The organism is Mesorhizobium sp. M1329, assembly GCF_040318035.1.
GTDB lineage: Bacteria > Pseudomonadota > Alphaproteobacteria > Rhizobiales > Rhizobiaceae > Mesorhizobium.
The window spans coordinates 1-53,897 of sequence record NZ_JAMYLN010000024.1 but is presented as its reverse complement, the minus strand read 5'-3'; the positions used below and the strand labels follow the sequence as shown (position 1 = coordinate 53,897).

Below are 53,897 nucleotides of genomic sequence, written 5' to 3'. Positions count from 1 at the left end.
GGGCGGTGCAGTGGACCATGCTGATGATGGCCGCGCGTGAGACCGGGCTACCACGCTGCGCACCGAGCCTGGTCGCGATTTTCGCGGCCGACAGTCCGCTCGTCAGCCAGTTCTCGATTTGTTCCAGTTCCGAGGCGGAATAGCAGGCGGCCATGATGTTTTATTCCCTGCAAAGGTGGTTGTGTGCGGCGCCGGCTTCGCCGGCCCCAGGCGCGAAAGCCAGTCAGCCCTTCGCGTGGTCTGCTGCGATCGAGCTTCATCTCGGCCGCCTGCCTTGTTGCGCCGGACACTGCCTTGCCCGTCCGCTTGTCGAACGCGATGACCGTGCCGTCTTCGGTGCGGATGCAGGAAACCGCGGCATCCGCATTGCCGGCCGGCAGGTAATTCGTGGCCGGAGCCGTGAGGGGAACGGCTCCGGCCGTTCCGGCCGCTTGCGCTGCCGGATCCGAGGCGCGAGCCTCGGGCATCGTCCCGGCCGGGGAGGAGGACAGCCGCGACGAAGGGGAAAGGGTTGGCACATGCACGGCCTTGGCGATCGTTTGCGGTACCGCCCCCAGGCGAGCGCTGCCGGCGCGCTGAACGGCGGATTTAAGGACCGAAAACTGGTGAAGCGACTTGTGCATGCCCATATAAGAGCATAACTCAAATCATAATGCAAGCGATTCTTGCATAGACGAAACCGAATCTTATGCTTCAGATGGAGCCATGGCGAAAACTGCACTGTCGATCAAGGTCGGAGCGGCGATCCGCCGGGCGCGCAAGCAGCGCGGCCTGGTGATGCGCCACATTGCCGAGCACAACGACACCGACGTCGCTGCCGTCGGCAACTGGGAGACCGGGCGCAACCTGCCCAAGACCGAGAACCTTTTGAAGACCGCCGCTTTCCTGCGCGTCGACCCGGTGGCGCTCGGCAAGGGCGAGGTCGTTTTCCTCGACGACGCCGGGCCGGTCGCCGATGCCGAGATCGTCACCGATCCCGGCCCCCTGCCCGCCGGGCCGATGGACATCCAGCTTCTCGGTACCGCCGTCGGCGGCGACGATGGCGACTTCACCTTCAACGGCCAGCCGGCCGGCTATGTCCAGCGGCCGCCGGGGATCCGGCATCTGCGCAATGTGTTTGCGCTGCACGTGCTGAGCGATTCGATGGTGCCGCGCTACGAGCCCGGCGAGATGATCTATTGCGGCGGCCGCGAAGCGCTGCCCGGCGACCATGTGGTGATCGAGACGCTGCCCGAGGAGAACGAGCAAAACGGCAAGGCCTTTATCAAGAAGCTGGTCAAGCGCACCGCCGCCGAGCTGATCGTCGAACAGTACAACCCGCCGAAGACGCTGACCTTCAACCGCTACGCCATCAAGAACGTCTTCCGCGTCATCCCGCTCAAGGAATTGCTGGGGTATTGATGAGGGGTTTTCCCTTCTCCCCTTCTTGTGGGAGAAGGTGGATCGGCGCACAGCGCCGAGCCGGATGAGGGGTGCTCGAAGAAACTCGGCGTCAAAAATACGGAACGATTTTTAAAGCCTTACGTCTTCATAGTAGCGATCCGTCCAACACCCCTCATCCGACCGAGCTTCGCTCGGCCACCTTCTCCCACAAGGGGAGAAGGGAAGAGCACCACGCGCCCCTCAAGCCCGCCTCGACTGCTCCAGCTCTCGACCGTTGAGCAGGCGCGCCTCGGCGCGGGTCCGTTGCCGGTCGTCGATGAAGGCGGCCTGGATCGAAACGGCGGCGCCCGGCAGGCCGTCGGCCCGGCAGGCCTTGCAGATCAGGCGCCCCGAAAGTGCGGCCAGCGGTGTCTCCGGCATCACCCCATGCCGCTTGAGCTCGGCCGGCTTCCACCACCTGTTGCGGCCGCAGTCGATGCACTCGACGGCAATCGAGACAACATCGGCGATCGTCGCTTCCTTGCCTGCCAATGCCATGGCCATCCCCATCGTTGTTCCTGCTTTGTTCACATCATTATCGGTTTTTGGAGCGGAGTCGAGTCGGTTCCGCTTACATCAACGTGAAAGTTTCACTTGTTCCATTATTTGAGTTATGCTTATATCTGGCTGCGGACTGGAATCGGCGCGAGCCACAGAACCGCGGCCGGCCGGCAGCAAGGGAACGACGATGGACCCAGCCCAGTTCGCCCATGCCTGCGGCTATAGCGGCGACAGCCCGGCCATGCTTGCGGCTTTCGCGGCCATCCGCCAGGACGGCATCCGCAAGGCGCGCCAGGGTCATCGCCAGCGCAAGGCGGCGATTGACCAGATGAAGCCGAGCCGCGCTCTGTTCCTGGCGGCGATCCGCCCGGCGCAGTCAGCCGAGGAGGCACTCGAGGACGCCGCCTGCTTCCTTTCGATGTTCCACAACATGCCGCGCTGGCGGCAGGAAAGGCGCGCCGCCGACCTCGCCCGCGCCAGGCAACAACGCCTCTTCGCCCGCTTCTTCCGCCGCTACGGCCAGCGCCTCTGGGCGTTTGAGGCGGCGTAGCGTGGCGGGAGCGGCCCGCAGGCCGATCAAAGCTGCTGGCTGCGGGCGAAAATGCGGCCGTAGTCGGGATCGTCGATCTCGGCGAAGTGATGGGAGCGCAGGAAGCGCTGCAGCCGGGGATTAGGTTTGGCGCACGTCGCGGCATGGACATTCCAACGGATGAGCCTGAATTGCCGATCGGTGGCATAGGCCCGGACAAGCCTCCACAAGACGAGCAGGACCGCCTTCGCCACCGCCGTCGATATGGGCAAGATTGACCAGAAGCGTGCCGTCATTGCGATTGAATTCGGCCAGGACGGTGGCGCTGCCATGGTAAAGGAAATCGGGCGGCCGAAGGCCAGCAATTGATCCTGGTCCGCGCGCGACAGTGCCCGCAAAACCTCCAGCGAGACGCCTTCAATTTCGAACCGCATTGGCTGGTTGACCATCGCCGGGTTGCTCGCTTTCGACCGATTATCCTAGTATGCTTGCCAGAAAGACAGCTGGTAGTCCTCCAGGTCTTTGGGCTCCGAAGCGAAAAACTCCACGACAAACCTTCGGTCCGGAAACCGCCATTGCAGTTTTGCTTCATAAATCTCCTTGAGGACTGAGCCAAGGAACACACGAGCTTGTCGCGAGAAATGTCGGCGGTGCCCAAGGCGTGAATATCGGCAATATGCAAGTGGTTCATGACCGCTTCCACAGACTGTCGCGTGGCGCCGGGGTTTCGTTCGAAGCTTCGCGGGCCCTCCTCGCTGAACCCTTCCATCAAAACGTAGCGTTCGAACGTTACGAACTCCGGCCAGAAAACAGTGCTGTACCCCACAGCAAGTGCAAATCGGCCCTCGCAGCCAACCCAGCTTTGTAAATCGATGCCGGTCCCATTGTTCCAGGCTGCCAATTCGGCTTTCATGCTGGCTGGAACATCCATATCCTTTCCTCCCGATCTTCACCTGTCATAAGTCTTTCAACGGCTGCTTTCCACTAGACCGACGCTTGTCGTCGCCAAATCTACGCCGTATGTCCAGGCGATGAGCGAGATCGAATTCCGTCGTGCGCAGGCGCCCGACCTGCCGGCGATCGTTGCAATGCTTGCCGACGATGTGCTCGGCGCAGACCGGGAAGACCCGTCCACACCGCTTGCGCCATCCTATCTCGATGCCTTCAGAGCAATCGATGCCGACCCCAACCAGTTGCTCGCCGTGGCCGTCGATGCCGGGCAAGTGGTCGGAACGCTGCAGCTCAGCTTCCTTCCAGGCATTTCGAGGAAAGGCGCCTGGCGCGGCCAGATCGAAGGCGTTCGCGTCGCCCGGCAATGGCGCTCTCGCGGCGTCGGCAAGCTGATGATCGAATGGGCGATTGAAACATGCCGTTCTCGTGGCTGCAGCCTCATTCAGCTCACCACGGACAATGGTCGACGGGAAGCGCACGCCTTCTACGAGCGCCTCGGTTTCACCGCGAGCCATCTCGGCTACAAGATGGGGTTGTAGGTCGGTTTTCCGCCTTTTGCGGGCTGTCCGTTTTCGATACGTTGCCGCCGTTTCCCGAAACTTGTACGAGAATCCGGCGGACTGGGAGGCTGGCAGTCCTTAGCGCACCACTGGCGGGTGTAAATGCTTGACGTGCTGCACGAGATTTGGGGAGAACTTTACTGGAATCCGCTCGATTGGCTTCCGTGGATTGGTGTGCAGATCCTGTTTGCCGCGATCGTCGGTGCGGTCCTGCAATGGTGGTTCAAGATAGGCATTGTAGCCTTTTTGTTCATTATCGTCCTCTCGCTGTCCGTTAATTTCGGCCGGCTTCCGGCGCCGGCCCTTACGGGAGCTGATCTGGCTCGGATGAATGCAGGGCTGCCGCAGACAACGGACAGCGTAACGATGGAGAACGTATCGTTCTCTCACCGCTTTCTCACTTACCACCTGTCCTCGACGCAACCGCTGGACGAAATCTTCTTCAAAGGCCTTCGGGAATCGGGCGCTTATACGGAGCAGTGCAAGACGCTGGGCAAATGGCTCGCCAGCCGCCGGATCAAGCGTATCGAGTACGTTTTCACATGGCTTGGTGGGGCGGAGACAATATCCATCGTCGATGCAGATTGCCGAACTGCAGTGTAACATTTCAGGCGTTAGGCCCGGCACCGAAACACACAGGCTGCCTGATGCGCAGGCTCAGCGAGCAAGAGTTCAAAGCCGGGCATTGACAAGCCGCCCCTTCGCCCTGCTCCATCCGCCCCATGATTTACGACCGGGCCTGGCTTGAAAAGGTCTTTCGCGCAAAACCCAATCAGAAGTTTCTGTTCTTTTGGGGCCACCAGCCGTCCAAGGACGGCCGCATAACCACGTCGTGCTTCAGTCAGTGGTGGCATGCGCCCTTTATCGTCGATGGCCTGAGCTATCCGACTGCCGAACACTGGATGATGGCCGAGAAGGCTCGCCTGTTCGGTGACGCTCAGACGGCAACGCAAATCCTCAGGGCGGCCAGCCCCAAGCAGGCAAAGCAACTTGGCCGCCAGGTGAGCGGCTTCGATGGCACCAAATGGGATGCCGACAAATATCGCATCGTCACCGAAGGGAGCTTTCAGAAGTTCCGCCAGAACGCGGCGCTGCGCGAATATCTGCTGTCGACGCATGACCGGGTGCTGGTCGAGGCGAGCCCTGTCGACCGGGTGTGGGGCATCGGTCTTGCGGCGGATGACGAGAGGGCGGTGAACCCGCTGCTGTGGCGCGGCGAGAACCTGTTGGGATTCGCGCTGATGCAGGCCCGCGATCGGCTGCGCGGCTGAACATTGCCGTCCGCCCGTCATCGGCGGCAGCCTCCGCGCTGCTTGACAATCCACCCACAATGTTCTCTTTATGTTCCTATCGCAACTCTAGACAATGCGGCGTTCGAGCCGCCGCGGGCGACGGGGCCGGATGGAAGCCAACATCCTCCACGCGGATCTGGATGCCTTCTATGCCTCGGTCGAACAATTGCTCGACCCGGCCTTGCGCGGCAAGCCGATTGCCGTCGGCGGCGGGGTAGTGCTCGCCGCATCCTATGAAGCCAAGGCGTTCGGCGTGCGCGGCGGCATGCCGGGACGGCGGGCGCGGGAACTCTGCCCGCAACTCATTTTCGTCGGCGGCCATTTCAAGGACTATCAGCGGCTGGGCGATGCGGCGATCAAGGTGCTCGGCGATTTCACGCCGGTGGTCGAGCGGATTTCGATCGACGAGGCCTTTGCCGACGTCGCCGGCTGCACCCATTTGTTCTCGCCGGCCGAGATCGCCGGCAAGATCCGCCGCCGCGTGCGGGCCGAGCTCGGCCTGCCGATCTCGGTCGGCGTAGCCCGCACCAAGCACCTGGCCAAGATCGCCTCACAGGTCGCAAAGCCCGACGGGCTGGTGGTGGTCGATCCGCGCCACGAGCTGGAGTTCCTGCATCACCTGCCGGTCGAGTTGATGTGGGGTGTCGGCCCGGTCACCAGGGAGCGGCTGGCCGGCATCGGCGTCAACACCATCGGCGAGCTGGCGAGAACCAATGGTGGGGCGCTGGAGCGCCTGCTCGGGCCGGCGGCGGGAGAGAAACTCAACGCGCTGGCGTGGAACCGCGATCCGCGCAAGCTCGAGACGCAGCGCCGCGCGCGATCGGCCGGCGCGCAATCGGCGCTTGGCCGAAAACCGGCCGAAGAGGACGTCTTCGTGCCCGCTTTGCTGCATCTGGCCGACAGGGTCGCCACCAGGTTGCGGGCGAAATCCCGGCCCGGCCGCACGGTGACGGTTCGCGTCCGCTTTGCCGATTTGCGTTCGGTGACGCGCTCGATCACGCTCGACCAACCGATTTCGGCAACCGCCATGCTGGCCGAGATCGCCGAGGCGCTGGTGCGCAAGGTGCTCATCGACCATCCGCACGAAAAGACAATCTCGCTGCTGGCGATCGCCGTATCGCATCTGGAGCAGCATGCCGGCCTGCAACTGGAACTGCCGCTCGGGCTCGACGATGACCGCCGCCGCCCCGGTACCCGGAAGGGCGCGGCGCGCTGGACCGCGGATCGCGCCATCGACAAGATCCGCGACCGCTTCGGCTGGGAGGCGGTCGGCTATGCCTCGGTCGCGCTCGGACTACAGCGGTCGGTTCCCGACGCCTTTCGCGAACTAGCCGAAAAGGAGTTGTAAATGGGCCGGGTTTTTCACCCTTCGACCGTTTCAATCTCCGCATCGACCAGGCACCACGGTGCATAGCGGAAGTCGCGGATCTGGATGACCTCATCGCCCGCCCATTCGACCAGCATGAAGCCGCGCACGGCGCCGTCGGCCGCTTGCGGGTTGCGGATGAGGATTGCCGGCCTGCCGTCGACGAAGCCGAGCGACAATGTCCAGTCGCTGATACGGTCGTAATTGCCGAAATAGGTCGACGCCTCGGCCTTGCCGCGCAGACGGACGCGGTTGACGACATCGAGCCGGACGTCCTCGGCTATCAGTGCCCTGACCGCGTCGAAGTCGCGCGCGTTGAACAGGTCGACATAGCGCCGCAGCCGGCGCTCGTCGTCGGCGTCGAGCCTCGGCGCGAGCGCCTGCTCGGGCTGCAGCGCCAGCAGCTTGAGCTGCGCCCGCCCGCGATGCAGCGCGGCCTTGGTGGCGGCGAGCGTCGCGCCGGTCACTTCGCAGGTCTCATGCAGGCTGAGGCCGAGCACGTCGACCAGGATCACGGCGCTGCGCTGCGACACCGAAAGCCGCATGAAGGAGCGCAGGCCGGTCTGGGCGGCGAGCCGGCTGTCGGCGCTGCCGGAGGGATCTTCGATCACGCTCATGTCGGCCTCGGTCATGCGCGACCTTTCCCGATTGCGCCGCCGCAGGTGATCCTGCGCGGCATTGTGGGCAATGCGAAACAGCCATTGCTCCGGCCGTTCGACCATGGCGCCGCCGTCGATCGCCTGTAGCGCCTTGATCAGCACCTCCTGGACGATGTCCTCGCCGTCGATCACCGAGCCGGCCATGCGCGCGCAGTAGCGATGCAGCCTTGGCCGCAACCCGACGAGCATCGCCTCCAAAGTCGCCCTGTTCATTTTCGGCGTAGCATCCCATTTCTGCGCGGGCGGCATGGCAGGCGCTATCCCGCCTTCTGATCCGCCAGCATACGGTAGTTGCCGATAACTTTGACAGGCGATCTCATTGCCGGGGTCGAACGGCGCTGCGCGTGGTTTTCCGTAAATGCCTTGAAGGTGGCAAGCCCGGTCAGCGCCGAGGAATCGCGGTCCTGGCCAACGATGTGGACGAACGAGCCGTCGTCCAGCTCGAGCACCAGATAGCGCACCGTCGGCGGTGCCGCCTCGCCCAGCGCTTCGAACACTTTTTCGACCAGCGCGCGGTTATCTGCCAGGTCGGCTTGGTTCACACCGTATCGAATGAGCGCGTAGTCCATCGTCGTCTCCTGATTGGTTGGTATGAACGAAGGACGACCGGCTGCGCTGAAAAGATTCTCCTTGCCGAAGAATCTTTTCGGTCGCCCGCATCGTCTTTCCCGCGTGGGCGGCTGCGCGGCAGCCATCAAGCAGGAGAGACGATCATGCATATCCAGTTTGCCGAGCTTCCGGTATTCGACCAGGACCGCGCCAAGGCGTTCTACACCAGGCATCTCGCCTGTCAGGTGCTGGCCGACCAGAAGATGGGCGATGGCGGCTGGCGCTGGATCGAGCTGGCATTTCCGCATGCCGTGACGAACCTGCATTTCATCAGGCGCGCCGATGACGCCCCCGGCGCGGAGCCCGTATTGGTGCTGGTCGACGAAAATGTCGGAGCAATGATCGCGGCGTTGAAGGCGGGCGGCGTCGAGATCGTCACCGAACCGCATGAGGCGACGTGGCAGCCGGGGCGCACGGTGGCGGAGTTTCGCGACAGCGAAGGCAACCGCATGGTCCTCGCCAGCCGATAAGCCACCGGAGCCCTCTGTCTGGCGGGGCGTCGTACCTAAGTCCTATCTCCGGCCGGACCATCGGCCGTGCTTCCTTCTTGTTATTATTTCGTGACCTCTGCGCGCCGGAACCTTCCCTTGCATCGGGCGTTCGGGCGCTGTATTCGCGATGCCTCATATTTAGGCAGGCGGAGGAAATGCGAATAAGGGCGGGTGGCAAAACAAACATGGGCCGGGGAGGAGCATCTTACCATGTCGAACCGTAAAATCGGAATGTCCCACAGTTTGGGGCTGCGCGTTGCTGACCTCAAATCCAGAATGCAAAGTGCCCAGATTACCGAGCACGAGATCAAGACGTTTCAAAAGGTTGCCGCCATTATGGGCGGCGCCAAAGGTTCACTGCGCCTCGACGCGGACGATCTGATTGCCGCGTCCTTCCTTGTCGATCCCTTGGACGATCTCCCGCTCTCCAGTTGACGGCGCTGAACGCAGGTCGAAATCCTACCGAGTTTGAACCTGCGATTGCCGCCAGCGGAGCATCCGCCACCCCAGGCCGCATGCGAGGATGACGTTGGCCAGCGCCAGACCGGAAAGCGCGGCCAACGTGCCATGCGGACCGAAGCGCTCCAGCAGCAAGGCGCCGGCCGAGGGTGCCGCTGCCTGGGCGATCAGGCTCGGCATGGCGAGGCGGCCCATCAGCTTCGCGTAGCCGTTCGAGCCGAACAGCGCGAGCGGCAGCGTTCCCCGCGCGATGGATTCGAGACCGATGCCCGCGCCGTAGAAGCCGAGCGCCAACGGGATGACTGGCATGCCGGCCCAGAGCGCCGAAACGCCGATCGCGACGAAGGTAACCGAGGCAAACTTGGTCAGGATCGGATGGTGGTAGCGCGCGATGGTCATCTCGATCGCGCGCGCCGCCACCTGGGACGGGCCGACCAGCGCGCCGAGCCCGACGGCCGCGGCCAGCGCCATGCCGCTGCCTTGCAGGATGGTGAGCAGGTGCACCGACAGCGTCGAGGAGATCACCGCCGCGAGCGTAAGTGTGGCGGCCAAAACGATCATGATCGACAGATCGGGATTGCCATCGCGGGCCGGCGGCGCCTGGTTCAATCCTGGCCCGACTGGCAATCCTGGCCTGACTGGCGGTTTCGGCGCCTCGCGGGGCAGGATCAACAGATAGAGCGGAAGCGCAATCACCAACTGAACAGCCGCGTACACCAGGCAGGTGCCGCGCCAGCCGACCTCCTGTAGCAGCAAGGCCGAGATCGGCCAGCAGATCGTGCTGGCAAAACCGCCGAACAACGTCAGCGCCGTGATGGCGGAGCGCGCGCCATGGCCGTAGTGGCGGCCAAGCGTTGCGAAAGCGGCATCGTAGAGCCCCGCCCCCATGCCTAGGCCGATGATCAGCCAGGCAGCGATGTAGGCCGCAAGGTTGGGGGCAACGGCCAGCCCAACCTGGCCGACCCCGATGCATCCAGCGCTGAACGCCAGGACGTTGCGGCCACCATGCCGCTCGATCGATGACCCGACGCGCGGAGAGATCAATCCCGCCACGAGCAAGCCAAGAGACAGGCCGCCGACAACCCATGCCAGCGGCCAGCCGGTATCGGAGGAGACCGCCGGCGCGATGACCGCGGGAAGATAGTAGGATGACCCCCACGCCATGATCTGCGTCAGGCCAAGCGCCGTGATGATTGCGCCGCGGCTGCGCAAGATGGCCGGCGAAGGCGGCGAAAGGCTCATGCCGCGACGCTGCAGCCACAGCCGCCTTTGCCGACCGCCTTCGCCTCGGCGTCGGCGACACAGCAGGCATCCACCGCTGCCGGCGCCGGACCGCCGCAGCAACCCTTGTCGGCAATGCCGATCCTCGGCACGGTGCAGACCCCGGTCTCGGGCAGCACAAGCTGGACATTGTCGGCCGCAATCATGTCGCCGGCGATCGCCGCCGCGACCGAGCGGACCTGCTCATATCCGGTCAGCAGCAGGAAGGTCGGTGCGCGGCCATAGCTCTTGATGCCGACTGTATAGAACCCTTGCTCTGGATGGCTGAGCTCGCGATGGCCGTGCGGTGGCACGTCGCCGCAGGAGTGCTCGTTGGGATCGATCAACGGTCCCAATGCCTTGACGCTTTCCAGCCACGGATCGAGCTCGAGCCGAAGCTCGCGGGTCAGCGAGAGATCCGGGCGTTGTCCGGTCGCCGCAATGATGCGGTCGACCGGGCCAAGGGCCTGCAAGCCGTCCCTGGTCTGGCCTTCGACGACCAGCCGACCGTCGGCATCGCGGATCGAGACGGCTGCAAAGCCCGTCACCAGCCTGACGCCGCCGCTCTCGGCGAGTTCGCGCACTTCGGCGCCGAGTTCGCCGCGTGCCGGCAATTGGTCGGCATCGCCGCCGCCATAGATGCGCACCAGGTCGGTGCCACGCGTTGTCCAGATGAAAGCCGTGCCGGCGTCCACATTTGCCAGGCTGGCGAGATCCAGCAACGCATTGGCGGCCGAATGGCCGGAGCCGGCAACCAGCGTCGTCTTGCCGGCATAAAGGCTGCGATCGCGGCCAAGGATATCGGGAATGCCGTAGGCGATGCGGTCGGCAAACTCGGCTTCGCCTTCTGCAGGAATTCCGCCGGCGCCGAGCGGGTTCGGCATTTGCCAGGTTCCCGAAGCATCGATGACGGCACGGGCACTGTCGCGTCTTGCACCATCGGCAGTCTCGACCGCCAGCATAAACGGCCGGTCCTCGCGTCCCTTGCTCAGCACCTTGTCGGCGCCCCAGCGCGAGATGCCGACGACGCGGGCGCCGGTTTCGATCGACGGCGACAATCGCGGAAGCTTTGCAAGCGGCTCGAGATAGTCCGCGACGAGGTCGTCCGCGGTCGGGAATGCCTCGGGCTCAGGCATCCGCCAGCCATGCGCCTCGAGCAGGTTTCTGGCCGCCTGATCGACGCAATAGCGCCAGGGCGTGAACACACGGACATGGCCCCAATCCCTGAGATTGGATGCAACCGCATTGCCGGCTTCGTAGACTTTGACGGGAATGCCTTGCGCGATGAGGTGGACCGCTGCCGCCAGACCGACCGGCCCGGCGCCGATCACCGCAACGGGGAGTTTTTCGATCATCTCCATGTATTCCATCCTTCCGGTAATTTCGAATTATAATGCCAAAAAAAATCACGCCGCTGTTTTGGCGGCCGCTTCCGCCGACGCCGGCGCACAGGTGGCGTCGGCGCAGCATTCGTCTGCGAGGTATCCGATGAGCCCGTTCATGGCCGGATAGTTGGCCCGGCAGATCAGCGTCGTCGCCTGGCGCTCCTGTGTCACCAGGCCGGTGTCAACCAGCCGCTTGAGGTGATGCGACAGCGTCGAGGCAGCGATGCCCAATCTGTCCTGGATGCGCCCGACCGGCAGCCCCTCATCGCCCGCCCGCACCAGCGTGCGATAGAGCTGCAACCGCGTCGGGCTGCCGAGGGCTTCGAGTTGCGAGGCTGCTTTTTCGAGTTTCATGGAAATAAGCTATTTCCAGAATCGCTGCACGTCAAGAGAGTTTCGACAAAGATCGAAATAGGACGATATCTAGACGACGCGCTTGCCGCTGGCGTCGATGACGACCTCGCCGTCCTCTTTGGTGAACGGGCCGATATCCGGATTGGGCAGGATATCGAGCACGGCTTCGGAGGGTCGGGCGAGCATGGTGCCGAGCGGCGTCACCACGATCGGCCGGTTGATCAGGATCGGATGCGCCAGCATGAAATCGAGGATCTCGTCATCACTCCACTTCGGGTCACCCAGGCCAAGTTCGGCATAGGGCGTGCCCTTTTCGCGCAGCAATTGGCGCGGCGTCATGCCCATCGCTGCGATCAGTTCGACGAGTTTTTCGCGCGACGGCGGGTTTTTCAGATATTCGATCACTTCAGGCTCCTCGCCGGACTGCCTGATCATGGCCAGCGTGTTGCGCGAGGTGCCGCAATCGGGGTTGTGGTAGATGGTGATGGTCATTGCGCAGCTTTCATCTGTCCGACTGGTTTCGGTTGGGCGAGCAGCCACCCTGCCAATGCCATGGCGAGCAACGCGCCCAAAAGTTCGGCGCCGATGAAGCCCGGCAGATCGGCGGGGCGGATGCCGGCAAAAGCGTTGGAGAACGCTCGGGCGATGGCGACGGCCGGATTGGCGAAGGATGTCGATGCGGTGAACCAGTAGGCGGCGGTGATATAGAGCCCGACCAGCCAGGAGATCGAATCCGGACGGAAACGCAAGCCGGCGAGGATGGTGAAGACCAGCCCGAAGGCGGCAACCAGCTCCGCAATCCATTGCCCGCTTCCGGTCCGAACCGTCGCCGACACTTGCAGGATCGGCAGTTCGAACATCGCATGCGCGAGCAACGTTCCAGCAATGCCGCCGGCAATCTGGGCGGCGACATAAGCCAGCGCTGCGTTCGTTTCGATCTCGCGTCGAAGCGCGAATACCAGCGTCACCGCCGGGTTGAAGTGCGCTCCGGAGATCGGCCCGAATATGGTGATGAGCACGACCAGGATCGCCCCGGTCGGCAAGGTGTTGCCGAGCAGGGAGACGGCGACATCGCTGCTCAGGCTGTCAGCCATGATGCCGGAACCGACCACGGTGGCGACCAGCAGAGCCGTGCCGAGGGCCTCGGCAACAAGGCGGCGGGAGAGGTTGGCCATGCTGGATCTTCTCGCTAGCAATCGCAGGTCACGGCCTGGATGACAGGCTGGCAAAGTTCCGGCGCGCCATTGCAGCAATCCTCCATGAGGTAGGCCAGCAGATCGCGAAAGCCGGTCATATCGGCAAAGTAGCGCACGCTGCGGCCCTCGCGTTCGGTCCGCACCAAGCCGGCATGCGACAGGATCTTGAGATGAGCCGACATCGTGTTCGGGAACGCGGCGAGCCGCGAGGCGATCTCACCTGCCGGCACACCGTCGGCTCCAGCCCGCACCAGCAGGCGAAAAACGTCCAGCCGGGTTTCCTGGCCGAGCGCGGCAAGCGCCGAAAGGGCGAGTGTCTTATCCATGTTTCCAATATTCCAGAAATGACGAAGAGAGTCAACGCGCATGGGCCAGCGACTCCCCGTTCACCGCAGGGCAATCGCACGTCGGCAAGTGCCCCCTCACCCGGATTGCCAACCGAATTGCGAAGGGCAATTCGGGGCAATCTGACCTCTCCCCGAGGGGAGAGGAGGTCGCCTGCGTTGATGCCAGGCTCTTCTCCCCAGCGGGGAGAAGGTGGCCGCGAAGCGGCCGGATGAGGGGGCCGCCATATGCGATAGCGCTGCCGTTCACGGGGAGAAGTGCCCGGCAGGGCGATCAGGGGGGCGCCGACTTCGGCGAAGCTATCGCCTGTCCAAAGCGAGCGCCCGCTGCCCCTCGCCGGCTCGCCTGGTCCAAATCAGCCAGGCACTGTGGCGGCGACCGCATCAGCGCGGCCAAGACCGGCAACCGCTTTCCTGACCCGCCGCAGATGCGCCTGGCGCCCGGCTTCCGAAACACTGTCCATCCGGTAGAGCGCCAGGAATTTGGTCTGGCACAGCGGATGGCAGACGGAGCGGAAGCCGCGCAGCAGGGTCCGCCGGCCGGGCTGTCCCATGATCCACGACATCAGCGGCGTGGCGCCGCATGTGGTCATTGCCATCACCCGGCGTATATGCCGCAATTTGGGCTGCGGGCCGCGTCGAGCGGTCGGCATCTCGAAAGCGAAGCCCGGCACCAGCACGCGCTCCAGCCAGCCTTTCAGCATAGCCGGCAGGCCATACCACCAGGTCGGATAGATGAAGACGACCGCCTCCGCCCAGAGCAGCTCCTGCGCATGTTCGTGCACCGATTGCAGATTTGCCGCCTTGTCGTGGTAACCGCGCCATTCCTGCGTGCGCATGACTGGATCGAAGCCGGTCGCATAGAGGTCGAGCAGGTGGACCTGATGGCCGCTTTCGGCAAGCGTCTCCAGCACCGTATCGCGCACGGCACCATTGAAGCTGTCAGTGCAGGGATGGCAATAGACGACGAGGACCTTCATCTTGCGCTCAGACCGGTCGGTCGCGAGAGGATCGCGATGGTGCGTGCAGGCGCGTCGCATGCAAACAAGCCACCCGCAGACATAGTCGATCAGCTGTTTTCATGCGAAGCCCCGCAGCCCCCATATCAAGACGCAACAGCTCCAGTCACGTCAAGGCCCGGCTCGTCCGCTCAAAGGAAATTGCGCACACATGGGCTTGCCGGAGGGCACTGTCCTGCATGCGTTGCGGCATTCTGCGGGGAGCGGGCGCCGTCGCGTATTGCGCCCAGGGACCCCAAGAGTGGATTCGGTTTTCGATCAGCATTGTTGCCCGAAAGCCTGCGCCCTAGCTTCACGGCGTGCTCAAAGCGTCAGGAGAGAAAAAGATGCGGACAGGAAAACTGAGCGGCAAGATCGCCTTGGTGACGGGCGCCTCCTCAGGCATCGGCGAGGCCACTGCCTTGGCGCTGGCGGCCGAGGGCGCCACGCTGGCGATTGCCGCGCGGCGCGCTGAGCGCCTGGACGATCTGGCGAGGCGGATCCGTGAGACCGGCAGCGCAGCACTGCCGATTGCCGTCGACGTCACCGACGAAACGCAAGCCACGGCGATGGTCGAACGGGTCCAGCAGGAGTACGGCCGGCTCGACATGCTGCTTGCGGTTGCCGGCGTCGGCGTCGCCGCGCCGTTCCGCAATACGACGCCGGAAGAATACCGCCGGATGGTCGACGTCAACATTCTCGGCCTGCTTTATCCGATCCATGCTGCACTGCCGTCGATGCAGCGGCAAGGCGCCGGCCACATCGTCGTCGTCTCGTCCGGTACCGGCCGTTACATCCACCCTTCGGTCGTCTATTCCGGCACCAAGCATGCGGTGAGCGCAATGGCGGAGTCACTGCGCCGCGAGATCGGCAAGGACGGCGTCCGCGTGACCTGCATCGAGCCTGGCGCCGTCAAGACCGAGTTCACCCGCAACATGCGCGACGATGTGCGCCAGGCGGTCGAGCAAAGGCTGGGCGATATGGAACAGCTGGAAAGCGAGGACATCGCCGCCGCCATCCTGTATGCGGTGACCCAGCCGCCACGGGTCAACGTCAACATCCTGACGCTTTATCCGACCGAGCAGGCGTGAGGTCAGCCTGCAGACGTCGATGCGCTGCGCCTCTGTCCTGCCGGACATCTCCCCCTCAGAGGGGGAGATCGGCAGCTTCGTCGGCAGCACTCTTTTTGCAACGTTCGCGATTGGCGAAATCAGGGGTGATATCCAATCTCCCCACCTGAGGGGGAGATGTCCGGCAGGACAGAGGGCGGTGCTGTCCCGCCAACCTTGCCCTGCCTCGACTATCCCCCGGTCATCAGCGTGAACACAAGCTGCCGCAGCTTGCCGCCCGGGCCGAATTCGACCCGGTCGAAATCGCGGCTCGCCTGCCGCTGTGCCTGCGAGATTCCGGCGAGCCGTTTCGTCACTTCGGTCCTGATCTTGCTGCAGCCACGGTCATCGGCGACGGTCAGGCCAATGGTGGCCGTCTCGATCTTGTGCACCATGTCGACGATGCTGGCGCCGTGCACCTTCTCGTGGGCGGCGAGGCCAGCTGCGAAAACCTCCCAGTTCTTCTGGATTGCGCCCGGCAGCCGCGCGGCCGGCTTCGGCAAGGTGTAGGTGATGATCAGCTTCGGCCGCGCCGACACCAGCACGCAGGCATCGCCTTGCGGCTGGTAGTCCCTCACCCAGGTCAGCTTGAAATTGGTATGCGCGACGACGCGGCGCTCGCCGAGCAGCGGCCCGCGCCCGCCGATCGAGGCGTAGAGCTCCGGGCCGGTCTGCCCTGAGATGGCATAGGTCTCGACCTTCTCGACCGCCTGCCAGCCGGCATGCGCCGGCGATGTCGGCAGGAGGGCGAGCAGCAGGCAAAGGCGAACGGCTGTTTTTATGCAAGTCCTCGCGGCTGCTGCGCACGATGCAAAAGACATGCAGTTCCCTTCCGTGGACATAGCCGGCGGCCGGCTATACTGGGATGCTCGTATACAAGAATCCACAGGCAACGCCATGTCGCCGCGACCGAACATTGCCCGGCAGCGCCCTGCCCCAGGGACCCAGCCTCCCGGCGTCAGCCTGTGCCGCGCGCTGTCGAAACTTGGCCTGTGCTCGCGCAAGCAGGCCGAGCTTCTGGTTGCCGAGGGCCGCGTGCGGGTTGCCGGCAAGATCGTGCGCAACGGCTCGATGCGCGTCGATCCCGGCCGCGACCGTATCGAGGTCGACGGCCGCCGCGTCGCCGCCGAGCGCAAGATCTATCTGATGCTCAACAAGCCGCGCGGGCTGGTCACCACTCGCGACGACCCGCAGGACCGCGGCACCGTCTATGATTGTCTGGCAGGCCTCGACCTGCCTTTCGTCTCGCCGGTCGGCCGCCTCGACAAGGCCAGCGAAGGCCTGCTGTTGATGACCAACGACACCCGTTTCGCGCAGCGCCTGCTCGACCCCGCCTCGCATGTCGCCAAGACCTATCACGTGCAGATCGGCGCCCTGCCCGATGTGGACATGCTGGCAGGGTTTCGCGCCGGCGCAACCGTCGACGGCGAATTGCTGACGGCCCGCTCGATCGAGATCCTGCGCAGCGGCACCAGCACAGCCTGGCTGGAGATCGTGCTCGACGAGGGCCGCAACCGCCATATCCGCCGGCTGCTCGCCGCCCACGATGTCGAGGTGCTGCGGCTGGTGCGGGTCGCGATCGGCCAATTGCAGCTCGGCGATCTTGCCAAAGGCAAGGCACGCCATCTCACGGCGGAAGAGCTGGCGCTGCTTCGGGCCTGAGCGGCTGGCGGCGACTCGACAGTCAGCCAGCTGCCAGTCGAAGCCCAAGTAACGCAACAAGCAGCGCGGCGGATATCAATCTCTGTCGGTATTACATCCGTCAGCACACCACAGATCGCAGCCGGCGGCTTTGATTTTCTGCATAAAGATCTTGAGCGATTCTTGGGCGGGCATGGGAGCTAGCCAACCGACGGGACAAACAAATCGATCAAAGCCTGGCGATGGTCTCGCGTGATTCAAACCGAAATGTGAGGGGTTCATCAATCTTCATTGTCGGAAGGAGCCTTGGCTTTGCCGCACTGGGCCAGCACCTTGGCGATGGCGGCGGATGAGCCGGCAAGCGGAAAGCTGTTCTCTCCATATTTGCCTGAGACGACCGTGACCTCGCCCTTGGAACGCAGCAGGGCCAGCATCGGGTCGGCGCTGCCCAATTCCACTGTGAAGTTGTTGTACATCTCTTCGAGTTGAAGCGTCTTGGTCACCGTCTTGCCCCCGGCCTTGAACGTGAACGAAGCGCTGCCGGCCTCCAGTTGCGGACCGGTGTCGCCCAGATCATAGCTCAGCGTCGGCTTGCCGAAACAGGCCAGCGTCAGCTGGGCGCCGCCATTCGATCCGCCACAGACCGACGCCATCAGAACTTTGCCGCCCTCGTCTTCCTCCAGTTTCGCGGTCCAGCCGCACGGCGCGGCAGATGCCGGCTGCGCCGCTTGCAGCGCGGTCTGAGCGGCGACGCAACCCGCCGCGATGAATTTCGCCAATCCGCTTCGCATGATCTTCCCCTCCCCAGCCATCGAACCATCGTCAGCCACGTGGCATCAAGGACTATACAGAGCAAATTGTCCCGTGGCATCACCAGTGATGTCGAGGTGCGGCGGCTGGTGCGGATCGCGATCGGTTCGCTGCAGCTCGGCGGCCTCGCCAAAGGCAAGGCGCGCCATCTGAGCACTGAAGAGCTGGCGCTGCTTGAGGCCTGGGCTGCTGGCTTCAGCGCCTTCGCATCGAAGGGACGATTGACATTAACATTTCTGTTTCATATTTTCCTTCTGTGAAACCGAAATGTAACGCGCAACCGAGGTGCTGGTTCGACGCGAACCGGCTCGGCAGCCGGAGAGAAAATCATGAGTACGCCATTGCGGGCGGTCCCCAGATTCCTGGACGAATTGAGCATGTTTGGCGGTCTCAAGGGGACCGACATTGCGAATATCACCGAGGTCTCCAAGGCCACGGTTTCCAGATGGAAGGCCGGTGATATCAAGCCCCAGCCGCGCAGCGAACTCATCCTGTCGGACCTGCATTATATCGTCGGTCGTCTGCAGGAGTTCTATGAACCCGGCGATATCCGCACGTGGCTCTATGCCCGACACCCGCAATTGAACGGTGAAAGAGCAATCGATCTCATTCACGACGACCGGGCCCTCGACGTGCTCAAAGTCATCGATCGGCTCGAAAACGAGGTCTTTGTATAATTGGCAATCGCCGGGCGGAAGCGACGTGACAACCGGCTCATCGACGCTATCGAGGCAATAATTCCTGTCGAATACTCCGGAACGGTTTGGCGTGTGGTGCGCCAGGGCCGCAGCCCGATCCAGTGCTCGAGTTCCGGTGGCCGTTGGGACGATGGAACATTCGACGTGCTCTACACCTCGCAAGAGCGCGAAGGTGCCTTGAGCGAGATGAGATTCCACCTGGCGCGGGGGCAGCCAGTGGTCCCTTCGCGTGTCAGATACAATCTCTTCGAGATCGATCTTGCTTTGGACCGGACGCTCAGACTGCTCGACCTGGCCGCCTTGCAGACCCTTGGCCTCGATACCTCGCGCTACGGGCAGCTTTCATACCAGGAAAAGCACGCCGAATATCCGAGGTCGCAAGACATCGGTGAGGCCGCATATTTCCTCGATTATGACGGTCTGATCGCGCCCAGCGCGCGGTATGACTGCCTGAACGTCGTCGCGTTTTGTGATCGGTTGCCGGCTGGGCCGATAACGACAAGAACCGATCACGGGGAAATCGACTGGACTTAGCGGCGGATCCGCCGCCGTCAGGTATGGCCGCCGACCTCGTCTATGTGGCGCAACACGTCGTCGGGTCTGCACAGCCGCGGAACGTGCCCGATTGGCGGAACTTCTCGGTGCCGTAGCCGCCGCTGAACAGGCCTACGCCCAGCAGCACCGTGCGCTGCGTCACCCACCGCGAAGCGTCATGGATTTCGGCAAAATCCAGCCCATATTCCTAGATGTGGAGCTTTGAGCGTGAAACTCGCGCGTGCGGTCCTGCTTGCCGCGGCTTTCGTGGCTGTTGCGGCCGTTTGTCCCTCTTCCGCAACCGGAGAGGCGGACGGCCGGGAGAAAATTGTGTTGCGCGTCGAGATAGACGGCGCCATCGGTCCGGCGAGTGCCAGGCAGCTTGAGGAAGCACTGGCGGTGGCCGCGGACCGAAACGCCCAGGCTCTCATCCTGCAGATGGACACGCCCGGCGGGCTGGTCACCAGCATGCGCGAGATGATCGCCGGCATCCTCGCCTCGCCGGTTCCGGTCATCGGCTATGTCGCGCCCGCCGGCGGGCATGCGGCGAGCGCCGGAACCTATATCCTCTACGCCACCCATCTGGCGGCGATGGCGCCCGGCACCAATCTGGGCGCGGCAACGCCGATCGAGATGGGTGGGCCGCTGCCATCGTTTCCCGACGGCGGCAAGAATGATGGCCCCGAGGCGGACAAGGACAAGAACGCACCCGGGGGCGATGCGATGATCGCCAAGGCGACGAACGACGCCGTTGCCCTGATCCGCAGCCTGGCTGAATTGCGGGGGCGCAATGCCGAATGGGGTGAAAAGGCCGTGCGCGAGGCGGCCAGCCTATCGGCCGGCGCGGCGCTGCAGCAGCATGTCATCGATTTCGTCGCCCGCGACACCACCGAACTGCTTCAACTGGCCGACGGCCGGACCGTCGAGATCGCCGGCAAAAAAGAGGCATTGGCGACGAAAGGGCTGCCGGTCGAAACGCTCGAGCCAGGCTGGCTCATCCGGCTTCTCGCCGTCATCACGGACCCGAACATCGCCGTCATCCTGATGCTGGTCGGCGTCTATGGCCTCGTCTTCGAATTCACGAGCCCGGGCGCGGTCGCGCCTGGCGTGATCGGCACGATTTGCCTTCTGCTCGGCCTCTATGCGCTCAATCTCTTGCCGATCAGCTATGCCGGCCTTGCCTTGATGCTGCTTGGCATCATCTTCCTGGTCGTCGAAGCCTTGAATCCGACTGTGGTCCTTGGGCTGGGAGGCGTGGCTGCGTTTCTGCTGGGCGCTGCCATGCTGCTCAGGATCGAGGGGCCCGGCTTCGAGATGTCGTGGGCCGTTATCGGCACCGCCGCCGTCCTGACGCTCGGCCTGGCGCTGTTGACCGGCAGCTATCTGTGGGCGGCCCGCAAGAACGTTCCGCGTGTTGGCGCACAGGCCATGCAAGGACTGCCAGCGGAGGTCCTCGACTGGCAGGGCAGCGAGGGCCACGTGCTCGCCCGGGGCGAGCGCTGGCGGGCAAAAGCCGACGAACCCCTTGCGGTGGGCGACAGCGTCGAGGTGGCTGATGTCAGGGGTCTCGTTCTGACGATACGGCGCCGCAATGTGAAAAGCGATGGAGCAAGGCAATGATCATCGGTTATGTGGCCTATCTGGCAGCAGCGCTCGTCGTGGTCATGTTCCTATCCGCGGCCATTCGCATCCTGCGGGAATATCAGCGCGGCGTGGTCTTCACGCTCGGCCGCTTCACCGGGGTCAAGGGCCCCGGCCTTATCATCCTCATCCCCTTCGTGCAGCAGATGGTGAAGGTCGACCTGCGAGTGGTGGTCCAGGATGTGCCGCCGCAGGACGTGATCTCGCGCGACAACGTCTCGGTGAAGGTCAACGCCGTTCTGTATTTTCGTATCGTCGACGCCGAGCGGGCGGTCATCCAGGTCGAGGACTTCATGGCCGCGACCAACCAGCTGGCGCAGACCACGCTGCGCTCGGTGCTCGGCAAGCACGAGCTCGATGAAATGCTGGCCGAGCGAGACAAGCTCAACAGCGACGTCCAGGAGATCCTCGATCAGCGCACGGATGCCTGGGGCATCAAGGTCTCCAATGTCGAGATCAAGCATGTCGACCTCAACGAGAACATGATCCGTGCCATCGCCAAGCAGGCAGAGGCCGAACGGCTGCGGCGCGCCAAGGTGATCAACGCCGACGGCGAACAGCAGGCGGCGGCAAAACTCGTCGAGGCCGGCAAGATGCTGGCCGAGGAGCCGCAAGCCATGCAGCTGCGCTATTTCGAGGCCCTGCACGACATCGCCGGCGAACGCTCGTCGACGGTCGTGTTCCCGCTGCCGGTGGATTTGCTCAGCCAGTTCCTGAAACTGCAGGGCGGTGGAGGCGGAGGCGGCTGAGCGCGTAATCTCCCCCTCGAGGGCCCTCGAGGGGGAGATGGCCGCGAAGCGGCCAGAGGGGGTCGTCTCACATAGATCGCCGACGCCTTCCTCTACGAGAGACGGCGCTGGCGCTCCACGCGCGGCGCCCCCTCTGTCGCCTTCGGCGACATCTCCCCCTCAAGGCGGGAGATCAGCACCTCACCTCCGCCACGGCGGGACCGGTGCAAAGCGTTTGCCGATCCAGTCGGCGAAGGCACGTGTCTTTGCGGCTTGTCCCTTGGCCGAAGGCATGACGATATAGACGGCGCCTTCGTCGGCAAGCGTCCAGTCCTCCAGCACTGGCACCAGCCGGCCGTCGGCGAGCTCGCGTCCGACCAGCCAATCCGTGCTCATCATCAGCCCGACGCCCTGCACGGCGGCTTCGACCAGTACCTCGGCATCGTCGGTGACCAGCGGCCCGGAGACCTCGATACTGACGCGGCGCCCCGTGCTGTCGGTCATCTCCCAGGCCGGAAAGGTCTGGAAGCCTGAGAAGCCGAGACAGCTGTGTTCAAGCAGCGCTTCAGGTTCAGTCGGCGTGCCCCGGCGGGTGAGGTAGGACGGTGCGGCGCATAGCAGCCGCCGCCGTGTCGCGACCTTGCGCGCCACCAGCCGCGAATCCTCCAGTGCGCCGAGACGCACGGCGACATCGAAATTCTCGGCGACGAGATCGACGAAACGGTTGGAGAACTCGGCCTCGATACGAACGTCGGGAAATTCGGCGAGAAACTGGGGCAGCAGCGGGCCGATCCACATGCGCCCGAACGAGCCGGGCAGCGCCAGCCGCAGCACGCCGCGCGGTCCGCCGCCGGCATGCGCCGACGCCGCAGCCTCGGCCTCGTCGACGGCGGCCAGAATGGCGCGGACGCGGGCGAGGAACTCCGAACCCGCCTCGGTCAGCGACACGCTTCGCGTCGTCCGATGCAGCAGGCGCACGCCCAACCGCTCTTCCAGCGAGGCAAGGCGTCGCGACAGGATCGTCGCGTCGCGGCCGATGCGAGCCGCTGCCTTGGTGAAGGAGCGTGCTTCGGCGATTGCCGCGAAGGCGGCCATTTCGGCCAATGCTGCCGGTTCGTACGATTGCTGCATCAAACGCAGAGCTCAAATGTAAAAGCCAAGGATTATATACCAATAACGCAGCAGCTAGTTTCACTCAATCCCGGCCCGTCAATCGGCCCATCAACCGGAGTGAGACATGAAAGCCATCGAACTGACTGCCCCGAGACTGGACGCGTTTCGCGAGGCCACCGTTCCCACGCCTGAACCGCAGCGCGGCGAAGTGCTGATCCGCCTGCGCGCCGCAAGCCTCAATTTTGTCGATGTCGCGATCGCGAGCGGCAACTATCCAGGCCCGAGCTTTCCGCTCATTCCCGTCGTCGACGGCGCCGGCGAGATCGTCGGCATCGGCGAGGGCGTGTCAAGGCTCGCCATCAACGACCGCGTCATCGCCCATGCAAAACCGCGGTGGATCGGCGGCCGTCCGCGGCCTTATGAGACCAGAGAGATGCGCGGCCTGACGCTGCCGGGCTCACTCGCCGAATATGTGGCGCTGCCGGCCAATGCCGTCGTGCCGATGCCGGCGCATCTGTCGTTCGAAGCGGCAGCGACGCTGCCGATCGCCGGCACCACCGCGTGGAATGCGCTCCGCGCCGCCGATGCCGGGCCGGGATCGGTCGTCGTCCTGCTCGGTACCGGCGGTGTCTCGATCTTGACCCTGCAGCTGGCCAAGGCAGCCGGCGCCACGGTCATCATCACCTCGTCGTCTGACGACAAGCTGGCGCGCGCCAAGGCCTTGGGTGCGGATCATCTCATCAATTATCGTGAGACACCGGACTGGGACGCCAAGGTGCTCGAACTGACCGACGGCCTCGGCGCCGACCTGATCGTCGAAACCGGCGGCGCGGCCACCTTCGCCCGCTCCATCAACGCCACGGCGCCCGGTGGCACGGTGTTCGCCATCGGCTTCGTCACCGGCGCCGAGGCCACCACGAACCTGCTGCCGATCATCATAAAGGCGCTCAAGGTAGTGGGCAACAACACCGGTTCAGTATCCGACCTGCGCGATGCCGCACGCGCCATCGGCGCCGCCCGTATCGATCCGGTCATCGACACGGTCTACGGCCAGCACCAGGCGACCGAGGCCTACGCCCACATGGCAGCCGGCGGCCGGCATTTCGGCAAGCTCGCGTTCAGCCTGTCGTGGTGAGCCTGGAAAAGGCAGAGCGATGAAGCTGCTGATCTCCCCCCTCGTGGGGGAGATGTCCGGCAGGACAGAGGGGGGCGCTGTCCCTCCAGCCTATCGGACAATAGCAGTTCGCGCACCCACGTAAGGTTCTCGGCTCATCAAAGTTGAACTGAACGCTGGCGATCCTTCACGCCCCCGTCTGCCCTGCCGGGCATCTCCCCCACGAGGGGGGAGATTGGCAATTCCACCGTCTCGCCTTAAATCAGCTTCTCCAGCGTGATCGGCAGATCCCGCACCCTTTTCCCGGTGGCGTGGAATACCGCGTTGGCGATCGCCGGCGCCACGCCGACGATGCCCAGCTCGCCGACCCCCTTGCCGCCGAGCACCGAGGAATGCGGATCGGGAATACCGACCGAGATCACCTCGATGTCTGGAATGTCGGCATTGGTGGCGATGAGATAGTCGGCAAGGTTGTTGTTGACGATGCGCCCATGCCGGCGGTCGACGATGCCTTCCTCGAGCAGCGCCTGGCCGATGCCCATGATGATGCCGCCCTTCCACTGGCTTTCGGCGAGCTTGGGGTTGTAGAGCCGGCCCGAATCCAGCGCCGACACCACGCGCGACACACGAACCGTGCCAAAGTCCTCGTCGACGCGCACTTCGATGAAATGCGCGCACCAGCTGTGGCGGGAATAGTCGCCCTCGGTGTGCGGCAGCGCCATGGCTATGGTGGTGTAGTTCTTGTAGCGGTCCTCGACCGTCGAATTGGCCGGCATGGTGTCGCCCTTCGCCTCGATATGCTCGCGCCCGACGCTCCTGAGCAGTTCGGCGATGGAAACTTCAGGGCCGTTGCCGCGCGGCGAAGCGATGCGGCCATTGGCGACGACGAGCGTGTTGGCCTGCAGCGTATGGAACGGCGAAGCCGGATCGCTGATGGCGAGCCCGATCAGTTGGTCGAGCGCGGCACTCGCCGCCTTGTGGACGGCGCCGGTCATCACCCCGGCCAGCCGCGAACCGCCGGTGACGCCGGCACGGGCATAGCGGGAATCGCCAAGCTTGACGATGACGTTTTCCGCCGGCACGCCCACCACCTCGGCGGCGGTCTGCGCCAGGATCGTGTAAGTGCCCTGCCCCATGTCGATCGACGAGCTTTCGACCTCGACCGAGCCGTCGGCGAGAATGCGCACGACCGCCTCGCCATAGGCGCGCCGCACCGGGTAGGTGCCGGCGGCGACGCCCCAGCCGATCAGCTGGTTGCCGTCGCGCATCGAACGCGGCCGGGGGTCCCGCTTCGACCAGCCAAAGGCTTCCGCGCCTGCGGCGAACGCCTCGCGCAGCTGCCGTGTCGACCACGGCTTCTTCGCATGCGGATCCTGCTCGGCATAGTTCCTGAGACGGATTTCCAGCGGGTCGATACCGACCTCGTAGGCGAGCTCGTCGATCGCGCTTTCGATGCCGAAGGCGCTCGGGTTTTCGCCCGGCGCGCGCAATGCCCCCGGTACGACCGTGTTGACCCGCACGACGTTCTGCCGCGACGAGAAATTCGGCGTCGCGTACATGACCGAGGTGACCGAGCCGAGCGGCTCGACCCACATGCCATCGACCGAGGTCTCGTTGACGCCACGATGCACGATCGACTGGATCTGGCCTTCTGCGTTGGCGCCGAGCGCCACCGTCTGGCGCGTCGCTGCCCGTCCACCATAGGCGGTGAAGGTCTGCGGCCTGGTGACCGCCAGCTTCACCGGCCGTCCCAGCATTTTCGCGGCGACTGCCGCCACAGCGCCGTAGCCGTAGGCGAACGCCTTGGAGCCGAAGCCGCCGCCAATATAGGGCGAGACAAGGCGCACATTCTCGAACGGCACGCCGAACCATTCGGCATAGGTCCGCGCCATGCCGTCGAGCCATTGGCTCGGCTCCCAGACCGTCAGCTGGTCGCCCTGCCACTTTGCGATCAGGCCATGCGGCTCCATCGGCGCCTGGTATTCGCGCGGCGTGTTGTAGGCATTGCAGATCCTGACCGGAGCCGAGGCGAACGCTGTCTCCGCCTCGCCCCATTCCTTGGTCATCGCATCGACCGGGATACCGTCGCCGGCCTTTGGATCGCTGAGGTCGACGATCGCCGGCGCCTCGTCATAGGCGATCTTGACCAGTGCTGCGGCTGCGACCGCCTGCTCGAAACTCTCGGCCACCACCGCCGCGACATGCTGGCCGCTGAAGGTGATGTCGCGCGCCAGCGGGCAATAGGCAACGGACGGCGGCGGCGTGCCCAGCCAGTCCGTTGCGGTTCTCAGCGGCAGGATATTGTCGGGCGTCAGCACCAGCAGCACGCCCGGCGCGGCCTCGGCCGCCGCCGTGTCGATCGAACGCACCCGACCGGCGGCAATGGTGCTCTCGACCAGCACCGCATGGCTGAGCCCCTCGAGCTGCTGCTCGACGGCGTATTTGGCGGCACCGGTGATCTTGGCCGGGCCGTCGACGCGCGACAGCCGGCCGCCGACCTGATCGGCGAGGACGGCGCCGTCCGAAGCGTCGCCGCGTTTGGCATCGCCGGGTCTTGTTCTCAACTCGTGAACGGTCATGCCGTTTCTCCCATTTTGAGGATGGCGCGGGCGACGACGCGCGGCGCCAGTTCGATCTTGTAGTGGTTGGCGCCATGGTCGACAGCGCCCTCGACGGCAAGCAGGCTGGCTTGCCTGACGACCTCCGGCTCGACCACTTTGCCTTTCAGCGCCTCTTCGACGGCGCGGGCGCGCCATGGCTTGGTGGCGACGCCGCCAAGCGCGACGCGCAGATCGCTGATTGTCCGTCCGTCAGCCTCGAATTCGATGCCGACCGCGGCACTTGCCGCAGCGAATTCATAGGACTGGCGGTCGCGGACCTTGAGATAGGTCGAGCGGCGGGCGGCGGCCGAAGCGGGAATGCTGATCGCGGTGATCATCTCGCCGGGTTCGATCGCATGTTCCTTGTCGGGCGTGCTGCCCGGCAGCAGGAAAAAGTCATCGACGGCAATCTGGCGGTCGCCGAGATGGACGATCGCGTCGAAGGCGACGAGTGCAACCGCCAGGTCGCCGGGATATGTGGCGATGCAGGCCTGGCTGGTGCCGAACACGGCATGGCCGCGGGTGACGCCGCCGATCGCCGAGCAGCCGCTGCCTGGCGAGCGCTTGTTGCAGGCGGGGAAATTCGCCGGATCGCGGAAATAGGGGCAGCGCGTACGCTGCATCAGATTGCCGCCGATGGTCGCCATGTTGCGCAACTGCGCCGATGCCGCCTGCCACAGCGCCTCCGAGACGGCAGGGAACCTGCTCTTGATATCGGCATGGTCGGCGACGCGGCTCATCCTGGCCAGCGCGCCGATCGTCGCGCCCCGGTCATCGACGGCAATCGTGTCCAGTCCCTTGAGATGGGTGATGTCGACCACCGTCTCGGGTTCGGCAACGCCGCATTTGGCGAGGTCGACAAGCGTCGTGCCGCCGGCCAAAAGCATGGCGCCGGGCAGTGCTGCTGCCTCACGGGCTGCATCGACGGAGCCGGCGCGGAGATACGAAAAGTCCCTCATGATGCGGCCTCCATGGCCGCCTGGCGCACGGCGGCGACGATATGCGGATAGGCGCCGCAGCGACAGAGATTGCCGGCCATGTATTCCCGGATCTCCTCATCCGAGCCGGCATGGCCTTCGCGGATGCAGGCGACCGCCGACATGATCTGGCCCGGCGTGCAATAGCCGCACTGGAAGGCATCCTGTTCGAGGAAGGCGGCCTGCACTGCGTGCAGCGCGCCATCCTCCCCGGCAAGCCCTTCGATGGTGGTGATGGCACGTTCTTCGGCCTGAGTGGCAAGCGTCAGGCAGGCCAGCACGCGCTGGCCGTCGATATGCACCGTGCAGGCGCCGCACTGGCCCTGGTCGCAGCCCTTCTTGGTGCCGGTCAGGCCGAGATGATCGCGCAAGGCGTCGAGCAGCGTAACGCGCGGTTCGACCTCCAGCTCATGTCGATGTCCGTTGATTTGAAGTTGGATTGGAGTTCGGGTTTTGCTTGTCATGGGGCGTCTGGCTCCAGTTGCTTGACGCGGGAGGGGATGATCTGGTGCCCGGCCGGCGAGCGGCAAGGTCAGCTTATGGCTAGGTGAAGGCTATCTTCCCCTTGGGGGAAATGCCCGGCAGGGCAGAGGGGGTCTGCCTGACTTGGTGCGACCTCGAGGAGGGCTGCGGCTTGCGAGGTCGAAAGACGTGACATACCCGATCCCGTGATTACATGAGAAAGGCGCTCCACAATCGGAGGCGCCTCCGCTTATTACCTAAGGGCCCGCTCGGCGCTGTTCAAGCCCAGGATCGAAAATGATCGAAATTGGAGAAAATTGGCTGGGCAGCCAGCCGTCATGCCTGGAGACAAAAAAGCACCACCGGCCCAAGCCGGTGGTGCTCTCTGAACTGTCTGTAGGGGCAGGACAGTCCAATGATCCTGAGGGGATCGTGCTCAATGTGGGCTCATTTTTGCCCCACGGCATCGGCCGAACAGATGAGGAGTGCCGGCCGCGAGGAAATATCCTTCGTCGTCATCCACCGGTCGTTCACCGGAGACGGGCAAGATGCCTCGCCTGCCGGAATGCCGGCCCAGACTCGATCCTGTGATTACTTGCGATTATATTTGTTGGAGACGTAACGAAGGTGGAAGCGTCCGCGTTGTTGAAACGGGGCCTGCCTATCCGGTTATGCTTCGGATCGACACTGGAGAAAAAATTGGCCGCGGAGCCGCCCGTGATACCTCGAGACAAGGCCGAAGCCGCTGTTGCAAAACCGCTGCGCGCCGATGCGCAGCGCAACCGCGACGCGCTGGTCGAGGTCGCGGCAAAGGCCTTTGCCGCGCACGGCGTCGATGCCTCGCTGGAGGAGATTGCGCGCCAGGCCGGCGTCGGCATCGGCACGCTCTACCGGCATTTTCCAACCCGCGAGCACCTGGTCGAGGTGGTCTACCGGCGCGAAGTGGAAGGGCTGAGCCAGGCGGCCGACGAACTCGCCCACGATCATGCGCCTGACATGGCGCTCGAACAATGGATGCAGCGCTTCGTCGACTACATCGCCACCAAGCGCGGGTTGTCGACAAGCCTGCGCATCCTGCTCACGACCAACTCAACCCTGTTCTCCGACGTTTCGGGCAGGGTGACGCTCGCCTTGCGGCGGCTGATCGATGCCGCGGTCGCCGACGGCTCGATCCGCGGCGACGTCGATGCCTCCGACGTGCTGCATGCGTTGGGCGGCATCTATTCGGCCCCGGACACCAAGGACTGGCGCGACCGCTCGCGCCGATTGGTGTCGCTCTTGATGGATGGGCTGCGGTTTGGAGCGGCCAAATCCGGCCCATCCAAGGAATGACGAATGCAGTGACTGTCCTTATTTCAGCGAGATGCTCATACCGCTGAGATCGGCATTGACCTGCAGGCCTACCTGCCTGCCCGTGAGTTCGAGTTGGGCACCCTTGTCATTGGTCATGACGATCACCTGGGCCCCTTTGCCGAGCGCGCCGCCACCGCCCGCTGCACCGTAAACCCCCGTCACATCCCGCGCGCGGCGTATGTGGCGCACGGTACCTTTGAAATAGGTCTTGGAGGCACCGAAGGCGAGGCCGCCCGAGATGCCGCCGACCGAGATGGGATATCGGCGACCATGGAAGGTCAGTGTGCCCTCGCCTCCGGAGCCGCCGATGAAGAAGGCCGCCTTGTAGACGGCGAAGCGGATCGTACCGCTGTCGGCATGTGCGACGCTGGCAAAGCTAACTGCCGCCGCAGTGATGACGGCAACCACGACTGAACGAAATCTGGACGAAATCTTCATGATGAGAACTCCTCAAGATCGCCGCATGCCCAACCGGGCCGGGCACGCCAGCGTCGGATCAAAGTCATAGCTGAACAGTCTCGCCCGTCATTGGTTCCAAGCGCGCGGCCTGAATCCGGCTGCGAGAAGACCGCTACGAAACGAGGCGATGGCGAGCATAGTCCCGGCTGTAAGAACAGCGGCCGAATGGCGGGGATCTGTCGCCGGTGCCCACGAACACGTAGGTGTTGAAGCGGAATGGTATTAGTCTGTGCCCGTCTGGGGTTTCGGGGAGCGCGGCAAAGGAATGGACTTCAACTCACGCCATGGCTACCTCCTGATCGGCGGCCTGATCCTGGTCGGTGCCGGGCTCCTGATCGTTTCGCTGATCGTCAATCTTCGCGTGGCGCACAGTGTGCGTGACGACGTACGCCATCGTGAAAAGCTGCTGGAATATTATCGCAATATCTTTTCGCAGCTGGGCGTGATCCTGATCGGGATTGGCGTGTCCCTGTTCATCTTCTTTTTCCAGCAGGATTATCAGGACCAGCGTAAACGCGAAACGGAGCTCCAGCAGGTTCTCGCCAAACTGGCGGCGCGTGTTGCCCGCGCCAGCGCTGTCGTGGAGGCCCTCGGCGAATTCGATGCGCTGCTGGATGATGGCGGCGCCTATGTCAGCCCGGAACTCGGCGGCAACAATGCCGCCATCAGCGCTCACGGAACGGCGCTCGCCAAGCAGGTCTCGCAGATCCTTCTGGTCGAGCGCGATGTCGATGTTCAGGGGTTCGATATTCTCAATCTGTCGCGCGATTTCGAAGCATCGTTCGTCGTCAACGAGCTCAACCCAACGCTATGGTTCAACATCGTCCGGGACGAGAGCGATATCAAATATGCCACCACCCAGATCGCCCTAGATTACAAGGACCTGCAGGATGCGATCGGCGGCGAGCCGATCGAGGTTGCGATCGCCAATCCCGAAAAGGAGCGGAAGATCAGGCAGGAGGTGCTCGACGTCTTTTATGATGCCGACCTCCTGCGCCAGCGCAGCAGGCGTTTTCTCGGCCGCGCGTGCTGGCTTTTCAGCAAGGGGCGCGGCTTCGTCAAGCTTGCACCGGCCAACGAGATCGAAGCCGATGCCAGATCGCACCAGGAATGGATCGAGCGGTCGAAACCCTTCCTGGCGCAAATGACGTCGGGCAGCGGCGACTGCTTCAAATTGCTCCAGTTCGGCCCGGCATCCTGAACCGGCAAAGGCTCGCCCGCCCCGCGGCGGCTAATCCCCTACGCGTTGCAGCGTGCCGAGATGATTGTCGTTGAGAAAATCAATGGTCACGGCCGACGCCTTGCCGTCGGAGCCGACGGCAAAGCTGACGGCCGAGGGCCTGTCCGGCATCTCGGCATCGGGAAAGGTCAGGAAGAGGTCGCGGTCGAAATGCTTCAGTGGATAGGACCGCGCACCGGCGGGCCCGACCTTGAGGACAAGGGCGTCTCCTTCGCCTGACACAATAGCATCGCCGATGAAGTCGTTGAAATAACGGCCTGCGTAGGCACTGGCCGGCTCGGCCGGACTTGCCGGAGAAGGAGGCGCGGCATAGGTGGCCTTGGCCGCCGCAATCACCGGGCCGAACATGCCTGCATAGATATCATTCCATGCCTTTACCTTATCCTTCCCCAGCGTTCCGTCGAAGACGAGATCGGCGAAGCTGTCGGACAGTCCCTCCGGCACGCCTGTCGGAAAGGCGTTGGCGATGACGACGATGCCAAGCTTCTCCTCGGGAAAGAGCATCACCAGACTGCGTGCGCCGGCGCTGAAGGCGCCCGCATGACCCCAGATCGGCCCGTGCCGGCCGAATTCGACATTCCAGCCGAGGCCGTAGAAGGCCTCGCCTCCGGAGACGGGGTTCTTGCCGCGAACCATCAAGGGAACATGTGTCTGATCCAGCGCATCGGCCTTGATGAGCGTCTTGCCGGCATAGACCCCGTTGCCGAGCACAAGCCGCATCCATTGCGAGAGATCGCGTGCGGTGGAACTGACGCCGCCTGCTGGCGCCTGCGCATCCGGGTAGCGCTGGACCTTCGCGGTCCAGGCGCCATCGATCTTGGCGTGGAGCTCGGCACGGTTGGCGTGCTTGATGAAGTCCGAGTGGCGGGAGCTGGTCGAGGCCATTCCAAGCGGACGATAGAGCTTCTCTTCGGCGACCTCTTCCCACGGCTTGCCTGTCGGCTTCGCGGCCGCGACGGCACCCTCGGTCAGTCCGAAATTACTGTAGGAATAGCCCGCACGAAAGCTCGATGACGGCGACACGAACCGCAGGCGGCGCAGGATCTCCGCGCGGTCAAAGCCAATGTCCTCGAGGTCGTCGCCTGCCGTGCCGGGAAGCCCGCTGCGGTGCGCAAACAGGTCGCGGACCGTGAGTTCGCTGGTCGGATAGGGCTCGGCGAGCCTGAAGGCCGGATCGAGGTCGGCGATCTTGGAATCCCACGAAGCGATCCCGTCGCTGACCAGCGCCGCCACGACGGTTGCGGAGACCGGCTTGGAGAGCGAGGCGATCTGGAACACCGTGTCGGCGTCGACTGCCTCCGGCTTGCCGGCCTCGCGATGCCCGAACCCCTTGAGGAAGATCACCTCGTCGCCATGCACGACGCCGATGGCCAGACCCGGTACGGCACCGTTCGCGACGGCGCCTTCGGCAAGCAATTCGAGCTTCGACAGAGCTGCGGCGATCCTGTCGGGTGGGATGGTATCGGCCGACGCCGCTTTCGGCAAAAGCACCATGATGGCGATGAAGGCCAACATCCTCCACCGGAGGTGATTCCGGTTTGTGAATAGCCGCATGCTCAGCCCCTCCGCCTCACCGGCGTGCACTATCGCAGGCCGACGCAGGGAAGGCCAGTCTCACGCTCGACCCGCCATCCATTGACGGATGTCCGCTTCACACCAGTCGAAATTCAGACAGCCGCGCCTGAACTAGGATGCAGCACGCAGGCGGAGGCGCCGCCTGCTGGTGCGGGCCTTCTCCGCCACCGCGGCGGTGATCTCGACCACGCCGTCTTCACGCGGTCTGGCGTTGGTAACCTTGTGGAGCCGCTCGTAGGGCAACAGTTCCTTGACCCGGGCTTGAAGCGACGCGACTTCGACGCGCAGATCCTCGCATTCCTGCCTCTGGACGTCGAACTGTATCTGTTCGGACGCCTGCTGCAGGGAAAGCTGCGAAAAATTCGCGCTGATCGCGGAAAGGTTCATCTTGTCGTTTTCGCTCTCCTTCGTGAGAGCAGACAGTTTTTGCTCGACAATTTGCTTTTCCGCCACCGCGTCGCTCGCTTGGGCCTTGAGCCTGGCTATCTCGCTGGCGGCGTCGCTGTTCTGGTTGGAGGCGGCCTCCAGTCGCGATCGAAGATCCTCGATTTCGGAACGCAAGCCGGTCATCTCCGCAACACTGCGTGCAAGCTCGGCTTCCCTGTCACCGTCCCTGAGGCGGGCCGCTTCCGTTATTTCCGATAGCTTTGCCTGCGCCATATCCAGCGATTTCTGCAGCCGCATCTCCTCTTTCTCGCTCTTGCCAAGCGCAGCCAGCAGTTCCGAAACCTGCGCGGCATCATTGGCATGGACAGTCGAGAGTTCATCCAGCCTGTGCCGGGCCTCGGCCTCCCGTTTCAGCGCCTTGTCGAGGTCGATCGACAGGCTGACATGCTTCTCCCGCAGCATCTCGTTCTCGCGCGAGCGTCTGTTGGCCTCGACGGCTCTGGCCGAGAGCGTTTTGACAAGCTCGCCGAACTCGGCTTCGCGTTTTGCGCTCGCATTGCCTGCCACGACGAGTTCCAGCCTTGCCGCCGCCAGCGCGCCGCGAAGTGCTTCCTTGTCCTCGACCAGGCTCGCCTCGTGCTGCTGCAGCGCCTCGATAGCGCTGTCGCGCTCGCGCTGCTTTCTGGTTGCATCGTGGAGCTGTTCGGACAGCACTCTTTGTTGCGCGGTCAGGCCGGTATTTGCCAGCTCCAATTCGTTGGCGCGAAGAATGTCGCCGTGGAGGAGTTTTAGGAATTCGCCTGTCAGATGATGCGAGGTCGCGATCTCCGACAGTTTTGCGTTGATCTCCCCCAGATACTCCTGCGCGTCGTGAAAGAGCCCATCGACCGCACTCAAGGCAGCCAGCCGGGTTTGCGTATGGGGGGTCAGCCGCCGCGCGGTCTCGAAGGCGTCCGCATTGGCCTCGAGCTGCGAGCTGTCATCCATTGCCGCGAGATTCTCATCCGACGCAGTCTCCTCCGGCACTGTGACGTCATACAGCGGCGACTGATCGTCCACATTGAGACATTCGCTGAATGCATCCGCCAAATCGGTTTCGAGCTCCTTGAACGCTTTCTCCACAGTCTCGGCACGCTTGATCAAACCTTTGAAATTCATGACCGAATATCCCTCTCGTGCAGCGCCGTTGAGGAGCGGACTTTCAACACTTGATCCTCGCCTCCCCCGGATGCGGGTTCATCTCCTGACATGCGCTCTGGCCGACGCACGCTAGGGACAGGCTTCGCCACTGTCCTCGTGTGTTTGAATGACGTGTTCTGGCGCACTCCATACCCGAGCCGTTGGCGCCGCTCGCAAAATGCCCACTCATTTCACCCGAAACGGATATGAAGCGGCGCAAGCCTGAGGGATCGCCTGGTGATTGTCTTAAGGACCGGCCGAGCGCCTCGGTGTTTCTGCAGCAGCTACAAGGTCGCGGCCTAAGACGACGCGTGTCACTGCCGGGAGGCCTGACCTGATAAATGCCTGACCTGATAAATGCCTGACCTAATAAATGATTGTGTTGAATACGTTTCGCTGATTAGCTGCTGTGCATAGACCAGGGACAAGACCGATAAATGTTGTCCCGGGAGGACCGCGATGCCGGTGCTTGAGGTTCGCCACGTCTCCAAGAATTTCGGGGCTATCCAGGCCCTGACCGACGTCAGCTTCCAGGTGGAGCGAGGCGAAGTCGTTGGTCTGATGGGGGACAACGGCGCCGGCAAGTCGACGATCGTCAAGACCGTGGCCGGGAATTTCCCGCCGAGCGACGGCGAAATTATGGTCGAGGGCGAGGTGTGCCACTTCCACCAGCCCGTGCAGGCCCGCGCCAAGGGGATCGAAGTTGTTTATCAGGACCTGGCGCTCGCCGATAATCTGACGGCCGCGCAGAACGTCTTTCTGGGGCGCGAGATCAAGAAGGGCTTCTGGCCGATCAGGATTCTTGACAAGCAGGCGATGATCGATCGCTCGGCAGCGCTGTTCAAGGAACTCAAATCGGAAACCCGGCCGCGCGACCTCGTCAGGAAGATGTCGGGTGGGCAGCGCCAGGCGGTCGCCATCGCGCGGACCCGGCTTTCAAATGCCAAGCTGGTGCTGATGGACGAACCAACCGCCGCCATCTCAGTGCGCCAGGTGGCGGAAGTACTCGAACTGATCCGACGCCTCAAAGCACAAGGAGTCGGCGTCATGCTGATCAGTCACCGAATGCCTGACGTGTTCGCCGTGGCAGATCGTATTATCGTCCTCAGGCGGGGCTCGAAAGTTGCCGACAAGCCAGCCGACAGAACATCGCCCGAGGAAATCACTGGACTGATAACGGGGGCCATCCGTGGCGAATAGTGTTCAGGGGTCAGTTGGCGTTCAGGGCTCAGTCGAAGAACATGGCCGGCCGGCCATGTCGGATTTCGTCCCGACCAAGGAAAAAACAGTTCTCCAACGCGTGATTTCAAGTCAGCCCTTCTGGGTGACGATCGCGCTCATCGCGCTCGTCATGTTGATGACTGCGATGGAGCCGAGCTTCGGCACCTCTGAAAACGTCGCCAATGTGACGCGCAATTTCGCACCTTTCGGCATCATGGCACTTGGCATGACGATCGTCATCATCACCGGCGGTATCGATCTGTCGGTCGGCTCCGTCATGGGTCTCGTGGTCATCGTCGCCGGCCTGTTCCTCACCTGGCATTATCCCTGGTACGTCGCCTTCGCCATGGGTCTTTTCTCCGGTCTGGCCTGTGGCGCGGTCAACGGATTCTTTGTCGCCTATGTCGGGATGCCGTCCTTTGTGGTCACCCTCGGCATGCTGTCCGTGGCGCGCTCGCTGGCGGTCGTATTCTCGGCCAACCAGATGCTCTACCAGTTCGGGCCCGATGCTCCGATCGTGAAGGCAATCGGTCAGTGGAAATGGCCGCGGCACGGTCCGAACGACTGGGCACCGCATTGGATACCAGAACTGTCGTCGCAATTCTGGACCATGGTGATCCTGGCCCTGATTGTCGGCTTCGTATTCAACTTCACAGCCTGGGCCCGGCATCTCTTCGCCATCGGCGGCAATGAAGAGGCGGCACGGCTCACCGGCGTTCCGGTCAACTGGATCAAATTCCAGGCCTATGTCTTCTCGGCTTTCACCGCCGCTCTCGCCTCGCTCCTGCTCCTCGGCTATAACGGCTCGGCCATTAATGCCATGGGCCAGGGCTATGAGCTGCGCGTGATCGCCGCGACGGTCATTGGCGGCGCCAGCCTCATGGGCGGCGCCGGCACGGCGTTCGGTGCAATCATCGGTTCGGCCTTCCTCGAGGTGATCAGGAATGCGCTGCTGATGGCCGGCATCGATTCAAACTGGCAGGGTGCCTTCGTCGGCGCCTTCATCGTTCTTGCGGTTCTCTTGGGCATGCAAACCGGCGGCAAATCGATTCTCGCCGCGTCGCTAGCAGTCTTGATGCCCAAAAAACGCCGCTAGAAACCCGCCGGCGGGAGGCTTGCGGGATCACACCAAGGAGGAGAACGTCACATGAAAAAACATCTGCTGACGGCCGCCGTCGCGCTTGGCGCAATGGTGCTCGCCGTTTCCGGCGCCCAGGCGAAATACACTTTTGCCCTGGTGCCGAAGAACATGAACAATCCTTTCTTCGACCAGGCACGCGACGGCTGCAAGAAGGCCGAAGCCGAATCCAAAGGCGCGGTGGAGTGCATGTATATCGGCCCCGGCGAACATGGCGGCGGCGACGAGCAGGTGCAGATCGTGCAGGATCTCGTGGCCAAGAAGGTGGACGGCATCGCCGTCTCGCCTTCGAACGCCGCGGCGATGGCGGTTGCGCTGCAGGCCGCCAAGGATGCCGGCATCCCGGTCCTCACCTGGGACTCCGATCTCCTGCCCGAAAACAAGGATCTGCGCGTTGCCTATATCGGGACCCACAATTACGAGATCGGCGTGAACCTTGCCAAGCTTGTCATGCAGATCAAGCCAAAAGGCGGCACGATCTGCATCCAGTCGGGCGGCGCCGCGGCGGCCAACCACAACGAGCGCATGCAAGGCATTCGCGATACGCTTTCGGGCACCAAATCGGCAGCCTCGCCCGGGGATCGGCTGACCGGCCAGAACGGCTGGACCGAAATCGAAGGCTGCCCGCTCTACACCAACGATGATTTCCCGCTTTCGGTGCAACAGTTCGAGGATATCATGGCGAAAAACCCGAACCTCGACGCATTCGTCCCAACCGGCGGCTTCCCGCAGTTCATCCCCGATGCCAACCGCGCCGCCGTCGCACCGTACAAGGACAAGATCGCCTCGAAGGCCCTGGCCCTTGTCGTTGCCGATACGCTTCCGGTACAGATCGACCAGATGAAGGAAGGTTTCTCCCTTGGCCAGGTCGGCCAGCGGCCGTTCGAGATGGGCTACAAGACGATGATGGCGCTGAAGGACATGAAGGAGGGCAAGGCTCCGCCGGCCGACCCGACCTACACGGGCCTCGATGTCTGCACTCCGGAGACAGCCGACACCTGCGTCGCCAAATAGTGCTTTTGGGCGGGAGGAAACTCCCGCCCTTTTCATAGGGGATCTCAATGCCGGAATTGTTCTCGCTCAAGGGCCGTGTCGCATTGGTCACGGGTGCCTCGCGTGGTCTTGGTTTTGCCATGGCCAAGGCACTTGCGGAAAACGGCGCGACGGTGATCGTCAATGCCCGCGACATGGCCGCCCTTTCCGCGGCCGCCGAAAGGATCGGTGCAGAAGCCCTGCCGTTCGATGTCACCGACGCGGCGATCTCAAGGGCGTCGCTCGAAGGAATCGTCGAACGCCACGGCCGCCTCGACATTCTGGTCAACAACGCCGGCATCCAGCATCGTAAACCGCTGGTCGAATGGGAGGACGAGGATTTCAACCATGTGGTTGCCGTCAATCTGTCGGCTTGCTTCCGCATGATGCGCGACGCGGTGCGCCTGATGCTGCCAAACAAGTTCGGGCGCATAATAAACACCGGATCGGTCGCAGCGATCCTTGGCCGTCCCACCATTCACGCCTATGTGGCGGCAAAAGCGGGCCTGCACGGGCTGACACGATCCACTGCGGCTGAGCTGGGCCGTCACGGTATCACCGTCAACGCCATCGCCCCTGGCTATTTCGCCACCGAGCTCAACACCGCACTTATGCGCGACGAAGCCTTCACCAAATGGGTCGAGGCACGAACCCCCGCGGGCCGCTGGGCCCAGCCTGAGGAGCTCGGCGGAGCCGTGGTATTTCTCGCCTCCGACGCTGCCGCGTACGTCAACGGGCACGTGCTGGCGGTCGACGGCGGGCTATCGGTTTCCCTGTGATTTCAATCGGCGACACCGTGCCGGCAGGGCGTGTCTGCTAGCCGCTTGAAATGACGACTTGCTGCATGCGGTGCTGGCCCGGTCCCCTGCGCGGACGCCGACGCCAGACGATTGGATGACGCGCCGTATTGCAGCCGCCGACTTTCGATTCGCAACGGGTTATTTCGACGTCTGGCGGCATCGATGCTTGATGCCGCCAATATTTCATTCCACACACCGGTCACGATGAGGGACGAGATACGGGATCAGCGCCAGGTATTCAGGTGGGCCTTGCCTGCCTCCGCGGTCCTGCATTTGCTCGCCGCCGCGCTTCTTTTGTCCGCACTGCCGGTGTCGCCCCCGCAACCGCAGAAGGAGCAGGCCATCGGGGTGGATCTGGTGCCGCCGCCCAAACCATCGGAGAAAGCCAAACCTCCGCCTCCCGCGAAACCGGCCAAGCCCGAAAAGCCGCCGAAAGCAAAGGTCGAGACCCCAACGAGCCGTGAGGTCGCCGCGCAGAGACCTGTCTTCCAATTCGGTGAGAAGGACGCCGGTCCTCGCAAGTCTCTGGACGGCAACAGTGCGGAGGATGGTTCGGAACAACCGCCGGCGCCGCAAGATCCCAATAAACAAGATCTTGCGCAGCCACCTGCCGTGACTGCGGTCGAGGGGAAAGACCAGGCTCCGCCGCCTGGCGCATCACAGCCGCCGAAGCCCAAGTCTGCGGATGTCGCCAAAGTGCAAAAGCCGTTGAAGCTTGAAAAAGCGAAAAGATTGTTCTCGCAAACAGCAACCGGTGATCCGGTAGCGACAACCGCCATGAAAAATGTGCCGCGCGCCGTGCGGATCGGTCAGCTCTGCAACACGGAACTCGCGCAGCAATTGGTGCACGCGTCGCCTCCCTATTTCCCAGACAGCTTGCTTGAGTATCGGCTGAAGGCCGGCACGGTCATGAACGTCGCCAGTGCGCCGTTCCCTGCAAACGGGCAGTGGTACGACCTGAGCTTTCGTTGCGAGGTCGATCCGGACGCGACGAAAGTCATTTCCTTCGCCTTCCGTGTCGGAAATCCGGTGCCGCGCAGCGAATTGAAACGCCGCGGGTTGCCCGCCGAATAGGTGGTCGAGGCACGGAGGCTGGCTGGCCGGCGCCGTCAAATCCGGCCGGTGATGTCTTCGCGCGCCCCGGGTGACCGAACCAACACGCGCCAAAAGTGGCTTTCGTCAGCGGCCGCCGAAGTCTAGCATACGGCCTTGGGAGGAGCCTTCGATGACTTCAAGTTTCAACGTTCACCATGCTGCCGGCTATGAGCAGCTCATGGGCCGCTGGAGCCAAAGGCTCGCGCCGCTGTTCATCGGCTTCGCGGGTCTCAAGGACGGCGAAAAGATCCTCGACGTCGGCTGCGGTACCGGCAGCCTGACCTTCGCGCTCGTCAAGGCCGCTGACCTCCGTGAGGTCGCTGCGATCGACTTTTCGGCCGTTTTTGTCGAGGAGGCAATCCGGCGCAACTCCGATCCGCGGATAAAAATCCGTCAGGCGGATGCCTGCGCCCTGCCCTTTGAGGACGGCGCGTTCGACCGTGCCCTGGCGCTGCTCGTGCTCCATTTCGTGCCCGAAGCCGGCAAGGCAGTCGCTGAGATGCGCCGCGTCGTGCGGCCGGGCGGCGTGGTCGCGGCGACGGTATGGGACCATCTCGGCGGCATGCCGGGGATGCGCATGATGATCGACACGGTGGCGGTGCTCAGTGAAGGCGGACGCCAGCTGCGTGCCCGCTATTGCGCCCAGCCGATGATGCAGCCGGGTGAAATGAAACGGACCTTTGTCGGGCAAGGTCTCCGCGACGTCACGGAGACCGAGCTGATGATCCGCATGGACTATCAAAACTTCGACGATTACTGGGCGCCGATTGCCGCGGGCGAAGGGCCGCTCGGCAAGTATGTGGCCACGCTCGACCCGGAAGAGCGGGCGCGCACCGACGCCGCCATGCGCGACGCCTACGAGGCCGGCCGGCCCGACGGCCCTAGGTCCTTTGCCAATGTCGCCTGGGCCTGCTGCGGTATCGTTGCCTGACGTCGGCGCTAATGGATGTCGCGCAAAAGCATGCCCTCGGGCTTGACCCGAGGGTGTGCGGCGGTTTTGCGATAACGACGTGCATAAAGAAGAACCTAAGGCGCGTCGCTTTAGCCGATCCCGTAGACCAGCCCGACGCGGCCGTGCGACAGCTGTTCGACCTTGCGCAGTTCGAGCCCACGACGATTTTTCGCCGTCCCAAACAGCGCCTTTCCTTCACCGGCGAGCAGGGGATAGACGATCAGCCTGAGTTCATCGACCAGCCCGGCATCGATAAGGCTCGCGGTAATTCGGGCACCGCCCATAAGGTAGATGTCTTTGCCGGGCTGCTGCTTGAGCGCAGCGATATCCTCGAAATTCCGCACGAAGCGCGTCTTTGGCCAGGCCGCCGAAGTCATTGTGTTCGACAGCACATAATGCGGGGTCTGTGCGGCGAAGCGGGCCCATTCGAGCTCGGCCGGCTTCGGCAATTTGCCGGTCATCGGCAGCGGCTTGTCGGGCTCGTGCTGGATGGCGCTCCAGTAGCGCTCGTAGCCGGCGTACATGACGCTGCCAAGCAGGCAGGCGTCGATTTGCGGTGTCAGGCCGTATTCGTCCGACCACGCGTCGACCCAATCGGCGTAACCCTCGGGTCCCTCCATCTTGCCGTCGACGGAAATTTTCATTCCAGCGATCAATTTACGCATGACTTCCTCCATCAGGCTTGCGGGATGCAAGCACGTTTCATCGGCTCATCGTTGCTTCGTGTTGCTGGCGGCGACCTCAGGGATGGCCGCCGCGAGTCACATCAGGCCGGCAGGCGGCGGTCGTATTCTTCCCGCAGGCGGGTCCAGCCGTCCCAGAACGAGGTCGGCGTCTTGCCCGCCAGGCGGGCGGCCAGCAGGTCGAGGTGCATGTGCCAGCCGGCCGTGATGTTGAGCTGGATTGCACGTTCCGGCAGGCGCCGATGGACGACGGTGAGCAGCACATCGCTCCCCTTCGGCTCCAGCAGGAAGGAGACGCCGCCGGTGTTTCCCCAGGTGATGGAAAGCTTGCGCGGCGGATCGAGTTCGGTGATCCGGCCCTCCATCCGATGCTCTTCGGGAAAGCCCGCGGGGCGCTGGCCACGCGGGTCCGTCAGCTCGTCATTGCGCCAGACCAATTCGAACGAGCTGCCCGCCTTCATTTCCATCTGGCCCGCGGCCATCCATTGCCGGCGCAGGTCACTCTCGGTGAGATAGGCCCAGACGCGCTCGATGGGTCCGGGCAAAAGGCGCTGGATGGTGAACGTGGCGGGCTCGCTCAGCTCGCCATAGGCGTCGATGCTTCTCATCTGGTTCATTGCTCGTCTCCTTCTTCTGAGTTGGGCGATTTCCTGGGCTCTTCCTGGGCTTTGCGTGAGTCCTCCTCGCGAAGGAGGCGTTCGAGAACATCGAGACGCCCCGTCCAGAAGCGCTCGTAGAAGCTGAGCCACTGATGGGCGCTGGCCAGCGGTCCGGGAGCTAGTCGGCACAGATGCGTGCGGCCCCGCACCTCTCGACGAATAAGCCCTGCATTCTCCAGCGTCTTGATGTGCTTGGAGGCGGCCGCGAGCGACATCGCGAAGGGTTCCGCCAGCTGGCTTACCGTTTTCTCGCCATCGGCGAGATCGCGAAGCATGTGCCGCCGGGTGGCGTCGCCAAGGGCGTGAAAAACCGCATCCATCTGAGGCGTCTCTAATTCAACCATGTAGTTGAATATAGACGCGCAGCTTCGGATCGTCAACCGTTTGGTTGAATAATTCGTGGGAAGCGCCGCGGGGCCGTTTGCGCGATCGAGCGTGTCGACGTGACGGAGGTACGGACGCGCCCCGCGACAGTAAGGGCGAGGCCCTTACTTGCCGTCGAAGAAACTGTGGATCGCGGTTTCCAGCTTTTCGATAAGCTGAGGGTTGTGGCAGCTGCCAGCCCAGATCAGGGCGTTTAGCCTCATCTCCTTGTTGACAAAGCTCACTTTCCTAGAATCCAGCAGGTATTCCGCGATCTCGTAGTGCCGCCCCTTGATAGCCTCGATGAGCGCGTTGTTTCTCCCCGTCTTGTCGGTCAGGTTTACTTCCGCGCCATTCTCCACGAGCAACCTGACGGCTTCGAGATGCCCGTTCTTCGCCGCCTCGATAAGAGCCGTTCTGCCGTAGTAGTCAGCTCGCGCGTTGACCTCTATTCGGGGGTGTCTCATGAGGACTGAGATACACGCGTAATGTCCCTTGGCCGACGCAAGGCTCAAGGGCGTGCTCTTCCACTTGTTTCTGGAATTCACGTCGATTTCCGGGTCTTCGATCAGCACCTCGACCACCGCTGTGCGGTCATTGAGGGCTGAAAGGTGAAGTGCAGACCAGCCGCCGTCGTCCGACTGATTGATGTCGGCGCCAGCCGCCAATTCCGATCGAACCGCCTCCGCATCGCCTTTTTCTGCCGCGATCAGCAGGGGCGACCAGTCTCTTGCCCCTTCGGCTTCCAAGCTGTTGGTCAACGCAGTCGCCTCCTCGGATAGTCCACAGAATACCACAGAATCCGCGACAGCGGGGTCGTCCTGTATAGAGTTCCCTGGAGTCCGTGGGTCACAGAGAGCTGTCGGCCCGAAGCGGAGGATCAGCGCTTCACGTCCGTCTCCTCACATTCTCCTGATATCGACTGGCTTTCGCGGCCATCCAGACTAGATAGAGCGTGCGCCGGGCGGAACGATGCAGAAGGACCTGAACATGCCTGAACAGATTACCCTGAATAGACCTGAACAAATCAGATTGAACGACGGCTCCGCCATTCCGCAAATCGGCCTCGGCGTGTGGCAGGTCGATCCAGCCATCACCGCCAAGGTGGTGCGCTGGGGAATCGAGGCCGGCTACCGACTGATCGACACCGCCGAAGGCTATCAGAATGAGGAAGGTGTCGGGCAGGCAATCCGCTCGGCCGGCGTGCCGAGAAGCGAGTTGTTCATCACCTCGAAACTGCGCAACGGCGCACATCAGCGCGACGCCGCCTTGCGCGCGTTCGACGAGACGATGAGCAAGCTCGGCATCGAGCAGATCGACCTGTTCCTGATCCATTGGCCGGTGCCCAGCCGGGACAGATATGTCGAGGCCTGGAAGACGCTGATCGAACTCAGGCAATCAGGCCGGATCAAGTCGATCGGCGTTTCGAACTTCAACCAGGACCACCTCGAACGGATCATCGGCGAGACCGGCGTCACGCCGACCGTCAACCAGATCGAACTCCACCCCCGCTTCCAGCAGCGTGACAAACGCGAATTCCATGACAGGCACAACATCCGAATCGAGAGCTGGAGCCCGTTGGGCAGCGGCCGACTGTTGAGCGATCCGACGCTTGAAAGCGTCGCCAGGAAACACAGCAAGTCGGTGGCGCACACGATCGTCAGGTGGCACCTTCAGGAAGGGCTGATCGTCATTCCAAAGTCGATCCACCAGGATCGCATCGCCGCCAATTTCGATGTCTTCGATTTCGAGCTGGAAGCGAAGGACCTCGAGCTTATCAGGGGCATGGATTCGCCCGACGGCCGCACCGGCCCGAACCCCGCCACGGCTGCGTTTTTGTTCTAACGAGGCGGCCAACCGGGACGTTGGCATTCCTTCACACCCCCTCTGTCCTGCCGGACAGAGGGGGGTGCTGTCCCGCCAGCGATCAAAACTACCCTTTCCTCCAGCCTATATCCCCGAGCCATCCACCAGCGGCACATCTTCCCCTTCCCAGGGGCTCGGCATCGATCCCTTGCTGAGATTGGCCGACGGCAGCGGCATCCAGCACTTCAGTTCGGGTTCGGCATATTCGACGATGCGTCCTGGAGACGAATCGGAAGCGCGCCAGCCTTCGCTGCCGAACTGATCGGCGCGGGCCCAGTAAGCCATGTCGACCTCGGCCGGACCCTGTTCGGACGGCCGAACCGTGACAAGGATTCTGCTGCCGTCCCTTGGCGCGCTCGACATGTGGCGCCACTGACCGGGCTCGTCCATTGCACTTCCTCCTGCAATCTTCGCCTCGCACCGATAGTCGCTTCGCGTTCGGAAGCGGTCAACCTGAACTTTCTTGCCTGAGGCAAAACCCCTGCCCCCGTCGTCGCGGAACAAGTCATGGCGCGCCGGGTTTGGGCAAGTTGTTGAAGGAAAGCAAAATGAGACCAGCGCCGCGACCGATCCTTACCATTGTTGCATGGCGGGCCGCGTCGTTCGTTCGCAACCCGGTCCGGTCGCAATGAGGCAGGCCGGTTCCGATCGTTCCATCCCACCGGAGGAGAGGCAAGGCGGCATAGGACGAGCGCTCGGCCTCGGACTGATAACCGGGGCGGCCGACGACGATTGTTCCGCGATAGGCACCTATGCCAGCGCCGGCGCCCGCTTCGGACCCGACCTGCTTTGGACTGCTCCGGTGACGTTGCCGATGATGTACGCGGTCGTCTACCTGTCGTCGAAGCTCGGCCAGGTGTCGGGGCGCGGATTGTTCCACGTCATCAAGGACTTCTACCCGTGGTGGCTGCTTTGGTCGGTGCTGTTGGGTGTGCTTATCGGCAACACCATCGAGGCAGCGGCGGATCTTGGTGGAATGGCGGCGGCGATCAACATATTCGTGCCGCTTCCCATCCCGCTGATCGTGCTGTTCGTCGCTGCCATCATCTTCGCTCTCCAGGTCTTCGGCTCCTATACTTTGATCCGCAACATCTTTCGCTGGCTGGCGCTGGCGCTGCTCGCCTATGTCGGTGCCGCCATTCTGGCCAAGCCGGACGCCGCGGCAGTGCTGCGCGGAACGCTGCTTCCGAAGATCGAATTCAACCGCGAGTTCCTGTCGATCCTGGTCGCCATCATCGGCACCACGCTGTCCGCCTATCTCTACACATGGCAGTCCAATGAGGAGGTCGAGGAGGAGATTGCCCAGGGCCGGACAACGCTCAGCCAAAGGAAGGGCGCCACCGACAGCGAACTCCGTCGCTCTCGCCGGGACATCCTCATCGGCATGATGTTTTCAAATCTCATCATGTATTTCATCATCCTGTCGACGGGTGCTACGCTCTACAAGGCGGGCCATCACGATATCGACACGGCTGCGCAAGCCGCGGAGGCGCTGCGCCCGCTCGCCGGCCAGGCCGCAAGCGTCCTGTTCGCAGCAGGCGTGATCGGCGTCGGTTTCCTAGCGGTTCCTGTCATGACCACCGGCGCTGCCTATGACGTGGCACAAGCCATCGGCTGGAAAAACAGCCTGCACGCCCGGGCTCGGGAGGCCCCCAAATTTTATCTCGCCATCGGCTTTTTTACGGCGATCGCCGCTGGCCTGAACTTTCTCGGCTTCAATCCGATGAAGGCGCTGGTCTGGTCCGGCATCGTTCAAGGCTTCTCGACGCCGCCCTTGCTGCTGCTCATCATGCTGATGACGAACAGCCACAGGATCATGGGGGACCAGGTGAACAGCCGCAGCACCAATATACTCGGTTGGGCAACGACCGCCGCCATCTTCTCGGCGACGATCGGCCTGGTGGCAACCTGGTTCATGTGATCGGGCGGAAGCAAAGGGACGCCGCCGGTTGGATTACCCGTTCCCGCTTGCGGATTGTCCCAGCTTTGCCGGTCTTGGAAATTCCACAACGTCGCCCGTGGGCCGCTTGTATTGCGCCGCGACAATTGCATCGATCAGGAGATCCAGAGCCGCACGAGCCGTGCGGCTCGTCTCGTCGTCGCCGCTCAAATAATGGCAGGCTCGTTCGAGGTGGAGGTGTGCGGCGGCAAAGTCGCTTGTCATAGGCTTCTCCCTGTTGCCCGCCGGCCGGCAAGATGACCGCCTCATTTTACCCAAAAGCAAATATCCACAGCCGGATTTGAATCAAATTGGCCTGACTCACTGAGCCCGCGGGACAAGGTGCTGCCAGGCCTTTGCATCGCTGGTCGATGCGCTGCGCCGGCGCGCTACGCCGCATGGAATGAACCAATTGCGGGCGATGTGCCGCAAACTCAGTTCGCTCATCCCCCTGCTTTTGAAATTTTCTCGCTCTTTTAATTCTACAAACTCTCTAGACTTAAAATAGATCGCTAGACCCAAGATCTTAAAAATTGAGCGTTTGAGAGGGAGCCTGGAATGTCGAAGAAGCTCGTTGTAGGGCTGTCGGGCAATTTGACCCGGCCCTCGAAGACCAAGGCGTTCGTCAGCCACATCGTCGGGCAAGCCGCCGAAAGCATCGGCGCGGCCTCGGCCGTCTTCGACATCGAGGATCTTGGCGCGTCACTGCCGCAGGCAAGGCGCCTCGGCGACCTCGACCCGGCGGCGCGCAACATCGTCGAACGGCTGCTCGGCGCCGACATCCTGGTGGCCGGCTCGCCGACTTTCAAAGGCAGCTATACCGGGCTTTTCAAGCACTTCTTCGACCTGCTCGATCCGTCATCGCTGCGGGGCAAGCCCGTCATCCTCGCCGCGACCGGCGGCGGCGAGCGCCATTCGCTGATCGTCGAGCACCAGTTGCGGCCGCTGTTCGGCTTCTTCGAGGCGCTGACTGTGCCGACCGCGATCTACGCCTCCGACAAGGATTTTGCCAATGGCGTGCTGGTGTCGGAAGCCATCCACGCCCGCGCCCGGCAGGCGGTCGCCGAGGCATGCCGGGTAACCGGAGTGCCCCATCGCGTCGGCCTCGCCGCCTGAACGCACCACTGACCCGAGATCCCCTTTCCGATCCATCCAGGAGCACGCCGCGATGACCAGATCCACCAAATCCAGGCAAATCAAACTTGGCGCCTTCCTGCCCGGCGGCGGACAGCATATCGCCGCCTGGCGTCACCCCGATGCGCCGGCCGACGGCGCCACCAATTTCGAGTTCCACAAGCAGCTTGCCCTGACCGCCGAGCGCGGCCTGTTCGACGCCTATTTCCTGGCCGACAATCTGACGGTCGGGCTCGGCGCCCGCGAAGGCGGCAACGCCAAGATCGCCGGCTTCGAGCCGGTAACGCTGTTTGCAGCGCTGGCGCCGCTCACCACGCATCTCGGCTTCATCGCCACCGCCTCGACCACCTATGAGGAGCCCTATACGCTCGCCCGCAAGTTCGCCTCGCTCGACCTTCTGTCGAATGGCCGGGCCGGCTGGAACGTCGTTACCTCGGCCGGCGACGAAACCGCGCGCAACTTCAATCGTGAGACGCAGCCTGCCCACGCCGAGCGCTATGCCCGCGCGCATGAGCATGTCGAGACGGTCAAGGCGCTGTGGGACAGCTGGGAGGACGATGCTTTCATCCGCGACAAGGAATCGGGGCGCTTCTACGACAAGGACAAGCTTCACGACATCGACCACAAGGGCCCGCATTTCAGCGTTAAGGGTCCGCTCAACGTGCCACGCCCCGTGCAGGGGCACCCGGTGGTGGTGCAGGCGGGGCAATCGGAAGACGGCCGCAAGCTCGCCGCCCACTCGGCGGAAGTCATCTTCACCGCCCATCAGAACCTGGCGTCGGCACAGGAATTCTATCGCGATATCAAGGCGCGCGTGACGGCCGTCGGCCGCGATCCCGAGCAGGTGCTGATCATGCCGGGCGTGGCACCCTTCGTCGGCCGCACCGAAGAAGAAGCGCGCGCCAAATACCAGCAGCTGAACGATCTCATCCTGCCCGATGACGGCGTCGCCCTGCTTAATGGGCTGGCCGGCCAGACGCTCGACATCAGGGGCTATCCGCTTGATGGCCCGCTGCCGCCGAGCAAGGAAACCGAAGGCATGAAGAGCCGCCAGGCGCTGATCCGCCAGATTGCCGACGAGCACAACTTCACCATCCGCCAGCTCTACCAGTGGGTAGCAACGGCCCGCGGCCATTACACCGTCATCGGCAGTGCTGTGCAGGTCGCCGATCAGCTGGAGGAATGGTTCGGCAACGAAGCCGCCGACGGCTTCAACATCCTGCCGCCCTGGCTGCCCGGCGGGCTCGACGACTTCGTCGAGCTGGTGATCCCCGAACTGCAGCGCCGCGGCCTGTTCCGTACCGCCTATGAAGGCAGGACCCTGCGCGAGAATCTCGGCCTCAGGCGGCCGGAAAACCCGTGGACCGCCGCCCGCTCGGCCGTGCTGGCCGCCGAATAATTCCACGAAGCCCACTACCCTCGAAGCGAGAGGCAAGACGATGACCTTGCAGCACATCGAACAGGCCGCCAGCCTCGGCACGCGTGACAGCACGACAAGCCTCGGCACGGACTTCCTGCGCCACGGCGGCCGGGCAGGCATCCGCTTCCTGTCGCGCTACGGCGTCCTCATTGCTTTCCTCGCAATCTGGCAAGTGTCGAGCAGCGCCGGGTGGGTCAATACGGCCGTGCTGCCGCCGATCGATACGATTGTCGCGGCACTTTGGAAGGGGCTGGCCGGCGGCACTCTGCTCGGTGACATCGCCATCAGCCTGCAGCGCGCCGGTCTCGCCTTCGCGGCCGCCGTGCTGGTCGCCATCCCGCTTGGCCTGTTCATGGGCCAGGTGCGCGCGGTCGAGACCGCGCTCGATCCCATCCTGCAGGTCTTCCGCCAGACCTCGGCGCTGGCGCTCTATCCGGTGTTCATCCTGCTGCTTGGGCTTGGCGAGGCGTCCAAGGTGTTCGTCATCTTCTGGGCGACGCTGTTTCCGCTGCTGCTCAACACCATCGGCGGCGTCAAGCAGGTCGATCCGAAACTGCTGGAGATGGCCCGGGTCTATGGCGCCAGGCAGCTCACCGTCTTCCACCGTGTCGTGCTGCCCGGCGCCGTGCCGTCGATCTTTGTCGGATTGAGGCTCAGCGCCACCACGGCGCTGCTGCTGTTGATCGCCTCCGAAATGATCGGCGCGAACAAGGGCATCGGCTTTCAGGTGATGAACGCGCAGTACAACTTCCAGATCCCGCTGATGTTTGCGGCAATCGTCATCCTCGCCGGCCTCGGCCTGATCGCCAACCAGGCGCTGGTCAGCCTGCAGCGGCGGCTCTGCCGCTGGAGCAATGCCGTCGACTGACCACCCGCTTTTACCAATCTCAACCAGGCAGAACTCAAATCAGGAAAGACACGCATCATGAAAATCACCCGCCGTTCCCTGCTTGCCGGCGCGCCCTTCGCCGCCGGCCTTCTCGCCGCCGGCCTGCCGCGCTTGGCCCTTGCCGAAGCGGAACCCGTCAAGTTCCGCTCCCTCGCCAGCCGTGGCAGCATCTCTCCGCATGAGCTGGCCGGCGAGCTCGGCTATTTCAAAGGCCTCGGTATCGAGGTCGAGAATGTCGGCTATTCCGGCGGCGGCCCGGAATCACTGTTCGCGCTCGCCTCCGGCAGCGTCGATATCGGCTCGGCCGCGACCGCCGCCGTGATCAATTCGATTTCCGGCGGCAACGACTTCGTCGCCGTCTATCCGAGCAACGGCATCAACAGCAAGGTGCGCAGCGTCTTCTACGTGCTCGACGACAGCCCGATCAAATCGATCGCCGACATTGCCGGCAAGACCATCGCCGTCAACACGCTCGGCGCCCATCTCGACTACACCGTGCGCGAGGCGCTGCACAGCGTCGGCCTATCGCCGGATGCCGCCAATCTCGTCGTCGTCCCCGGACCGCAGCTCGAGCAGACCTTGCGCTCCCGCCAGGTCGACATCGCGGCTCTCGGCTACTGGCAGGCGACGTTTGCCGGCGCCCTGGTCGACAATGGCGGCGTGCGTGGCGTGTTCAACGACACCGACGTGCTGGGCGAACTGGCCGGCGGCTTCGTCGTGCTCAGGCGCGACTTCATCGCGGCGCATCCCGACGCCGCCCGCAATTTCGTCGAGCAATCGGCGCGCGCCTCCGACTGGTCGCTGCAGAACCCCGACGAAGCGCGCAAAGTGCTCGCGACAATCCTCGACAAGCGCGGCGAAAACGGCGAGCTGGCGCGCTACTGGACCGGCTTCGGGCTGCGCCAGGGGGCCAAGGCGACGGACCGCGACATCGACTTCTGGGTCAGCGTGCTCGAGCGCGACGGCCGCCTGGCAAAGGGTAAGCTGAAGGCAGCGGATATCCTCTACCGGCCCGGCGAAACCAAGACCAACTGACAAGGCCAACCGGCAAGGCAATCAGCTGGGAGACGAGCACGATGAGCAGCACAAGCGGCGGTGAGGTCAGGATACGCGACCTGTCCAAATCGTTCAGCATCGGTGGGCGTTCGCTTGCCGTGCTGAGGACCCTCAACCTCGACATCCGCTCGGGTGAATGCCTGGTCATCGTCGGCGCCAGCGGATCGGGCAAGACCACGCTGCTGCGCATTCTTGCCGGGCTGGAGGCCGCGGACAGCGGCGGTGTCGCCATCGACGGCAAGCCGGTGCACGGCGTCGGTGCCGAGCGCGCGGTGATCTTCCAGGAACCGCGCCTGCTGCCCTGGCTGACGGTGCTCGGCAATGTCGCCTTCGGCCTCGAAGTGCGCGGCGTGCCGAAGGTCGAGGCCGAGGAACGGGCGCGCTTCTATATCGCGCTCGTCGGCCTCGCCGAATTCAGCGATGCTTTCCCAAGGCAACTGTCGGGCGGCATGGCGCAGCGCGTCGGCATTGCCCGCGCCCTGACCGTGCAGCCCGAAATCCTGCTGCTCGACGAGCCGCTGGGCGCGCTGGACGCCATGACCAAGATCGGAATGCAGGAGGAACTGGCGCGCATCTGGAGCGAGGAGAACGTCACCATGGTGATGGTGACGCACGACCTCGAGGAAGCGATCTACCTCGCCGACCGCGTGCTGATCCTGCCCAAGGAGAAAGGCGGCGCGGCGCGGCTGATCGACATCGACCTGCCCCGCCCGCGCGAGCGCAGCGAAAGCCGCTTCGTGCGCTACCGCGAAGAACTGCTGCGCGAATTCGGCCTGCACTGAAAGCATAAAAGGCCTTGGATTCCTCGCCCCGCGAAGCGGGGAGAGGTGTCTCGGCGAAGCCGAGACGGAGAGGGGCCTTCCTTTGAGTGCCCCTGCCCCGCGCTCTTTCCTGGAACCGGATTCCCCGCCCCCGCATTTCCTTAACCGGGGGGCGAAGGAGCGCGGTATGAAAGCTTTGTTCGCAATCTTTGGCGGCTTCGTGCTGACGCTCGCCGTGTTCGCCAGCGGCCTGGCGTTCGCCACCTGGCTTCTGATAGCCAAGCCGGTGCGGCCGGCCGCCCCGGTCTCCAGCGTCGTCGAACTGTGGGCCAAGGATCCGCGCCCGGTAAACCCGGCCTCGCAGCGCCTCGAACGCCTCCCGGCCCGCCCGGCTCCCGTTCGCACCTCGGAAGTTGACCGCACCTCCAAACCCGCCGACACCCCCGCGGCTTCGACAGCCGACACCACCGCCACCGGCTCTATCCAGCCACCAGCGGAAGAGCAGCAAGCGCTGCCCGCCGCTCATGTCGAATGGTGCGCAAGCCGCTATCGCTCCTACCGGCCGGACAACAACCGCTACACTTCCTACAGCGGACAACAGCGCCCCTGCATCTCGCCCTATCTCGACATCACCGATGACGGCAGCTACGTCGAGGCGAGCGATACGTCGTCGGTGGAGGGCTACCCGCCATCGGACGAACCCGGCGCCGCCGAGTTCTCATCCGACCATATGCAATACTGCTTCAGCCGCTACCGGTCATATCGGCCGGAAGACAATAGCTATCAGCCTTACTCCGGCGGGCCGCGCCGGCAGTGCGAGTAGCGCGGGCCGGGGTGGCTGGCGACCGCAGTGCATGGCGCCTTGTGCGACCCCACCCAACGATCACGCAGATTTCTTGGATCGTTCGGGTTGGCACGGCGTTCATCCGATACCCAAAGGAGAAATCAACATGGGCGACGACCGGGAAGACAAGATTCGTGAGCGCGCATACCAGATCTGGGAACGCGAAGGCGGAATCCATGGCGATCCCGAGCGGCACTGGCACCGGGCCGAGGCCGAGATCGACAGGGAGGCAGCCCTGCCACTGACGGCAGGCGATGCCCTGCCGGAAACCCGCGAGGTCGCGAGCTCCGACGTGTTGACGGTGGAGGCTTTGGCGGTGCGCACCGGCATATCGGGCAAACAGGCGCAGGAGCTGATCGACAGGCTGGGAAACGACAGGGCGGCGATCGAACAAGCCGCGCGCAACCTCAAGGGGAAGCAGCGGCTCGGGGAGTGACAGATGATCAGAAAACTCAAAGACGGAAAATATCGCCTCTATTCGCGCAAGAAGGACGAAAAGACCGGCAAGCGCCGCAATCTCGGCACCTTCGATACCCGCGAGGCCGCCGAGAAGCACGAACGCGAGGTGCAGTATTTCAAGAGGCATTGAGGGGCGTTGGTGGCCGGTGCCCGCCAAGCAGTTGCGCCGGATGGCTGGCGGAACGTGAATCCAGCCGCAACAAGCCGTCGCGAAGCCACTACCGCTGCTACAGGCCAAGCGACGACCACTACACGCCCTACAGCAGAGAGCAGCGCCCCTGCATCTCGCCGTATCTCGATGCCGGCGCTGCGCCGCACAGCCTCCCGACGATGGCGCCAGCTATGTCGAAGCGAGCGACACGTTGCCAATGGACGGCTAGGTTCCGTCGCAGGAAGCCGGCGCCGCCTGGCTTCCGCCCCACCACGTGCAATATTGCTTCAGCCGCTAGCGCTCCTATCGGCCGGGAGACAACAGCTATCAGCCCTATTCCGGCGGCCCCACAGGCAGTGCGAGTAGGCGGGCGCTGATAGATAGGCGCGCGGCTGTCGGGCATCTAGACATGACCCGCTCGCGCTCGCGTGGGCGTGTTTGCTCTCCCAAAATCACCGTCTTATAGTCCGCTTCTTATTTCGGGGGGTAGCTCAATGATTTCCGAGGCGAGCGTTCGGCGCGCGATCAATCACTTGGGATCATTTGGAGATACCGACCTCTTTCCGCGCCTACCTGAGATGCGATGCTTTCTCGAGCGGCCCGGGACCATCGCCAAAGACTGCGAAAATCTAAACATCGGACAATACATGCCGGTCGGTGTTGTAGAAACCCTGACCCCCAAATCGTGGCTCGGGTTCAGGATTGCCCACCAGCTTACTGCATCCGATAACGTAATCTACCTTGCTGGGCTTCTGGATTGTGCTCCTTACCTAGAATCGGCTCGACTTCCGAAGGATGAAAACGAGGCGTTTGCTTATCGTTTCTCTGAAGGCGAGTCTCTAAGGATATTTGAGCCCGCGCGCGGCTATCACCAATGGTTGGCTCATCTCTCCGGACTGAGTGGACCAGAGAATCCGTTTGCAGAGGATCGTCCAGCGATTGTTACTGATATTTCCGACTTCTATCAGCGGATATACTTTCACCGGATTGAGAATGTCCTGCAGGATGCTGGATGCCCCAAGGGGCCGTCTGATCTGGTGAAGAAGATAATTAAGACAACCCGTGCCAGGCAGTCCTACGGCCTGCCTGTCGGGAGCACCGCTTCGCGCCTGCTAGCTGAATGTCTGCTGAACGATACAGACATGCTCTTGAAGAACATGGGCGTCAAATTCACCAGATACGTGGATGATTTTCGCATTGCTGTACCTGCCGGGATGGAAGCTCATTCCATCCTGTGTCGGCTTGCTGAACATCTAATGGTCACCGAGGGGCTGTCCTTGAATGTGACGAAAACGAAGTTGACGACAGTCAAAGAGATGGAGCGTTCTTCGAAGGCGCGCCTGCAAGACGTGTTTGAACCGCCCCGGGTTGATCGGAGGCTCCAACTCCTGAGAAGGTGGAGCCATGACAAGCAAGACGACCAACAAGTTCTCTCCCGA

Annotated in this window: 60 protein-coding genes and 2 pseudogenes (1 of these 62 running past the window's edge); 35 read left to right on the top strand and 27 right to left on the bottom strand. The window is 63.4% G+C overall.

The genetic code is table 11. The features are described from left to right. Window positions 1-154 carry the 5' portion of a GcrA cell cycle regulator gene (locus tag NKH21_RS22600; protein ID WP_352867608.1) on the bottom strand. It extends 482 nt beyond the left edge of the window, so only the first 154 of its 636 coding nucleotides appear in the window; its start codon is at window positions 152-154; its stop codon lies beyond the left edge, outside the window. 551 nt (window positions 155-705) lie between these two features. Between NKH21_RS22600 and NKH21_RS22595 the strand changes: the two genes are divergently transcribed. Further along, window positions 706-1,401 (top strand): XRE family transcriptional regulator, encoded by a 696-nt coding sequence (locus NKH21_RS22595; RefSeq protein WP_352661510.1) that lies wholly within the window; start codon window positions 706-708, stop codon window positions 1,399-1,401. A gap of 222 nt (window positions 1,402-1,623) precedes the next feature. Here the strand turns inward: NKH21_RS22595 and NKH21_RS22590 are convergent, their stop codons facing one another. Continuing rightward, on the bottom strand, window positions 1,624-1,920 hold the full coding sequence (locus NKH21_RS22590) for a hypothetical protein (protein WP_292663304.1): 297 nt from the start codon (window positions 1,918-1,920) through the stop codon (window positions 1,624-1,626). 190 nt (window positions 1,921-2,110) lie between these two features. Between NKH21_RS22590 and NKH21_RS22585 the strand changes: the two genes are divergently transcribed. Then, window positions 2,111-2,473, top strand: a complete 363-nt coding sequence (locus tag NKH21_RS22585) for a hypothetical protein (RefSeq protein ID WP_352867604.1) — start codon at window positions 2,111-2,113, stop codon at window positions 2,471-2,473. A gap of 26 nt (window positions 2,474-2,499) precedes the next feature. On the opposite strand, the gene NKH21_RS22580 is transcribed toward NKH21_RS22585, so the two are convergent. Beyond that, window positions 2,500-2,886 (bottom strand): hypothetical protein, encoded by a 387-nt coding sequence (locus NKH21_RS22580; RefSeq protein WP_352867602.1) that lies wholly within the window; start codon window positions 2,884-2,886, stop codon window positions 2,500-2,502. Between the two features lie 597 nt (window positions 2,887-3,483). Here NKH21_RS22580 and NKH21_RS22575 point away from each other — a divergent pair. The 4 genes from NKH21_RS22575 to dinB all read left to right on the top strand — a co-directional run bounded on the left by NKH21_RS22575 (window position 3,484) and on the right by dinB (window position 6,603). After that, window positions 3,484-3,942, top strand: coding sequence for a GNAT family N-acetyltransferase (locus NKH21_RS22575; RefSeq protein ID WP_352867599.1), 459 nt, complete (start codon window positions 3,484-3,486; stop codon window positions 3,940-3,942). A gap of 123 nt (window positions 3,943-4,065) precedes the next feature. Beyond that, window positions 4,066-4,566 carry a hypothetical protein gene (locus NKH21_RS22570; RefSeq protein ID WP_352867597.1) on the top strand — a complete coding sequence of 167 codons (501 nt, stop codon included), beginning with the start codon at window positions 4,066-4,068 and terminating at the stop codon, window positions 4,564-4,566. A gap of 119 nt (window positions 4,567-4,685) precedes the next feature. Then, window positions 4,686-5,234, top strand: coding sequence for a riboflavin biosynthesis intermediates N-glycosidase (ybiA, locus tag NKH21_RS22565; RefSeq protein WP_352867595.1), 549 nt, complete (start codon window positions 4,686-4,688; stop codon window positions 5,232-5,234). A 130-nt stretch (window positions 5,235-5,364) separates the two neighbouring features. Continuing rightward, the gene (gene dinB, locus NKH21_RS22560; protein ID WP_352867593.1) at window positions 5,365-6,603 is read left to right on the top strand and encodes a DNA polymerase IV; all 1,239 of its coding nucleotides are present in this window, start codon (window positions 5,365-5,367) and stop codon (window positions 6,601-6,603) included. A 14-nt stretch (window positions 6,604-6,617) separates the two neighbouring features. Here the strand turns inward: dinB and NKH21_RS22555 are convergent, their stop codons facing one another. Together NKH21_RS22555 and NKH21_RS22550 are read right to left on the bottom strand one after the other, a co-directional pair. Further along, on the bottom strand, window positions 6,618-7,493 hold the full coding sequence (locus NKH21_RS22555; RefSeq protein WP_352661520.1) for a sigma-70 family RNA polymerase sigma factor: 876 nt from the start codon (window positions 7,491-7,493) through the stop codon (window positions 6,618-6,620). A gap of 44 nt (window positions 7,494-7,537) precedes the next feature. Further along, window positions 7,538-7,849: a hypothetical protein gene (locus NKH21_RS22550; RefSeq protein WP_352661522.1), complete on the bottom strand. Its 312-nt coding sequence runs from the start codon at window positions 7,847-7,849 to the stop codon at window positions 7,538-7,540. Between the two features lie 144 nt (window positions 7,850-7,993). On the opposite strand from NKH21_RS22550, the gene NKH21_RS22545 reads away from it, so the two are divergent. After that, window positions 7,994-8,359 (top strand): VOC family protein, encoded by a 366-nt coding sequence (locus NKH21_RS22545; protein ID WP_352661524.1) that lies wholly within the window; start codon window positions 7,994-7,996, stop codon window positions 8,357-8,359. Window positions 8,360-8,590: 231 nt separating this feature from the next. Continuing rightward, a complete protein-coding gene (locus tag NKH21_RS22540; protein ID WP_352490035.1) occupies window positions 8,591-8,815 on the top strand; it encodes a hypothetical protein in 225 nt (74 codons plus the stop codon). A 24-nt stretch (window positions 8,816-8,839) separates the two neighbouring features. On the opposite strand, the gene NKH21_RS22535 is transcribed toward NKH21_RS22540, so the two are convergent. The 7 genes from NKH21_RS22535 to NKH21_RS22505 form a co-directional block, all read right to left on the bottom strand. Beyond that, the gene (locus NKH21_RS22535) at window positions 8,840-10,081 is read right to left on the bottom strand and encodes an MFS transporter (protein ID WP_352867588.1); all 1,242 of its coding nucleotides are present in this window, start codon (window positions 10,079-10,081) and stop codon (window positions 8,840-8,842) included. Continuing rightward, on the bottom strand, window positions 10,078-11,454 hold the full coding sequence (locus tag NKH21_RS22530; protein WP_502911910.1) for an FAD-dependent oxidoreductase: 1,377 nt from the start codon (window positions 11,452-11,454) through the stop codon (window positions 10,078-10,080). The genes NKH21_RS22535 and NKH21_RS22530 overlap by 4 nt, the downstream gene beginning before the upstream one ends. Window positions 11,455-11,505: 51 nt before the next feature. Next, complete coding sequence (locus NKH21_RS22525; protein ID WP_352490030.1) at window positions 11,506-11,838, bottom strand: ArsR/SmtB family transcription factor; 333 nt, start codon at window positions 11,836-11,838, stop codon at window positions 11,506-11,508. A gap of 69 nt (window positions 11,839-11,907) precedes the next feature. Then, the gene (gene arsC, locus NKH21_RS22520) at window positions 11,908-12,330 is read right to left on the bottom strand and encodes an arsenate reductase (glutaredoxin) (RefSeq protein WP_352867583.1); all 423 of its coding nucleotides are present in this window, start codon (window positions 12,328-12,330) and stop codon (window positions 11,908-11,910) included. Further along, window positions 12,327-13,013 (bottom strand): aquaporin, encoded by a 687-nt coding sequence (locus tag NKH21_RS22515; RefSeq protein WP_352867580.1) that lies wholly within the window; start codon window positions 13,011-13,013, stop codon window positions 12,327-12,329. The genes arsC and NKH21_RS22515 overlap by 4 nt, the downstream gene beginning before the upstream one ends. Before the next feature lie 14 nt (window positions 13,014-13,027). Next, complete coding sequence (locus NKH21_RS22510) at window positions 13,028-13,360, bottom strand: ArsR/SmtB family transcription factor (protein WP_352867577.1); 333 nt, start codon at window positions 13,358-13,360, stop codon at window positions 13,028-13,030. Between the two features lie 374 nt (window positions 13,361-13,734). After that, entirely contained in the window at window positions 13,735-14,358 is a 624-nt protein-coding gene (locus NKH21_RS22505) for an NAD(P)H-dependent oxidoreductase (protein WP_352867575.1), read from the bottom strand. A gap of 365 nt (window positions 14,359-14,723) precedes the next feature. Between NKH21_RS22505 and NKH21_RS22500 the strand changes: the two genes are divergently transcribed. Then, the gene (locus NKH21_RS22500; protein WP_352661539.1) at window positions 14,724-15,467 is read left to right on the top strand and encodes an SDR family oxidoreductase; all 744 of its coding nucleotides are present in this window, start codon (window positions 14,724-14,726) and stop codon (window positions 15,465-15,467) included. 209 nt (window positions 15,468-15,676) lie between these two features. Here NKH21_RS22500 and NKH21_RS22495 read toward each other — a convergent pair whose 3' ends face one another. After that, a complete protein-coding gene (locus tag NKH21_RS22495; RefSeq protein ID WP_352867573.1) occupies window positions 15,677-16,306 on the bottom strand; it encodes a DUF922 domain-containing Zn-dependent protease in 630 nt (209 codons plus the stop codon). A gap of 76 nt (window positions 16,307-16,382) precedes the next feature. Between NKH21_RS22495 and NKH21_RS22490 the strand changes: the two genes are divergently transcribed. Then, a complete protein-coding gene (locus tag NKH21_RS22490; protein WP_352661543.1) occupies window positions 16,383-17,147 on the top strand; it encodes a pseudouridine synthase in 765 nt (254 codons plus the stop codon). A 260-nt stretch (window positions 17,148-17,407) separates the two neighbouring features. Here NKH21_RS22490 and NKH21_RS22485 read toward each other — a convergent pair whose 3' ends face one another. Then, a complete protein-coding gene (locus NKH21_RS22485) occupies window positions 17,408-17,917 on the bottom strand; it encodes a hypothetical protein (protein ID WP_352661546.1) in 510 nt (169 codons plus the stop codon). A 90-nt stretch (window positions 17,918-18,007) separates the two neighbouring features. Between NKH21_RS22485 and NKH21_RS32835 the strand changes: the two are divergent. From NKH21_RS32835 to NKH21_RS22470, 3 genes and pseudogenes are all read left to right on the top strand, one after another. Next, window positions 18,008-18,112: pseudogene (locus tag NKH21_RS32835) on the top strand (pseudouridine synthase); the annotation flags it as partial. Window positions 18,113-18,265: 153 nt separating this feature from the next. Then, window positions 18,266-18,613 (top strand): hypothetical protein, encoded by a 348-nt coding sequence (locus NKH21_RS22475; protein WP_352661549.1) that lies wholly within the window; start codon window positions 18,266-18,268, stop codon window positions 18,611-18,613. 93 nt (window positions 18,614-18,706) lie between these two features. Next, on the top strand, window positions 18,707-19,168 hold the full coding sequence (locus NKH21_RS22470; protein ID WP_352867702.1) for an RES family NAD+ phosphorylase: 462 nt from the start codon (window positions 18,707-18,709) through the stop codon (window positions 19,166-19,168). A gap of 17 nt (window positions 19,169-19,185) precedes the next feature. Here the strand turns inward: NKH21_RS22470 and NKH21_RS32830 are convergent. After that, window positions 19,186-19,310 (bottom strand): annotated as a pseudogene (locus NKH21_RS32830) (HAD family hydrolase); the annotation flags it as partial. 86 nt (window positions 19,311-19,396) lie between these two features. Between NKH21_RS32830 and NKH21_RS22465 the strand changes: the two are divergent. Together NKH21_RS22465 and NKH21_RS22460 are read left to right on the top strand one after the other, a co-directional pair. Next, a complete protein-coding gene (locus tag NKH21_RS22465; protein ID WP_352661552.1) occupies window positions 19,397-20,788 on the top strand; it encodes an NfeD family protein in 1,392 nt (463 codons plus the stop codon). Beyond that, window positions 20,785-21,558, top strand: a complete 774-nt coding sequence (locus tag NKH21_RS22460) for a slipin family protein (RefSeq protein WP_352661555.1) — start codon at window positions 20,785-20,787, stop codon at window positions 21,556-21,558. The genes NKH21_RS22465 and NKH21_RS22460 overlap by 4 nt, the downstream gene beginning before the upstream one ends. Window positions 21,559-21,738: 180 nt before the next feature. On the opposite strand, the gene NKH21_RS22455 is transcribed toward NKH21_RS22460, so the two are convergent. Then, window positions 21,739-22,668 (bottom strand): LysR family transcriptional regulator, encoded by a 930-nt coding sequence (locus NKH21_RS22455; protein WP_352662365.1) that lies wholly within the window; start codon window positions 22,666-22,668, stop codon window positions 21,739-21,741. Between the two features lie 106 nt (window positions 22,669-22,774). Here NKH21_RS22455 and NKH21_RS22450 point away from each other — a divergent pair, with 106 nt between their 5' ends. Next, window positions 22,775-23,785 carry a zinc-dependent alcohol dehydrogenase family protein gene (locus tag NKH21_RS22450; RefSeq protein ID WP_352867569.1) on the top strand — a complete coding sequence of 337 codons (1,011 nt, stop codon included), beginning with the start codon at window positions 22,775-22,777 and terminating at the stop codon, window positions 23,783-23,785. Between the two features lie 236 nt (window positions 23,786-24,021). On the opposite strand, the gene NKH21_RS22445 is transcribed toward NKH21_RS22450, so the two are convergent. Genes NKH21_RS22445 through NKH21_RS22435 form a run of 3 tightly spaced genes read right to left on the bottom strand, consistent with a single transcriptional unit; the run spans window position 24,022 to window position 27,805 of the window. After that, a complete protein-coding gene (locus tag NKH21_RS22445; RefSeq protein ID WP_352661561.1) occupies window positions 24,022-26,343 on the bottom strand; it encodes a xanthine dehydrogenase family protein molybdopterin-binding subunit in 2,322 nt (773 codons plus the stop codon). Then, window positions 26,340-27,323, bottom strand: coding sequence for an FAD binding domain-containing protein (locus NKH21_RS22440; RefSeq protein WP_352661563.1), 984 nt, complete (start codon window positions 27,321-27,323; stop codon window positions 26,340-26,342). Before NKH21_RS22440 ends, NKH21_RS22445 begins: the two co-directional genes overlap by 4 nt. Then, window positions 27,320-27,805, bottom strand: coding sequence for a (2Fe-2S)-binding protein (locus tag NKH21_RS22435; RefSeq protein WP_352661566.1), 486 nt, complete (start codon window positions 27,803-27,805; stop codon window positions 27,320-27,322). The genes NKH21_RS22440 and NKH21_RS22435 overlap by 4 nt, the downstream gene beginning before the upstream one ends. Before the next feature lie 697 nt (window positions 27,806-28,502). On the opposite strand from NKH21_RS22435, the gene NKH21_RS22430 reads away from it, so the two are divergent. Next, entirely contained in the window at window positions 28,503-29,135 is a 633-nt protein-coding gene (locus NKH21_RS22430; RefSeq protein ID WP_352661572.1) for a TetR/AcrR family transcriptional regulator, read from the top strand. Between the two features lie 18 nt (window positions 29,136-29,153). Here the strand turns inward: NKH21_RS22430 and NKH21_RS22425 are convergent, their stop codons facing one another. Further along, entirely contained in the window at window positions 29,154-29,594 is a 441-nt protein-coding gene (locus NKH21_RS22425; RefSeq protein ID WP_292662068.1) for a lipid-binding SYLF domain-containing protein, read from the bottom strand. Between the two features lie 286 nt (window positions 29,595-29,880). Between NKH21_RS22425 and NKH21_RS22420 the strand changes: the two genes are divergently transcribed. Beyond that, entirely contained in the window at window positions 29,881-30,816 is a 936-nt protein-coding gene (locus NKH21_RS22420; RefSeq protein ID WP_352661576.1) for a hypothetical protein, read from the top strand. A gap of 30 nt (window positions 30,817-30,846) precedes the next feature. On the opposite strand, the gene NKH21_RS22415 is transcribed toward NKH21_RS22420, so the two are convergent. Continuing rightward, complete coding sequence (locus NKH21_RS22415) at window positions 30,847-32,409, bottom strand: serine hydrolase (protein ID WP_352661579.1); 1,563 nt, start codon at window positions 32,407-32,409, stop codon at window positions 30,847-30,849. 132 nt (window positions 32,410-32,541) lie between these two features. Then, window positions 32,542-33,975 carry a coiled-coil domain-containing protein gene (locus tag NKH21_RS22410; RefSeq protein WP_352661582.1) on the bottom strand — a complete coding sequence of 478 codons (1,434 nt, stop codon included), beginning with the start codon at window positions 33,973-33,975 and terminating at the stop codon, window positions 32,542-32,544. Between the two features lie 480 nt (window positions 33,976-34,455). On the opposite strand from NKH21_RS22410, the gene NKH21_RS22405 reads away from it, so the two are divergent. From NKH21_RS22405 to NKH21_RS22380, 6 genes are all read left to right on the top strand, one after another. Further along, entirely contained in the window at window positions 34,456-35,196 is a 741-nt protein-coding gene (locus NKH21_RS22405; RefSeq protein WP_352661585.1) for an ATP-binding cassette domain-containing protein, read from the top strand. Window positions 35,197-35,251: 55 nt separating this feature from the next. Beyond that, a complete protein-coding gene (locus tag NKH21_RS22400) occupies window positions 35,252-36,313 on the top strand; it encodes an ABC transporter permease (RefSeq protein ID WP_023677317.1) in 1,062 nt (353 codons plus the stop codon). A gap of 51 nt (window positions 36,314-36,364) precedes the next feature. Further along, window positions 36,365-37,369 carry a sugar-binding protein gene (locus tag NKH21_RS22395; RefSeq protein ID WP_352564173.1) on the top strand — a complete coding sequence of 335 codons (1,005 nt, stop codon included), beginning with the start codon at window positions 36,365-36,367 and terminating at the stop codon, window positions 37,367-37,369. A 47-nt stretch (window positions 37,370-37,416) separates the two neighbouring features. Next, window positions 37,417-38,166 carry a glucose 1-dehydrogenase gene (locus NKH21_RS22390; protein WP_352661588.1) on the top strand — a complete coding sequence of 250 codons (750 nt, stop codon included), beginning with the start codon at window positions 37,417-37,419 and terminating at the stop codon, window positions 38,164-38,166. Window positions 38,167-38,349: 183 nt separating this feature from the next. Continuing rightward, window positions 38,350-39,261: a DUF930 domain-containing protein gene (locus NKH21_RS22385; RefSeq protein ID WP_352867563.1), complete on the top strand. Its 912-nt coding sequence runs from the start codon at window positions 38,350-38,352 to the stop codon at window positions 39,259-39,261. A gap of 151 nt (window positions 39,262-39,412) precedes the next feature. Continuing rightward, complete coding sequence (locus NKH21_RS22380) at window positions 39,413-40,213, top strand: class I SAM-dependent methyltransferase (RefSeq protein ID WP_352661594.1); 801 nt, start codon at window positions 39,413-39,415, stop codon at window positions 40,211-40,213. Between the two features lie 110 nt (window positions 40,214-40,323). Here the strand turns inward: NKH21_RS22380 and NKH21_RS22375 are convergent, their stop codons facing one another. From NKH21_RS22375 to NKH21_RS22360, 4 genes are all read right to left on the bottom strand, one after another. Beyond that, window positions 40,324-40,899, bottom strand: a complete 576-nt coding sequence (locus tag NKH21_RS22375) for a dihydrofolate reductase family protein (protein ID WP_352661597.1) — start codon at window positions 40,897-40,899, stop codon at window positions 40,324-40,326. 101 nt (window positions 40,900-41,000) lie between these two features. Further along, complete coding sequence (locus tag NKH21_RS22370; RefSeq protein WP_352661600.1) at window positions 41,001-41,534, bottom strand: SRPBCC family protein; 534 nt, start codon at window positions 41,532-41,534, stop codon at window positions 41,001-41,003. After that, window positions 41,531-41,920 carry an ArsR/SmtB family transcription factor gene (locus NKH21_RS22365; RefSeq protein WP_352867558.1) on the bottom strand — a complete coding sequence of 130 codons (390 nt, stop codon included), beginning with the start codon at window positions 41,918-41,920 and terminating at the stop codon, window positions 41,531-41,533. The genes NKH21_RS22370 and NKH21_RS22365 overlap by 4 nt, the downstream gene beginning before the upstream one ends. 144 nt (window positions 41,921-42,064) lie before the next feature. Next, a complete protein-coding gene (locus NKH21_RS22360; protein ID WP_352661607.1) occupies window positions 42,065-42,700 on the bottom strand; it encodes an ankyrin repeat domain-containing protein in 636 nt (211 codons plus the stop codon). A gap of 229 nt (window positions 42,701-42,929) precedes the next feature. Between NKH21_RS22360 and NKH21_RS22355 the strand changes: the two genes are divergently transcribed. Then, window positions 42,930-43,784: an aldo/keto reductase gene (locus tag NKH21_RS22355; protein WP_352661610.1), complete on the top strand. Its 855-nt coding sequence runs from the start codon at window positions 42,930-42,932 to the stop codon at window positions 43,782-43,784. 105 nt (window positions 43,785-43,889) lie between these two features. On the opposite strand, the gene NKH21_RS22350 is transcribed toward NKH21_RS22355, so the two are convergent. Next, a complete protein-coding gene (locus tag NKH21_RS22350) occupies window positions 43,890-44,195 on the bottom strand; it encodes a hypothetical protein (RefSeq protein WP_023677305.1) in 306 nt (101 codons plus the stop codon). A 238-nt stretch (window positions 44,196-44,433) separates the two neighbouring features. On the opposite strand from NKH21_RS22350, the gene NKH21_RS22345 reads away from it, so the two are divergent. From NKH21_RS22345 to NKH21_RS22295, 10 genes are all read left to right on the top strand, one after another. Next, on the top strand, window positions 44,434-45,726 hold the full coding sequence (locus NKH21_RS22345; protein ID WP_352661613.1) for an Nramp family divalent metal transporter: 1,293 nt from the start codon (window positions 44,434-44,436) through the stop codon (window positions 45,724-45,726). 576 nt (window positions 45,727-46,302) lie between these two features. Continuing rightward, the gene (gene msuE / locus NKH21_RS22335) at window positions 46,303-46,860 is read left to right on the top strand and encodes an FMN reductase (protein WP_352661619.1); all 558 of its coding nucleotides are present in this window, start codon (window positions 46,303-46,305) and stop codon (window positions 46,858-46,860) included. Window positions 46,861-46,912: 52 nt separating this feature from the next. Further along, window positions 46,913-48,277 carry an LLM class flavin-dependent oxidoreductase gene (locus NKH21_RS22330; protein ID WP_352661622.1) on the top strand — a complete coding sequence of 455 codons (1,365 nt, stop codon included), beginning with the start codon at window positions 46,913-46,915 and terminating at the stop codon, window positions 48,275-48,277. A gap of 40 nt (window positions 48,278-48,317) precedes the next feature. After that, window positions 48,318-49,166, top strand: coding sequence for an ABC transporter permease (locus tag NKH21_RS22325; RefSeq protein ID WP_352661625.1), 849 nt, complete (start codon window positions 48,318-48,320; stop codon window positions 49,164-49,166). Between the two features lie 57 nt (window positions 49,167-49,223). Beyond that, the gene (locus NKH21_RS22320) at window positions 49,224-50,222 is read left to right on the top strand and encodes an ABC transporter substrate-binding protein (protein WP_352661628.1); all 999 of its coding nucleotides are present in this window, start codon (window positions 49,224-49,226) and stop codon (window positions 50,220-50,222) included. 41 nt (window positions 50,223-50,263) lie between these two features. Next, window positions 50,264-51,025, top strand: coding sequence for an ABC transporter ATP-binding protein (locus NKH21_RS22315; protein ID WP_352661631.1), 762 nt, complete (start codon window positions 50,264-50,266; stop codon window positions 51,023-51,025). 166 nt (window positions 51,026-51,191) lie between these two features. Beyond that, window positions 51,192-51,827, top strand: coding sequence for a BA14K family protein (locus tag NKH21_RS22310; RefSeq protein WP_352661634.1), 636 nt, complete (start codon window positions 51,192-51,194; stop codon window positions 51,825-51,827). Window positions 51,828-51,954: 127 nt separating this feature from the next. Further along, complete coding sequence (locus NKH21_RS22305; RefSeq protein WP_352661637.1) at window positions 51,955-52,284, top strand: DUF2934 domain-containing protein; 330 nt, start codon at window positions 51,955-51,957, stop codon at window positions 52,282-52,284. 3 nt (window positions 52,285-52,287) lie between these two features. Continuing rightward, a complete protein-coding gene (locus NKH21_RS22300) occupies window positions 52,288-52,437 on the top strand; it encodes a hypothetical protein (RefSeq protein ID WP_023677295.1) in 150 nt (49 codons plus the stop codon). A 515-nt stretch (window positions 52,438-52,952) separates the two neighbouring features. Then, a partial coding sequence (locus tag NKH21_RS22295; protein WP_352867550.1) for an RNA-directed DNA polymerase occupies window positions 52,953-53,897 on the top strand: 945 nt, incomplete at its 3' end.

Excerpts from the sequence above, each read along its gene's own strand:
- NKH21_RS22595 (WP_352661510.1), top strand. The coding sequence starts at position 706 with ATGGCGAAAACTGCACTGTCGATCAAGGTCGGAGCGGCGATCCGCCGG.
- NKH21_RS22590 (WP_292663304.1), bottom strand. The coding sequence starts at position 1,920 with ATGGCATTGGCAGGCAAGGAAGCGACGATCGCCGATGTTGTCTCGATT.
- NKH21_RS22585 (WP_352867604.1), top strand. The coding sequence starts at position 2,111 with ATGGACCCAGCCCAGTTCGCCCATGCCTGCGGCTATAGCGGCGACAGC.
- NKH21_RS22580 (WP_352867602.1), bottom strand. The coding sequence starts at position 2,886 with ATGCGGTTCGAAATTGAAGGCGTCTCGCTGGAGGTTTTGCGGGCACTG.
- NKH21_RS22575 (WP_352867599.1), top strand. The coding sequence starts at position 3,484 with ATGAGCGAGATCGAATTCCGTCGTGCGCAGGCGCCCGACCTGCCGGCG.
- NKH21_RS22570 (WP_352867597.1), top strand. The coding sequence starts at position 4,066 with ATGCTTGACGTGCTGCACGAGATTTGGGGAGAACTTTACTGGAATCCG.
- ybiA (WP_352867595.1), top strand. The coding sequence starts at position 4,686 with ATGATTTACGACCGGGCCTGGCTTGAAAAGGTCTTTCGCGCAAAACCC.
- dinB (WP_352867593.1), top strand. The coding sequence starts at position 5,365 with ATGGAAGCCAACATCCTCCACGCGGATCTGGATGCCTTCTATGCCTCG.
- NKH21_RS22555 (WP_352661520.1), bottom strand. The coding sequence starts at position 7,493 with ATGAACAGGGCGACTTTGGAGGCGATGCTCGTCGGGTTGCGGCCAAGG.
- NKH21_RS22550 (WP_352661522.1), bottom strand. The coding sequence starts at position 7,849 with ATGGACTACGCGCTCATTCGATACGGTGTGAACCAAGCCGACCTGGCA.
- NKH21_RS22545 (WP_352661524.1), top strand. The coding sequence starts at position 7,994 with ATGCATATCCAGTTTGCCGAGCTTCCGGTATTCGACCAGGACCGCGCC.
- NKH21_RS22540 (WP_352490035.1), top strand. The coding sequence starts at position 8,591 with ATGTCGAACCGTAAAATCGGAATGTCCCACAGTTTGGGGCTGCGCGTT.
- NKH21_RS22535 (WP_352867588.1), bottom strand. The coding sequence starts at position 10,081 with ATGAGCCTTTCGCCGCCTTCGCCGGCCATCTTGCGCAGCCGCGGCGCA.
- NKH21_RS22530 (WP_502911910.1), bottom strand. The coding sequence starts at position 11,454 with ATGATCGAAAAACTCCCCGTTGCGGTGATCGGCGCCGGGCCGGTCGGT.
- NKH21_RS22525 (WP_352490030.1), bottom strand. The coding sequence starts at position 11,838 with ATGAAACTCGAAAAAGCAGCCTCGCAACTCGAAGCCCTCGGCAGCCCG.
- arsC (WP_352867583.1), bottom strand. The coding sequence starts at position 12,330 with ATGACCATCACCATCTACCACAACCCCGATTGCGGCACCTCGCGCAAC.
- NKH21_RS22515 (WP_352867580.1), bottom strand. The coding sequence starts at position 13,013 with ATGGCCAACCTCTCCCGCCGCCTTGTTGCCGAGGCCCTCGGCACGGCT.
- NKH21_RS22510 (WP_352867577.1), bottom strand. The coding sequence starts at position 13,360 with ATGGATAAGACACTCGCCCTTTCGGCGCTTGCCGCGCTCGGCCAGGAA.
- NKH21_RS22505 (WP_352867575.1), bottom strand. The coding sequence starts at position 14,358 with ATGAAGGTCCTCGTCGTCTATTGCCATCCCTGCACTGACAGCTTCAAT.
- NKH21_RS22500 (WP_352661539.1), top strand. The coding sequence starts at position 14,724 with ATGCGGACAGGAAAACTGAGCGGCAAGATCGCCTTGGTGACGGGCGCC.
- NKH21_RS22495 (WP_352867573.1), bottom strand. The coding sequence starts at position 16,306 with ATGTCTTTTGCATCGTGCGCAGCAGCCGCGAGGACTTGCATAAAAACA.
- NKH21_RS22490 (WP_352661543.1), top strand. The coding sequence starts at position 16,383 with ATGTCGCCGCGACCGAACATTGCCCGGCAGCGCCCTGCCCCAGGGACC.
- NKH21_RS22485 (WP_352661546.1), bottom strand. The coding sequence starts at position 17,917 with ATGCGAAGCGGATTGGCGAAATTCATCGCGGCGGGTTGCGTCGCCGCT.
- NKH21_RS22475 (WP_352661549.1), top strand. The coding sequence starts at position 18,266 with ATGAGTACGCCATTGCGGGCGGTCCCCAGATTCCTGGACGAATTGAGC.
- NKH21_RS22460 (WP_352661555.1), top strand. The coding sequence starts at position 20,785 with ATGATCATCGGTTATGTGGCCTATCTGGCAGCAGCGCTCGTCGTGGTC.
- NKH21_RS22455 (WP_352662365.1), bottom strand. The coding sequence starts at position 22,668 with ATGCAGCAATCGTACGAACCGGCAGCATTGGCCGAAATGGCCGCCTTC.
- NKH21_RS22450 (WP_352867569.1), top strand. The coding sequence starts at position 22,775 with ATGAAAGCCATCGAACTGACTGCCCCGAGACTGGACGCGTTTCGCGAG.
- NKH21_RS22445 (WP_352661561.1), bottom strand. The coding sequence starts at position 26,343 with ATGACCGTTCACGAGTTGAGAACAAGACCCGGCGATGCCAAACGCGGC.
- NKH21_RS22440 (WP_352661563.1), bottom strand. The coding sequence starts at position 27,323 with ATGAGGGACTTTTCGTATCTCCGCGCCGGCTCCGTCGATGCAGCCCGT.
- NKH21_RS22435 (WP_352661566.1), bottom strand. The coding sequence starts at position 27,805 with ATGACAAGCAAAACCCGAACTCCAATCCAACTTCAAATCAACGGACAT.
- NKH21_RS22425 (WP_292662068.1), bottom strand. The coding sequence starts at position 29,594 with ATGAAGATTTCGTCCAGATTTCGTTCAGTCGTGGTTGCCGTCATCACT.
- NKH21_RS22420 (WP_352661576.1), top strand. The coding sequence starts at position 29,881 with ATGGACTTCAACTCACGCCATGGCTACCTCCTGATCGGCGGCCTGATC.
- NKH21_RS22415 (WP_352661579.1), bottom strand. The coding sequence starts at position 32,409 with ATGCGGCTATTCACAAACCGGAATCACCTCCGGTGGAGGATGTTGGCC.
- NKH21_RS22410 (WP_352661582.1), bottom strand. The coding sequence starts at position 33,975 with ATGAATTTCAAAGGTTTGATCAAGCGTGCCGAGACTGTGGAGAAAGCG.
- NKH21_RS22405 (WP_352661585.1), top strand. The coding sequence starts at position 34,456 with ATGCCGGTGCTTGAGGTTCGCCACGTCTCCAAGAATTTCGGGGCTATC.
- NKH21_RS22400 (WP_023677317.1), top strand. The coding sequence starts at position 35,252 with ATGTCGGATTTCGTCCCGACCAAGGAAAAAACAGTTCTCCAACGCGTG.
- NKH21_RS22395 (WP_352564173.1), top strand. The coding sequence starts at position 36,365 with ATGAAAAAACATCTGCTGACGGCCGCCGTCGCGCTTGGCGCAATGGTG.
- NKH21_RS22390 (WP_352661588.1), top strand. The coding sequence starts at position 37,417 with ATGCCGGAATTGTTCTCGCTCAAGGGCCGTGTCGCATTGGTCACGGGT.
- NKH21_RS22385 (WP_352867563.1), top strand. The coding sequence starts at position 38,350 with ATGCTTGATGCCGCCAATATTTCATTCCACACACCGGTCACGATGAGG.
- NKH21_RS22380 (WP_352661594.1), top strand. The coding sequence starts at position 39,413 with ATGACTTCAAGTTTCAACGTTCACCATGCTGCCGGCTATGAGCAGCTC.
- NKH21_RS22375 (WP_352661597.1), bottom strand. The coding sequence starts at position 40,899 with ATGCGTAAATTGATCGCTGGAATGAAAATTTCCGTCGACGGCAAGATG.
- NKH21_RS22370 (WP_352661600.1), bottom strand. The coding sequence starts at position 41,534 with ATGAACCAGATGAGAAGCATCGACGCCTATGGCGAGCTGAGCGAGCCC.
- NKH21_RS22365 (WP_352867558.1), bottom strand. The coding sequence starts at position 41,920 with ATGGTTGAATTAGAGACGCCTCAGATGGATGCGGTTTTTCACGCCCTT.
- NKH21_RS22355 (WP_352661610.1), top strand. The coding sequence starts at position 42,930 with ATGCCTGAACAGATTACCCTGAATAGACCTGAACAAATCAGATTGAAC.
- NKH21_RS22350 (WP_023677305.1), bottom strand. The coding sequence starts at position 44,195 with ATGGACGAGCCCGGTCAGTGGCGCCACATGTCGAGCGCGCCAAGGGAC.
- NKH21_RS22345 (WP_352661613.1), top strand. The coding sequence starts at position 44,434 with ATGAGGCAGGCCGGTTCCGATCGTTCCATCCCACCGGAGGAGAGGCAA.
- msuE (WP_352661619.1), top strand. The coding sequence starts at position 46,303 with ATGTCGAAGAAGCTCGTTGTAGGGCTGTCGGGCAATTTGACCCGGCCC.
- NKH21_RS22330 (WP_352661622.1), top strand. The coding sequence starts at position 46,913 with ATGACCAGATCCACCAAATCCAGGCAAATCAAACTTGGCGCCTTCCTG.
- NKH21_RS22325 (WP_352661625.1), top strand. The coding sequence starts at position 48,318 with ATGACCTTGCAGCACATCGAACAGGCCGCCAGCCTCGGCACGCGTGAC.
- NKH21_RS22320 (WP_352661628.1), top strand. The coding sequence starts at position 49,224 with ATGAAAATCACCCGCCGTTCCCTGCTTGCCGGCGCGCCCTTCGCCGCC.
- NKH21_RS22315 (WP_352661631.1), top strand. The coding sequence starts at position 50,264 with ATGAGCAGCACAAGCGGCGGTGAGGTCAGGATACGCGACCTGTCCAAA.
- NKH21_RS22310 (WP_352661634.1), top strand. The coding sequence starts at position 51,192 with ATGAAAGCTTTGTTCGCAATCTTTGGCGGCTTCGTGCTGACGCTCGCC.
- NKH21_RS22305 (WP_352661637.1), top strand. The coding sequence starts at position 51,955 with ATGGGCGACGACCGGGAAGACAAGATTCGTGAGCGCGCATACCAGATC.
- NKH21_RS22300 (WP_023677295.1), top strand. The coding sequence starts at position 52,288 with ATGATCAGAAAACTCAAAGACGGAAAATATCGCCTCTATTCGCGCAAG.